This is a genomic window from Paenibacillus allorhizosphaerae (assembly GCF_042659105.1).
Lineage (GTDB): Bacteria > Bacillota > Bacilli > Paenibacillales > NBRC-103111 > Paenibacillus_G > Paenibacillus_G allorhizosphaerae.
The window spans coordinates 1-57,671 of record NZ_JBHSRV010000009.1 but is presented as its reverse complement, the minus strand read 5'-3'; the positions used below and the strand labels follow the sequence as shown (position 1 = coordinate 57,671).

At 53.4% G+C, this 57,671-nt stretch carries 53 protein-coding genes, 1 rRNA gene and 1 other annotated feature (1 of these 55 running past the window's edge); of the genes, 35 read left to right on the top strand and 19 right to left on the bottom strand.

The window, feature by feature from the left end:
* The 9 genes from ACFQI7_RS26580 to ACFQI7_RS26540 form a co-directional block, all read left to right on the top strand.
* A protein-coding gene (locus ACFQI7_RS26580; RefSeq protein WP_218100766.1) for an HAD-IIA family hydrolase crosses the window boundary here: on the top strand, window positions 1-294 show its end. Its footprint begins 480 nt before the window's first position; the window shows 294 of its 774 coding nt (coding positions 481-774); its start codon lies off the left edge, out of view; its stop codon occupies window positions 292-294.
* Window positions 295-341: 47 nt separating this feature from the next.
* A complete protein-coding gene (locus tag ACFQI7_RS26575) occupies window positions 342-902 on the top strand; it encodes a glycerol-3-phosphate responsive antiterminator (protein WP_218100767.1) in 561 nt (186 codons plus the stop codon).
* Window positions 903-1,124: 222 nt separating this feature from the next.
* Window positions 1,125-1,829 (top strand): MgtC/SapB family protein, encoded by a 705-nt coding sequence (locus tag ACFQI7_RS26570; RefSeq protein WP_218100823.1) that lies wholly within the window; start codon window positions 1,125-1,127, stop codon window positions 1,827-1,829.
* 329 nt (window positions 1,830-2,158) lie between these two features.
* A complete protein-coding gene (locus ACFQI7_RS26565) occupies window positions 2,159-3,484 on the top strand; it encodes an ABC transporter substrate-binding protein (protein ID WP_218100768.1) in 1,326 nt (441 codons plus the stop codon).
* Window positions 3,485-3,566: 82 nt separating this feature from the next.
* Window positions 3,567-4,508, top strand: coding sequence for a carbohydrate ABC transporter permease (locus ACFQI7_RS26560; RefSeq protein WP_218100769.1), 942 nt, complete (start codon window positions 3,567-3,569; stop codon window positions 4,506-4,508).
* A 12-nt stretch (window positions 4,509-4,520) separates the two neighbouring features.
* Window positions 4,521-5,354 (top strand): carbohydrate ABC transporter permease, encoded by an 834-nt coding sequence (locus tag ACFQI7_RS26555; RefSeq protein WP_218100770.1) that lies wholly within the window; start codon window positions 4,521-4,523, stop codon window positions 5,352-5,354.
* A gap of 99 nt (window positions 5,355-5,453) precedes the next feature.
* The gene (locus tag ACFQI7_RS26550) at window positions 5,454-6,197 is read left to right on the top strand and encodes a glycerophosphodiester phosphodiesterase (RefSeq protein ID WP_218100771.1); all 744 of its coding nucleotides are present in this window, start codon (window positions 5,454-5,456) and stop codon (window positions 6,195-6,197) included.
* 5 nt (window positions 6,198-6,202) lie between these two features.
* Window positions 6,203-7,330, top strand: coding sequence for a YncE family protein (locus ACFQI7_RS26545; protein WP_218100772.1), 1,128 nt, complete (start codon window positions 6,203-6,205; stop codon window positions 7,328-7,330).
* 90 nt (window positions 7,331-7,420) lie between these two features.
* Entirely contained in the window at window positions 7,421-8,128 is a 708-nt protein-coding gene (locus ACFQI7_RS26540) for a glycerophosphodiester phosphodiesterase (protein ID WP_218100773.1), read from the top strand.
* 204 nt (window positions 8,129-8,332) lie between these two features.
* On the opposite strand, the gene ACFQI7_RS26535 is transcribed toward ACFQI7_RS26540, so the two are convergent.
* Entirely contained in the window at window positions 8,333-9,589 is a 1,257-nt protein-coding gene (locus ACFQI7_RS26535) for a methyl-accepting chemotaxis protein (protein WP_218100774.1), read from the bottom strand.
* Window positions 9,590-10,019: 430 nt separating this feature from the next.
* Here ACFQI7_RS26535 and ACFQI7_RS26530 point away from each other — a divergent pair, with 430 nt between their 5' ends.
* Window positions 10,020-10,403, top strand: a complete 384-nt coding sequence (locus ACFQI7_RS26530; RefSeq protein WP_218100775.1) for an O-methyltransferase — start codon at window positions 10,020-10,022, stop codon at window positions 10,401-10,403.
* Between the two features lie 207 nt (window positions 10,404-10,610).
* Here ACFQI7_RS26530 and ACFQI7_RS26525 read toward each other — a convergent pair whose 3' ends face one another.
* Entirely contained in the window at window positions 10,611-10,838 is a 228-nt protein-coding gene (locus ACFQI7_RS26525) for an alpha/beta-type small acid-soluble spore protein (RefSeq protein ID WP_218100776.1), read from the bottom strand.
* Between the two features lie 100 nt (window positions 10,839-10,938).
* On the opposite strand from ACFQI7_RS26525, the gene ACFQI7_RS26520 reads away from it, so the two are divergent.
* Window positions 10,939-11,448, top strand: a complete 510-nt coding sequence (locus ACFQI7_RS26520; protein ID WP_218100777.1) for a hypothetical protein — start codon at window positions 10,939-10,941, stop codon at window positions 11,446-11,448.
* Between the two features lie 184 nt (window positions 11,449-11,632).
* Here ACFQI7_RS26520 and ACFQI7_RS26515 read toward each other — a convergent pair whose 3' ends face one another.
* On the bottom strand, window positions 11,633-12,433 hold the full coding sequence (locus ACFQI7_RS26515; RefSeq protein WP_230415260.1) for a sugar phosphate isomerase/epimerase family protein: 801 nt from the start codon (window positions 12,431-12,433) through the stop codon (window positions 11,633-11,635).
* A gap of 374 nt (window positions 12,434-12,807) precedes the next feature.
* On the opposite strand from ACFQI7_RS26515, the gene ACFQI7_RS26510 reads away from it, so the two are divergent.
* The 5 genes from ACFQI7_RS26510 to ACFQI7_RS26490 all read left to right on the top strand — a co-directional run bounded on the left by ACFQI7_RS26510 (window position 12,808) and on the right by ACFQI7_RS26490 (window position 17,891).
* Window positions 12,808-14,328, top strand: coding sequence for an extracellular solute-binding protein (locus ACFQI7_RS26510; RefSeq protein WP_218100778.1), 1,521 nt, complete (start codon window positions 12,808-12,810; stop codon window positions 14,326-14,328).
* Window positions 14,329-14,343: 15 nt separating this feature from the next.
* On the top strand, window positions 14,344-15,879 hold the full coding sequence (locus ACFQI7_RS26505; protein WP_218100779.1) for an extracellular solute-binding protein: 1,536 nt from the start codon (window positions 14,344-14,346) through the stop codon (window positions 15,877-15,879).
* A 149-nt stretch (window positions 15,880-16,028) separates the two neighbouring features.
* Window positions 16,029-17,006: a bile acid:sodium symporter family protein gene (locus ACFQI7_RS26500; RefSeq protein ID WP_377517883.1), complete on the top strand. Its 978-nt coding sequence runs from the start codon at window positions 16,029-16,031 to the stop codon at window positions 17,004-17,006.
* 237 nt (window positions 17,007-17,243) lie between these two features.
* Window positions 17,244-17,402 carry an anti-repressor SinI family protein gene (locus ACFQI7_RS26495; RefSeq protein WP_218100781.1) on the top strand — a complete coding sequence of 53 codons (159 nt, stop codon included), beginning with the start codon at window positions 17,244-17,246 and terminating at the stop codon, window positions 17,400-17,402.
* 153 nt (window positions 17,403-17,555) lie between these two features.
* Window positions 17,556-17,891: a helix-turn-helix domain-containing protein gene (locus tag ACFQI7_RS26490; protein WP_218100782.1), complete on the top strand. Its 336-nt coding sequence runs from the start codon at window positions 17,556-17,558 to the stop codon at window positions 17,889-17,891.
* A gap of 36 nt (window positions 17,892-17,927) precedes the next feature.
* On the opposite strand, the gene ACFQI7_RS26485 is transcribed toward ACFQI7_RS26490, so the two are convergent.
* From ACFQI7_RS26485 to ACFQI7_RS26460, 6 genes are read right to left on the bottom strand one after another with little or no spacing between them, the layout of a single operon-like run.
* Complete coding sequence (locus ACFQI7_RS26485; protein WP_377517928.1) at window positions 17,928-20,156, bottom strand: hypothetical protein; 2,229 nt, start codon at window positions 20,154-20,156, stop codon at window positions 17,928-17,930.
* A 34-nt stretch (window positions 20,157-20,190) separates the two neighbouring features.
* On the bottom strand, window positions 20,191-21,009 hold the full coding sequence (locus ACFQI7_RS26480; RefSeq protein ID WP_218100784.1) for a response regulator transcription factor: 819 nt from the start codon (window positions 21,007-21,009) through the stop codon (window positions 20,191-20,193).
* Between the two features lie 20 nt (window positions 21,010-21,029).
* The gene (locus tag ACFQI7_RS26475) at window positions 21,030-22,496 is read right to left on the bottom strand and encodes a glycosyltransferase family 2 protein (RefSeq protein WP_218100785.1); all 1,467 of its coding nucleotides are present in this window, start codon (window positions 22,494-22,496) and stop codon (window positions 21,030-21,032) included.
* 13 nt (window positions 22,497-22,509) lie between these two features.
* A complete protein-coding gene (locus ACFQI7_RS26470; protein ID WP_218100786.1) occupies window positions 22,510-23,706 on the bottom strand; it encodes a HEAT repeat domain-containing protein in 1,197 nt (398 codons plus the stop codon).
* Window positions 23,707-23,745: 39 nt separating this feature from the next.
* Window positions 23,746-25,575: a glutamine--fructose-6-phosphate transaminase (isomerizing) gene (gene glmS, locus ACFQI7_RS26465; protein WP_218100787.1), complete on the bottom strand. Its 1,830-nt coding sequence runs from the start codon at window positions 25,573-25,575 to the stop codon at window positions 23,746-23,748.
* A 3-nt stretch (window positions 25,576-25,578) separates the two neighbouring features.
* Window positions 25,579-25,920 (bottom strand): helix-turn-helix domain-containing protein, encoded by a 342-nt coding sequence (locus ACFQI7_RS26460; protein WP_218100788.1) that lies wholly within the window; start codon window positions 25,918-25,920, stop codon window positions 25,579-25,581.
* Window positions 25,921-26,235: 315 nt separating this feature from the next.
* Between ACFQI7_RS26460 and ACFQI7_RS26455 the strand changes: the two genes are divergently transcribed.
* The 5 genes from ACFQI7_RS26455 (at window position 26,236) to ACFQI7_RS26435 (ending at window position 32,091) form a co-directional block, all read left to right on the top strand.
* Entirely contained in the window at window positions 26,236-27,159 is a 924-nt protein-coding gene (locus tag ACFQI7_RS26455; protein WP_218100789.1) for a decaprenyl-phosphate phosphoribosyltransferase, read from the top strand.
* 6 nt (window positions 27,160-27,165) lie between these two features.
* Window positions 27,166-27,522 (top strand): SMR family transporter, encoded by a 357-nt coding sequence (locus tag ACFQI7_RS26450; protein ID WP_218100790.1) that lies wholly within the window; start codon window positions 27,166-27,168, stop codon window positions 27,520-27,522.
* 24 nt (window positions 27,523-27,546) lie between these two features.
* Window positions 27,547-28,005, top strand: a complete 459-nt coding sequence (locus ACFQI7_RS26445; protein ID WP_230415262.1) for a divergent PAP2 family protein — start codon at window positions 27,547-27,549, stop codon at window positions 28,003-28,005.
* A gap of 113 nt (window positions 28,006-28,118) precedes the next feature.
* Window positions 28,119-29,807, top strand: a complete 1,689-nt coding sequence (locus tag ACFQI7_RS26440; protein ID WP_218100791.1) for a hypothetical protein — start codon at window positions 28,119-28,121, stop codon at window positions 29,805-29,807.
* Window positions 29,808-29,817: 10 nt separating this feature from the next.
* On the top strand, window positions 29,818-32,091 hold the full coding sequence (locus ACFQI7_RS26435) for a hypothetical protein (protein WP_218100792.1): 2,274 nt from the start codon (window positions 29,818-29,820) through the stop codon (window positions 32,089-32,091).
* Here the strand turns inward: ACFQI7_RS26435 and ACFQI7_RS26430 are convergent.
* Window positions 32,088-33,002, bottom strand: coding sequence for a hypothetical protein (locus ACFQI7_RS26430; protein ID WP_218100793.1), 915 nt, complete (start codon window positions 33,000-33,002; stop codon window positions 32,088-32,090). The genes ACFQI7_RS26435 and ACFQI7_RS26430 overlap by 4 nt on opposite strands.
* Before the next feature lie 283 nt (window positions 33,003-33,285).
* Between ACFQI7_RS26430 and ACFQI7_RS26425 the strand changes: the two genes are divergently transcribed.
* Window positions 33,286-34,386, top strand: a complete 1,101-nt coding sequence (locus tag ACFQI7_RS26425; RefSeq protein ID WP_218100826.1) for a glycoside hydrolase family 88/105 protein — start codon at window positions 33,286-33,288, stop codon at window positions 34,384-34,386.
* A 131-nt stretch (window positions 34,387-34,517) separates the two neighbouring features.
* Complete coding sequence (locus tag ACFQI7_RS26420) at window positions 34,518-36,830, top strand: helix-turn-helix domain-containing protein (RefSeq protein ID WP_218100794.1); 2,313 nt, start codon at window positions 34,518-34,520, stop codon at window positions 36,828-36,830.
* A gap of 35 nt (window positions 36,831-36,865) precedes the next feature.
* Here the strand turns inward: ACFQI7_RS26420 and ACFQI7_RS26415 are convergent, their stop codons facing one another.
* Both ACFQI7_RS26415 and ACFQI7_RS26410 read right to left on the bottom strand, forming a co-directional pair.
* On the bottom strand, window positions 36,866-37,030 hold the full coding sequence (locus ACFQI7_RS26415; RefSeq protein WP_218100795.1) for a hypothetical protein: 165 nt from the start codon (window positions 37,028-37,030) through the stop codon (window positions 36,866-36,868).
* 72 nt (window positions 37,031-37,102) lie between these two features.
* Window positions 37,103-37,168, bottom strand: coding sequence for a (2Fe-2S)-binding protein (locus ACFQI7_RS26410; RefSeq protein ID WP_218100827.1), 66 nt, complete (start codon window positions 37,166-37,168; stop codon window positions 37,103-37,105).
* 71 nt (window positions 37,169-37,239) lie between these two features.
* Here ACFQI7_RS26410 and ACFQI7_RS26405 point away from each other — a divergent pair, with 71 nt between their 5' ends.
* The 5 genes from ACFQI7_RS26405 to ACFQI7_RS26385 all read left to right on the top strand — a co-directional run bounded on the left by ACFQI7_RS26405 (window position 37,240) and on the right by ACFQI7_RS26385 (window position 43,046).
* A complete protein-coding gene (locus ACFQI7_RS26405; protein WP_218100828.1) occupies window positions 37,240-38,184 on the top strand; it encodes an ABC transporter permease in 945 nt (314 codons plus the stop codon).
* Between the two features lie 57 nt (window positions 38,185-38,241).
* Window positions 38,242-39,114, top strand: coding sequence for a carbohydrate ABC transporter permease (locus tag ACFQI7_RS26400; RefSeq protein ID WP_218100829.1), 873 nt, complete (start codon window positions 38,242-38,244; stop codon window positions 39,112-39,114).
* A gap of 52 nt (window positions 39,115-39,166) precedes the next feature.
* The gene (locus tag ACFQI7_RS26395) at window positions 39,167-40,678 is read left to right on the top strand and encodes an extracellular solute-binding protein (protein ID WP_218100796.1); all 1,512 of its coding nucleotides are present in this window, start codon (window positions 39,167-39,169) and stop codon (window positions 40,676-40,678) included.
* A 63-nt stretch (window positions 40,679-40,741) separates the two neighbouring features.
* On the top strand, window positions 40,742-42,049 hold the full coding sequence (locus tag ACFQI7_RS26390; RefSeq protein ID WP_218100797.1) for a Gfo/Idh/MocA family protein: 1,308 nt from the start codon (window positions 40,742-40,744) through the stop codon (window positions 42,047-42,049).
* Window positions 42,050-42,542: 493 nt separating this feature from the next.
* Complete coding sequence (locus ACFQI7_RS26385; protein WP_218100798.1) at window positions 42,543-43,046, top strand: hypothetical protein; 504 nt, start codon at window positions 42,543-42,545, stop codon at window positions 43,044-43,046.
* A 129-nt stretch (window positions 43,047-43,175) separates the two neighbouring features.
* Here the strand turns inward: ACFQI7_RS26385 and ACFQI7_RS26380 are convergent, their stop codons facing one another.
* From ACFQI7_RS26380 to ACFQI7_RS26370, 3 genes are all read right to left on the bottom strand, one after another.
* Window positions 43,176-44,126, bottom strand: coding sequence for an aldose 1-epimerase (locus ACFQI7_RS26380; protein ID WP_218100799.1), 951 nt, complete (start codon window positions 44,124-44,126; stop codon window positions 43,176-43,178).
* A 127-nt stretch (window positions 44,127-44,253) separates the two neighbouring features.
* The gene (locus ACFQI7_RS26375; RefSeq protein WP_218100800.1) at window positions 44,254-45,192 is read right to left on the bottom strand and encodes a TIGR03943 family putative permease subunit; all 939 of its coding nucleotides are present in this window, start codon (window positions 45,190-45,192) and stop codon (window positions 44,254-44,256) included.
* A 21-nt stretch (window positions 45,193-45,213) separates the two neighbouring features.
* A complete protein-coding gene (locus ACFQI7_RS26370) occupies window positions 45,214-46,377 on the bottom strand; it encodes a permease (protein ID WP_218100801.1) in 1,164 nt (387 codons plus the stop codon).
* A gap of 249 nt (window positions 46,378-46,626) precedes the next feature.
* Window positions 46,627-46,883: a binding site (T-box leader), on the top strand.
* Between the two features lie 70 nt (window positions 46,884-46,953).
* Between ACFQI7_RS26370 and trpS the strand changes: the two genes are divergently transcribed.
* Complete coding sequence (gene trpS, locus ACFQI7_RS26365) at window positions 46,954-47,943, top strand: tryptophan--tRNA ligase (RefSeq protein WP_218100802.1); 990 nt, start codon at window positions 46,954-46,956, stop codon at window positions 47,941-47,943.
* Between the two features lie 136 nt (window positions 47,944-48,079).
* Here the strand turns inward: trpS and ACFQI7_RS26360 are convergent, their stop codons facing one another.
* Window positions 48,080-48,256 (bottom strand): DUF5325 family protein, encoded by a 177-nt coding sequence (locus ACFQI7_RS26360; RefSeq protein ID WP_218100803.1) that lies wholly within the window; start codon window positions 48,254-48,256, stop codon window positions 48,080-48,082.
* 150 nt (window positions 48,257-48,406) lie between these two features.
* Here ACFQI7_RS26360 and ACFQI7_RS26355 point away from each other — a divergent pair, with 150 nt between their 5' ends.
* Complete coding sequence (locus ACFQI7_RS26355; RefSeq protein ID WP_218100804.1) at window positions 48,407-48,640, top strand: alpha/beta-type small acid-soluble spore protein; 234 nt, start codon at window positions 48,407-48,409, stop codon at window positions 48,638-48,640.
* A gap of 203 nt (window positions 48,641-48,843) precedes the next feature.
* Here the strand turns inward: ACFQI7_RS26355 and ACFQI7_RS26350 are convergent, their stop codons facing one another.
* On the bottom strand, window positions 48,844-49,827 hold the full coding sequence (locus ACFQI7_RS26350; RefSeq protein ID WP_218100805.1) for a metal-dependent hydrolase: 984 nt from the start codon (window positions 49,825-49,827) through the stop codon (window positions 48,844-48,846).
* Window positions 49,828-49,928: 101 nt separating this feature from the next.
* Between ACFQI7_RS26350 and ACFQI7_RS26345 the strand changes: the two genes are divergently transcribed.
* The 3 genes from ACFQI7_RS26345 (at window position 49,929) to ACFQI7_RS26335 (ending at window position 54,246) form a co-directional block, all read left to right on the top strand.
* Window positions 49,929-50,228 (top strand): hypothetical protein, encoded by a 300-nt coding sequence (locus ACFQI7_RS26345; RefSeq protein WP_218100806.1) that lies wholly within the window; start codon window positions 49,929-49,931, stop codon window positions 50,226-50,228.
* 92 nt (window positions 50,229-50,320) lie between these two features.
* The gene (locus ACFQI7_RS26340; RefSeq protein ID WP_218100807.1) at window positions 50,321-52,129 is read left to right on the top strand and encodes an ABC transporter ATP-binding protein; all 1,809 of its coding nucleotides are present in this window, start codon (window positions 50,321-50,323) and stop codon (window positions 52,127-52,129) included.
* Window positions 52,126-54,246 (top strand): ABC transporter ATP-binding protein, encoded by a 2,121-nt coding sequence (locus ACFQI7_RS26335; protein ID WP_218100808.1) that lies wholly within the window; start codon window positions 52,126-52,128, stop codon window positions 54,244-54,246. The genes ACFQI7_RS26340 and ACFQI7_RS26335 overlap by 4 nt, the downstream gene beginning before the upstream one ends.
* A 328-nt stretch (window positions 54,247-54,574) precedes the next feature.
* Here ACFQI7_RS26335 and ACFQI7_RS26330 read toward each other — a convergent pair whose 3' ends face one another.
* Together ACFQI7_RS26330 and ACFQI7_RS26325 are read right to left on the bottom strand one after the other, a co-directional pair.
* A complete protein-coding gene (locus tag ACFQI7_RS26330) occupies window positions 54,575-54,967 on the bottom strand; it encodes a ribosomal maturation YjgA family protein (RefSeq protein WP_268966842.1) in 393 nt (130 codons plus the stop codon).
* A 463-nt stretch (window positions 54,968-55,430) separates the two neighbouring features.
* The gene (locus ACFQI7_RS26325; protein WP_218100809.1) at window positions 55,431-55,679 is read right to left on the bottom strand and encodes a hypothetical protein; all 249 of its coding nucleotides are present in this window, start codon (window positions 55,677-55,679) and stop codon (window positions 55,431-55,433) included.
* Between the two features lie 479 nt (window positions 55,680-56,158).
* Between ACFQI7_RS26325 and ACFQI7_RS26320 the strand changes: the two genes are divergently transcribed.
* Both ACFQI7_RS26320 and ACFQI7_RS26315 read left to right on the top strand, forming a co-directional pair.
* Complete coding sequence (locus ACFQI7_RS26320; RefSeq protein ID WP_218100810.1) at window positions 56,159-56,359, top strand: hypothetical protein; 201 nt, start codon at window positions 56,159-56,161, stop codon at window positions 56,357-56,359.
* Between the two features lie 926 nt (window positions 56,360-57,285).
* Window positions 57,286-57,671 (top strand): 16S ribosomal RNA (locus ACFQI7_RS26315); the annotation flags it as partial.

The window sequence follows — 57,671 nt, the reverse complement described above, 5'->3', positions numbered from 1 at the left end:
GATACGGGAACGTTCATCGCGGCGCTTGAAGTCGCTACCGGCAAGGAGATCGATCTGGTCGTCGGCAAGCCCTCGCTGATCGCGGCGGAAGCGGCGGTAGCTCACCTTGGACTGGAATACAAGGATTGCTTCATGATCGGAGATCGTCTGGAAACGGACATTAAGATGGGCAACGAAGCGGGGATGAAATCCGTGCTTGTGCTGACCGGCGTCGCTACGCGGGAAATGGCGGAGTCTGCGGATCACCGTCCGCAATATATTATTTCCAGTATTAAAGAAATCGTAAATTTATAAAAAAATCGTGGTATAATGTTCTCAGTCATGCGAAGGGCGGGGAATATATGTATCCGATTGTCGATTTAGTAGAACACCAGACCATAGCTGCCGTTCAGAAAGCGGACGAACTCGATCGTGCACTCGAGAGCCCGGTCAACATCGTTTTTTTACTGACCGGCTCGATATTTAATATCGGAGATTTGGTTGGTCGTACGAAAGCGGCGAACAAACACGTCTTCATTCATATGGAGTTTATCGAAGGCATTGCAGCTGACCGCAGCGGTGTAGCTTACGTCGCACAGCACATTCAACCGACCGGCATTATTTCGACGAAAAGCAATTTGATCCGTGGCGCCAAAGAGGCCGGCTTGATGGCGATTCAGCGCATATTTTTGATTGACCGGAGCGCCGTCGTCCGGGGAATCAAAGCCGCAGAGCAAAGCCAGCCCGACGCAATCGAGGTGATGCCGGGCATCATGCCGCGGGTGATTCGGGAGATGACCGATATGACCACGCTCCCGATCATCGCCGGCGGCCTGGTCGGCAACATCCGGGAGATTGAGGAAGCTTTGCAGGCGGGTGCTTTGGCGGTCTCGGCAGGAACAGCTGAATTATGGAACTTTTAACAGCAACTGATTCCAATTTGGAGAGAACATGAGAAACCTCTTTGGATAAAGTGCGTTTATTTCGCACTTTCCAAAGAGGTTTTTTGCATAAGGCAGCGCCACCGGGCATAATTGAAGCAATAGTGGTCGGCCGTCGGCCGGCGATAAGCAATTATTTAAGGAGGGACCTAAGTTTTGGATAGTATTTGGCACATTTCACATCTGGATCTAACCATTCGCATCATGCTTGCTGTTTGTTTGGGAGGTTTGGTCGGTCTGGAACGTGAGTGGAACAACCACGCGGCCGGTTTGCGCACGCACATTCTGGTGTGCATCGGGTCGGCTGCGATTATGCTGTTGTCCATTTACGGATTTGCCGCTTTTGTCAATGAAACGAACGTACGTACCGACCCGGCCCGTCTGGCGGCGCAAGTCATAAGCGGGATCGGATTTTTGGGAGCGGGTACGATTATGCGTACCGGTTCGACGGTATCCGGGCTTACGACGGCAGCTTCCGTCTGGGTAGTGGCAGCGATCGGCTTGTGCGTAGGAGCGGGATTTTATTACGTCGCGGTACTGTCGACCGTGATGGTTCTGATCAGCTTGTTCGTTTTGAACAAATGGGAAAAGTATTTGATGCGCAACCGAAGGACGATGGAGATCGTCATTCGAATCATCGACAAGCCAGGCGTGCTCGGCAACATCGCATCGAAATTCGGACAGTTCGGCATTCAGATTGCCAACGTACGAATGAAGCCGGACGGCGTAACAGAGGTGAACGGCATAACGGAGCCCGCCATGGAACTGCAGTTTAATTTGAAAACGACGGATCGGGGCGTCATCATCCAGGCGATGGATGGGATTTCGGCATCCGGCGATATTTTATCCGTTGAATCCAAAGCATTAACGATTGTCGGTGGAGCGCGCGGCACTACGCAGGCTATGTAAGGGATTGTAAAATCAATTTGTAATATTTTCAAAAAAATGGTATAATATATAATTTACTTGACATGATCCCTGTTATATGACATACTATAACATGTCAATAAGAAAACGCTTTACTTCATTCAATAAACACTTGGGTGCGGAGAACATTGAGACAACCCAAGAGACGATCGGACCGTGCGGAAGCCCGGCTCCTTTGTTTCTTGAAGATGGCTTGATGTTCTTTTTTCTTCGTGTTTTTTCGCGAAATATGAAGAATTATGTCGAGTGTTGTCGAATGAATGCGGGTACAAATTAAACTAACAGTCAAGTCAGAGAGGGGTATTAACGAAATGAATATGAGAAAATGGTTGTCCGTTCTTGCGGTATCTTCCATCACGCTAACGACGGCAGTAGGCTGCGGGAATTCCGCTGACAAACCGGGTGGACAAGCCAGTGGAGATGTCGCTCCGCCGGCCGTGGAAGACAACTCTCCAGTTACGATCCAATATTGGCACTCCCATGCGGACGTTCAAATGGGTGCTGTGAACTATATGATCGGTGAATTCCAGAAGAAGTATCCAAACATTACGGTAGAGCCTGTGTATCAAGGCGCTTACACCGACCTTCACAAGAAACTGCAAGCGGCGATCGCAGCGAAAGACGTTCCTGCAGTGACGAACGTAGAAGTATCGGCGCTTCCTAACTTTGCCGACAGCGGCGCGTTTGCGAACTTGAGCGCCTACATTACGCGCGACAAAATGGACTTGTCCGACTTCTCCAAAGGGATGATGCAAGCCTACGCGTACAATAACAAGCAGTACGGCTTCCCGCTGATTGTCAGCACGAGCGTGTTCGTATACAACAAGACGATGCTGGATCAGCTCGGCGTAAAGCCGCCGCAAACTTGGGCTGAAATCGAAGACTTCAACAAGAAAGTCACTTTGAAAGAAAACGGCAAAACGACCCGTTACGCATTCTCGGTTCCAGGCTGGGATACATGGTACATGGACCCTTGGGTTTCCAACGGGGGCGGTTCGATTCTGAGCCCGGACAACAAGAAAACGATGCTTGACCAACCGGATAGCCAAAAGTGGCTTAACAACTTCTACAAATGGACGAAAGACGGTTCCATGCACATGGGTTACGGTAAAGGCGCATCCGATACGATGAGACAAATGTTCCTTGACGGCAAAGTAGCTATGGTTCAACATACGTCCGCCGTATTGAAAACGTATCTGGAAAACGCGAAGTTTGAAGTAGGCGTATCTTTCCTCCCAGGCGACAAAGAAAGAAAATCGCATATCGGCGGCGCAGGTATCGTTATGATGGAAGGCGCTCCGGCGAAGCAAAAAGAAGCCGCTTGGAAGTTCATCAAATTCATGACAGCCGCTGAGAACAACATCAAGTGGGCTGAAGGAACCGGCTACCTGCCTACCCACAAATCCGTTCTGAACACGGATGAAGGGAAGAAGTACTTCGAGAAGCTTCCGCAATATAAAGCGGTGTTCGATAACTTCGACAACGTCGTTGGCCGTCCGCAGCATCCGGCTTATCCGGAATTCAGCAAGAAGTACATGGAAGTCGTAGGCAAAATGATTTTGGAAAACGCCGATCCGATTCCGCTGTTGAAAGACTCCGTTAAAGAAATCAACACCATTATTGCAGACTATCAATAAGTTGTAGCTTAACCCGGCAGTGCGGGGGTCTTTAACCGCCCCCGAACTGCCATTCATATTTGTAAGTGAGAGGGGAGTCGCGATGAAAGCGACGGACAGCCGGCCCGGCACGCAACAAGGCGCAGTCAGTCATAAGAGCAAAAAGAATATGCGTTTTATCGATGGTTTAAAGGATTTCTCCTTTGCTTTGCCTGCATTACTCGTTTTGGTTGTGTTCATTTATTACCCGTTGATCAATTCCTTATATTTGAGTTTTACAAATTGGAATATGACGAAGCCGACCAAAAAGTTCGTCGGATTCGACAACTATACGTATTTGCTGTCCAGCGATCAATTTTACAAAGTTCTTGGAATTACGTTCACGTACACGATCATTGACGTACTTCTTTCTTTGGCATTGGGGCTCGGCCTCGCGCTGCTGTTTAACAAACAGTCCCGATTCTTCAACTTCATGCGCTCGATCATCTTCATGCCGCATTACATTTCCATGGTTATCGTATCGATGATTTTCCTGTGGATTTTCAACGGTCAATACGGATTGATGAATGAATTGCTCAAGTGGATGGGACTCGAGCCGATACAATGGCTCACGAATACAAAGACAGCGCTGTGGGTGCTGATCATCGTTTCCATTTGGAAAGGCGTCGGATTTACGATGATCATTTTTATGGGCGGTCTTCGAAGCATTCCTATGGATTACTACGAAGCTTCCGGTCTGGATGGTGCAAGCAAATGGACCCAATTCTGGAAAATTACGCTGCCTTTGCTGTCGCCGACAACCTTGTTCCTGGTCGTCACTAACTTTATTTCGTCCATGCAAGTGTTCCAATCCGTCGATATTATTACGAACGGCGGACCGCTCGAGTCGACGAAAGCAATGGTGTATTGGATTTACGAAATGGCCTTTAGCGAATTCCGCACGGGTAGAGCTTCCGCTTTGGTCATCATTTTCTTCATTATCATCATTATGCTGACGATGCTGCAAATGTATATATCCAAGAAGAAAGTCCATTACGAAGGGTAGGTATGTGAGCAAATGAAGACTTCAGCAATATCCAACACTACCCGTATCGTGTTTGCCGTCATCATTACTGCGATTATGTTTTTCCCGATTTATTGGATGATTATTACCGCTTTCAAAACGCCTGCGGAATTGCGGCTTGCCATTCCGACGTTTTGGCCGGAACGGTTCCACTGGGACAACTTTGCCAACGCATTCAAAACGATTCCTTTCTACACGTTTACCGTAAATACGGTCATTCAAACCGTCGGTATCGTCGTGCTGCAAATTAACATAGGCATCATGGCCGCATATGCTTTTGCAAAAGGTTCCTTCGTGGGACGCGAAAAACTGTTTGTTCTCGTTCTTGCGGCATTGATCGTTCCGGAGCAAGTCATTTTCGTTCCGATTTATGTTATGCTGTCCAAACTTGGATGGATCAACACGTACTATGCGCTCATTGTTCCACACGCGGCATCCGCTTATGGCATATTCCTTCTGCGGCAAACGTTCCGTTCGATCAATAATGACGTGATCGAGGCGGCGAAAGTAGACGGTGCCAACAAGCTGCAAGTGCTGTATCGGATTTTGGCGCCAATGGCATTCCCGACCATCGCTACATTGACCGTCATCAGCTTCATTTCCAGCTGGAACTCGTACTTCTGGCCGCTGATCATGACAAACTCAGATAAAATGCGCGTACTGACGGTAGGGATCGCAATGATGCGCGACTCCATCGCCGGTAACGAAGCGCTCACGATGCATTTGCTGATGTCCGCGAGCATTCTGGTTATTTTTCCGATCGTCATCGTATTTATTTTTGCGCAAAAATATATTGTCGCTGCTATGGCAAACTCGACGTTTAAGTGAGACAATTATGGAAGACCGGTTTGTTACGAGCCGGTCTTTTCATGATGATAAATCATATGATTTTAAAAACAAAGGCTCAGGAGAGGAATGATCTTCACAATGGCAACGAATCAACCATTAGTTATCGCTCACCGGGGGGCAAAAGGGGAAGCGCCTGAAAATACGCTTGCCGCGTTTCGTCTCGGACTCGAACAAGGCTGCGACGCCATCGAGCTCGATATTCACCTGTCCAAAGACGGGGAAATCATCGTGATTCACGACGCGACCATGGACAGAACCTCCGACATGAAGGGAACCGTCAACAAGCTGACATTGGCCGAAATCAAACAAGTCGACGCCGGCAAATGGTTTGACGAGAAATATGCAGGCGAACAAGTGCCGACGCTGGAAGAAGTATTCGACCTCGTTCCCGATAACATTATGATCAATGTGGAAATCAAAGGCTCGTACAACCGTCAGCTCGAGCTCGCGCTGGCCGATTTGATGAAAAGAAAAAACCGGGTACATAACGTCGTCATTTCTTCCTTTGATCATAAATGCCTGGTTTTCATGAAGCTTTTGCTGCCTGATGTAAGAATCGGACTTCTGTATGATTGCAATGTCGGACGTCACTCGCTATTAGCGGCAACGACGGGCGTACCGGTATTCTCGCTGCACCCGAATGCCAAGCGGATCGACAAAGAAGACGTGCGTGACGCCGTTGAGCAAGGGCTACAGGTTTATGCATACACCATTAACGACGCTGCGAAAATGGCGCAAGCCATCGATGCGGGAATTTCCGGCATTATTACCGATTTCCCGGGAAGATTGCGTGAGCTGCTTCAGAAAGGTTCGGTGGAGTAAGAGGAATGAAACGTTCTGCGATTTTGCTGTCACTGATTTGCTCGGTTAGTTTTGCTGTTTCTGGTTGCCAGAAGCCGCCGGCCGCCACGCCGCCCGCAGCATCGCCATCGACTCAAGCCGGATCTTCCGCGCAGGCGGAATCGAAAGACAAACCGGTCACGCCAGCGAATGGCATCACGCAGGAGGAAGCCGGAATCAAGCTTCGCGTGGATATGCCGGAAATCAAGCCTTTCCTAGAGAAAGCGAAGCAAGGGCCGATTGTACCGGCATTGAAACAAAACGCGGTTCCGCAAGGTCTCGCTTATTTGGAAGATAAAAGGTGGGTTCTTGTATCTTCTTATAGAGAAGACGGGAAAACCAGCGTAATCTCTGTCATCGACGCCGCTTCCGGCAAGATGGTCAAGGCGCTGGAACTTTACAAAAACGAAACCACGCCCTATACTGGTCATGCAGGCGGAATCTCGGCCAGCAAGAAGCATGTCTGGATTTCATCGGACAAGCAAGTGTATTACGTCGACATCGACGACATCGTAAAAGCGGAGAGCGGCGGCAAAGTCGCGTTCAAGGGTTCGGTGAAAAGCGATACCCGCGCATCGTTTAACGGCTATGCGGACGGTGTGCTCTGGATCGGCGAGTTCGCTCACGGCTCCGACTATCCTACGGATAAGTCGCATTATATGAACAATAGGGAAGACAAAGAGCATAAAGCTTGGATCGAAGGGTACAAGCTGAATCCGGAAACGGACTTGCCGGTCATACCTTCGGATCAAGGACAGCCGGCGCCGGACTACATTTTGTCGATTCCGGATCGGGTCCAAGGGATGTATATGATGAAAGACCATATTTGGCTCAGCCAGTCATACGGCAGAAACAATGCCAGCACGCTGTTCCGTTTCAAGCAAAGCCTGGCGGAAGCGCCGCACGCGAAAGCAAATGTAGGCAATAAAGAAGTTCCGGTCTGGTTCTTGGATAAGAAAAACCAGAAAGATTCGATGGAGCTTCCTCCGATGTCCGAGGGCTTGTATGAGCTAAACGGTGAAATTCACATTTTATTTGAATCCGGCGCGACCAAGTATAAAACATCTTCCAGCTATGCGCTTGACCGGATTCAAATTTTACCGTGGAGCGAGTAACGGAACAGATTCGAAGCTGCGCAGCATGACGAAAATGATGCAAAGGGAAGAGATTTTCTGATCTGACCATTTTGAAGGAGGACGACGGCCATGATCCCAGGATTGGCGCATCGAGGTTATCCGAAGAAATATCCGGAAAATACTTTATCTTCTTTTCAAGCTGCATTGGACTTATCGTACAGCATATTGGAGCTTGATGTGCAGCTGACGAAGGACGGCGTTCCCGTCGTGATTCACGACACTACAGTGAATCGGACAACGAACGGCAAAGGCAAGGTCATCGATTATTTGTTCGAGGATTTGCGCAAATTGGATGCAGGCGGCGGCCAGCCGATCCCGACGCTGGAAGAAATATTGAAGCTGGCCAAAGGAAAGGCCAAAGTCGATATTGAGCTCAAACAGAGCGGCAATCTGTATCCGGGGCTGGAAGCGAAAGTGCTCGAAGTCGTTCGCGATTGCGGTATGATGGATCAAATCTTCGTCACGTCGTTTGACCATTACGCGATTATGAAAATGCGGGAGCTCAGCAGCGAGGTCGATTTGGGTCTTGTCATCTACGGGGCGACGCCTTCCGTATTCCCGCTTGCGGAGCAAATCCGCGCTCGCTACGTATCGGTGAAATACATTTACTTGAACGAAGATTTCATTCGACGGTGTGAGGAGCAAGACATTCAAATCATCGCTTGGACGATCGACGACGAACAAGAGATGAGCGACCTTCGCAGCCGTTACCCGAACATATGGGTGTGCACAAACGAGCTGGAAAAGTGGAAGCGGTGCGTCGAGCTTCATGCTTAAATGACCGAATAGCGTCATATCGGCAACATAGAATAAAACACAACCAAAAAGACGTGTCCGGAACGGCTGATCGATCAGCTCGCCCGGACACGTCTTTTGTTTTGTATCGCAAGATGCGCTGTTCATACCTACAATGTGCGGTACGGGCGCGGAAGGCTTTACCCGTTGTTCGTTAGTTAACGTTGACCGCGTGCTGTAAAGCCTTTACAGCTTGAATACGCTCATCGACTGCTGCAGCTGCGTCACCAGCTTGGTCATTTCCTCCGATTGGGCGACTATCGCCTGCACGGCGGCAATTTGCTCATTCATCGAAGCGGATACTTCCTGCGTGCCGGCCGCCGATTGCTGGGTTATCGCCGATATGCTTTCCATCGTGCCGGAAATTTGCTGCGCGCTGGCCAGCATTTGTTCGCTCTCTTCAGCGAACACGGCGATCCGCTCGGAAATAAATTTCACGCTGCTTACAATTTCCGCAAAGACGCTTTCCGTTTCTGCAATCAGCTTCGTCTGCTCCTGCACGATCTGCTCGTTTTCCGCCATCGAGGCCAGCGACTGAATAATGCCCTGCTCGATCGTCTTGACGAGTTGGAACACTTCTTTGGTGGAACTCGTCGATTCTTCGGCAAGCTTGCGCACTTCCTGCGCGACTACCGCGAAGCCTTTGCCGTGTTCGCCGGCGCGGGCGGCTTCGATGGAAGCGTTCAGCGACAGCAGATTCGTCTGTTCGGCGATATCGGAAATCGTATGGGTAATTTTCGATATGCCGTTTGCTTGCTGAGCGAGCAAGTCGATCGTCTGCGACACGTTAGCCGTCGCTTCGACGTTTCTGCGCATTCCGTTTCCTTGCGCCTCGACGGATTGCAGTCCTTTCTCGACGAGGTCGATCATTTTGCCGGAAGCAGAATTCATCTCGCGTGTGGCGCTCGTATAAGTGCTGACCATCTGCTCGATATGTTTGGTAGCGACGGAGACGCCGCCGATTTCCTCCGATATTTGGCCGGCGCCGGAAGCTAGCTCATTCGAGGCAATGGCGACCTCTTCCATGACGGATTTCATTTTCTCGTTTTTGTAAAAAATATCGCGGCTCGATTCGAACACATGCTTCGAGGTGATGCCCGTATTTTGCAGCAGCTCGCGCAGCTTCTCGGTCATTTTGTTAAACGCCGCGGACAGCTCGCCAAGCGCATCATCCGATTGCGCCACCAGCTTCTGCGAGAAATCGCCTTTGGAAATGTTTAGTGCCGCGCGGGTCATATCCGCGATCGGTTCTGTAAGCGTTCTCTCGAGCCAGCGGAAAAATAGGACGCTCAGCGCTGCGAGAATAACGAATAACGTGATGCCGATGGCTGCATAATCGGTTTGCAAAGCGAAGACGAGCAGCGCGATGGAGTAGACGGCGACAACGACATAGCAAGCCGCCTGCAGCTTCCTCTTGAATGAGAGACCGTAGAACCGGTTCATTATAACGACCCCTTCGACAAATAGTAGTAAATAATTCGCAGATTCGTTCAACGAATTTGGGTAAATTATACCATTGATACAGGAGATGGTCTATCCCTTTTATCAAAAAGCAGATCGCCAAATGACCCATCTTATCTTTCCTATCCACGTGGGCGAGGTATGGTTTTCCGCTCGCAATAACGCGTTTCCGCGAGGTGTGAGGCTTGCTGCAAACGAGACCGCCGGTAATACCGAATACATGTGATTGAACGGAATATGGAGTATAGTGACTTGTAATAGTGCTTATGGATTCGACAAATGATGGATTATCGTGTATTTTTTTACAAAAATTTGATATTTTCTGTTGAAAGTTTACTGTCATTTGAATATAATAGGACTACAGAACTAAATTACATAATATTACATTAAATGAAAAGAAAGGAGGTATTGTGTGGTTCTTGATCAAGTGCCATTAGCCAGACAGCTAGAGCTTGTGTTTTCACAGCTCAAGGACGAGCTTACACAATTAACATCGGGCACCGTATTTGTACAGATCCGTAACAATGTGATTGGAAAATTCGGTGTCCGGCATTTTCCGCTCGAAAGCAAAGGTATGGAGTGGAAGAAGGTAGAGAAGGGGTTAACGGAAACGCACCAGTCTTCATTCCGTCAAACGGCGCTCGAAGCGTTAAAGCTAAAGCATTGGACGCATGGAGAGATTCAATTCGAATTTGCCATGCGGCAAAATACATTGTGCACGAGCGTAACGTTCGAATCGAATTACAATATGGCCAGCCTGTTTCAAGACAGCGGGAAGTATCGGCTTGATTATTAATACTTTTTTACTGCCATTATTCTTATTCTTTTTTATCGTTTATTCGTTCTTAATATAAAACAGGTCAGGGAAGCTTTCGGTGATCCGGAAGCTTTTCTTGTCTTTTTCCGGTATAATGTGATGAAGCCGTGCAGGGTATAGACAATAAAATAGGATAGGTGACCCTTGAAAGAGCCACCTATATCATAAGTATTCGAGGGTGAATCATTATCTTGTGAATTTGCCTGCCAATTGTTGCTCGGCGATTTGAACCAGACGGCGGGTAATGTTACCCCCGATTGCTCCAGCATCGCGAGTCGCCATGAAGCCCATGTAGCCGTCTTGAGGAATTTGGATACCCAGCTCTTGAGCTACTTCATACTTCAACTGGTCCAAAGCTGCGTTAGCTTGTGGAACAACCAGTTGGTTGCTGCTGCGGGATTGTCCTGCTGCCATTGATATCACCTCCGTTTCATTAGGTAGTATGTACCAAAGCCGACTTTATACGCGAAAAAAAATTGGTAATTGTGTCCAATGTTTATAAGGGGGATTTCGAGTGACTTTTGTGCTGACTTGCAAAGGATGGTCGTTCGACGCCGATTTGCAAATTATACATGCCGACGTCTATATGGAAGCCGAGGGCGAGATTGTCATCGATGAACCGTTATGCGTCGATGTGGGCTTGCCAGCGCTGCTGCTCAGCGCCAAAGAGAACGTCACGCCGGATCGGTGGGCAAACGCGAACGAGTGGCATCGGATGCCTTTTTTCGTATGCGGCTGCGGCGATCCGGAGTGCAGGGGCTATTCTTTTATCGTGAAGCATCAAGCGGGTGGGGAGCGAATCGAGCTGGTGGAAGTGGAAGAGAAGCCGTCTCAGCCCTCTCGGGAACTCGGTCGGTATACGGTAGCTTTCGATGAATACGTGTCCCAGGTCGAGGCGGTAGGGAGAGCGTTTCTCGATTTTGTGCAGCCGTTAGCCTATAAGCCTTATTATCAACATACGGTAGAGACCGTGAAACGGCTGCTCGGGGAGCTGGAGGCTGCACGGCGGTTCGAACGGAACTAGGTTCCGCACCTTCTGACAGAGCATGCTGTTGTCCATGTTGGGGGTTCGGCCGGGTAGTACGCCGAACGGCAACCAACAGAAAAAGGAGCGCCTCGAACCACGACGGTGGCAAGAAGCGCTCCTTTTTCGTTCATCCGATCAAATCCGTGCGGGAAAACCGTAAGTATGACGGAGGTGCACGGCTTTAGTCCGCATAGCTCTTCGCACGCTCAGCCATCCAGAGGCAGACGTCCCATAGATCGGACACCGGCTGCTTCGTAAACGGCAGCGTGTGCATATACCCCGGAGGCCCGAACTCCGGCGTCAACGTGAGCGCTTGCTGCCCTGCAGCGCTGCGGACTTTCACGATTTCTTTCCACCACGCTTCGTGAACGCTCAGCTCTTTGGCATATTCCGGCGCGGCCGGATGCGGCACCTGCGGGCCTTCCGCGTAACCGACGCGGGCATGAATATGGTAAGCTCGTTCGAACGCGAGCTTCAGGTTATCCTGCTGATCGGGCAGCAGCGATTCGCATACGCAGCACCAATGGCTGAAATCGGCCGTTATTTTCAGCTCGGGAAAATCTTTGAGCAGCGCAGCGGTGCTCCATGGCGTGAACATCGCGCGTCCCCGGTGCGTTTCGTGCGCGACCGGGATGCCGATCGCCCGCTCGACCGCCAGCGCTTTGTCAAAGAACTGCCGCTGCGCCTCGTACGGCATCGAATCTTTGGCGCTGTGGGAATTGATCAGCACCGGCTTGAAGCGGGCGGCGGCTTCCGCCTGCGCTTCAAACGAAGCGGCGTGATCGTCGCCTCGCGTATACACCATGGCGATATAGCTGAAATTGTATTGCGCGAGCAGCTCTTGAAAGCGGGAAGCATCTTCCTTTGCAGGCACACCCGTTTCTATGCCTTGATAGCAGCCGGCGGCCGCGATTTTGGCAAATTGCTCTTCCAGCGTCCCGTTCATTCCCCATAGCGCTTTGTATAATGTGATCTGCGACAACCCATTCACCTCATTCTTAGCATTTGTGCGAATTAAACATTAGCAGCTCCGGAAATCGTCTTTCCCAAGCCGTCCTATTCCATTATTATCGAAAACAGGGAAAATCTCCAGTAAAAACGATGCGAAAAAGGAGTTAAATCCGGCATAACGGGAAGTTAAAAGCCGTGCATGATGCCTCGCTGCGCCTTTTGGCAAGCGCTTTCTTGGCGGTGGCGGCGAATAAGTTAAAATTGAACGATAGCTTATCATGCCGTCGTGTCCGATAATCGGGTTGTAAACTTCACAAAACCAAAAAGCCAAACGTGAAAGCGGATACACCTCAGTCAAGTGAAGTGGCAAACGTTCAGTAGAACAGAAGGAGGTCGGCTTTAAAGATGACGGCAAACAAAAGCGTTGCACTGCTCGGCGCCGCAGTAATCGCAGCCGGGGCGATGACGGGGTGTGCGGGAGGCGGACAAGGAAAGCCGGCAGCCGGCAGCAACGGCGCTTCCCAGGACTCTGCACCGTTTCCGATTACGATGGCGGTGACGCAGGTGGGAGATATTCCGGCCAAGGGAAGCGAAATCGAGCAAGCGATTGAGAAGTACACGAATACGAAGCTGGACATTCAATGGATTCCGAGCGCGGCATATGATGAGAAAATCAACGTCATGATCGCCTCAAGCGAGCTGCCGAAGCTGCTCAAGGTCAAATACGTCCCGACGATTATCAGTTCCATCGAATCCGGTTTGTTTTGGGAGATCGGGCCGTATTTGAAAGATTATAAAAATTTGTCCGCGCAAGATCCGCAATACTACGACAATATCAAGGTTGGAGGCAAGCTGTACGGCATACCGACATACCGGGATATCGGGCGCGGCGCGATCGTGTACCGCCAGGACTGGCTGGATAATCTCGGGCTCAAGCCGCCGACGACACTCGATGAATGGTACAACGTCCTGAAGGCGATGACGCTGAACGACCCGGACCGCAATGGAAAGAACGATACGTACGGCATGGTGCTGAGCAAAAAATACAACGACGGCGTGGCGTCCCTCACGACGCGCATCGCGGTCAGCCAGGGCGCTCCGAACAAGTGGGCGGTGGAGAACGGCAAGTTTATACCGGAATTCGTCACCAAAGAATATACGGACGTCTTGAAGCTGTTCAAGCGGCTGTATGACGAGAAGCTGATCAACCAGGATTTCGCCGTATTCGACGATAGCGAAGTGGAGAAAGTATACGACGCGGGACGTGCAGGCGTGCGTGTGGCGGTAGCGCAAAATGCGAAGAGCATGCAGGACCGGCTCGTGAAAAATGTGCCGAGCGGCGTCTTCGACGTCATGAGCCCTACAGGACCGAAAGGCGTAAGAGTATCCGGCGAGAGCGGGAACAACGGATTTTTCGTCATTCCGAAATCGACGGTAAAGACCGAAGCGGAGCTGAAGAAAGTGCTCGCCTTCCTCGATAAAATGATGGACGAGCCGATGTCTACGCTGCAAATGCGCGGCGTCGAGGGCAAACACTATGTGAAGGCGGACGGAAATAAGACCGAGTACAAAGATTTCTCCGCGTTTCAGCGCGAAGTGAAGCCGTACCGCGACAATTTGCTCAACATCGAGGGCTACAATGTGGCGCCGCTCAAAGATACGCCGCTTGGGGACAAGGGCAACCTGCTGGCGAAGGAAGGCACGAAGCATGCCGTTCCGAATCCGGCGCTGACGCTGCCTTCGGGCACGTACTCGGAGCGGGGCAAAGAGCTGGAGCAAATGATTAACGATGCGCAAACCAAGTATATTATGGGAAAAATAGACGATGCCGGCTGGCAGGCGGAGATCGAGAAGTGGCGCAAAGCGGGCGGCGATAAAGTAATTAAAGAATACGAAGAGGCATACGCCAAAGTGAATAAGAAATAAAGGGGAACGACAGCGATGACTTACAAGGCGGGATATAAAAAATGGACGGCTGCGGCATGCGCGATGACGATCACGGCAAGCCTATTAGCCGGATGCGCAGACAGCGGCGGGAAGAACACGGGCGGCCAAGCCGCGGGAAAAGAGGATAACGGGCCGTTTCCGATCACGATGGCGCTGATGCAGGTAGGGGACATTCCGGCGAAAGGAAACGAAGTCGAGCAGGCGATCGAGAAGTATACGAACACGAAGCTCGATATTCAGTGGATTCCCCAGTCGGCTTATGACGAGAAAATCAATGTGATGGTCGCTTCGAACGAAATGCCGAAGATCGTCAAGCTGAATTACGTCCCGACCACGGTCGGCGCCGTTCAGTCCGGCTTGTTTTGGGAAATCGGGCCGTATTTGAAAGAATACAAGAACTTGGCCGCGCAAGATCCGCAGCATTTCCAGAACATTTCGGTGGAGGGCAAAATCTACGGTGTGCCAAACTTTCGCGACATCGGACGGGCGGCGATCGTCTTCCGTAAAGATTGGCTGAATGTGCTGGGCATGAAGGTGCCGACGACGCTGGACGAGTGGTATACGGTGCTCAAGGCGATGACCTTGAACGATCCGGATAAGAACGGCAAGAACGATACGTACGGCACGGTGCTCTACAAAAAGTACAATGAAGGCACGCAGCCGGTGTTGACCCGGATCGCCGTCAGCATCGGCGGAGTCAACCGGTGGGGAGCGGACAGTGCAGGCAAGCTGACGCCGGAGTTTATGACGAAGGAGTACATCGACGTCATGAAGCTGTTCCGCAAACTGTTCGAGGAGAAGCTGATCAACCAGGACTTCCCCGCATTCGACCCGTCGGAAGCCGACGCCATGATGGACGCCGGCCGCGTGGGCATGAAGCTGAACGGAGTGGCGCAGAACGGCAAAAGCTTCCAGGAACGTCTCGTGAAAAATGTGCCGAGCGGCGTAATCGACATCGCACCATTTGCAGGTCCGCAGGGAGCGCGTCTGGCGGGCGAGCCGGGCAACTTCGGCTTCCTGGCGATTCCGATGTCTTCGGTGAAGACCGAAGCAGAGCTGAAGAAGGTACTGTCGTTCCTCGACAAGCTGATGGATGAGCCGATGTCTACGCTCCAAATGCGCGGTGTCGAGGGCAAACATTACGCGAAGGCGGACGGCAAGACGGAATATAAAGATTTCAATGGCTTCCAGCGCGAAGTCAAGCCGTACCGTGATAATATGGTGAACGTGGAAGGCTACAACGTTGCGGCGCTGAAAGATACGCCGCTTGGCGAGAAAGGGACGACAATGGCGCGCGACGGCGGCAAGCTGGCCGTGCCGAACCCGGCGTTGACGCTCACATCGGCCATCTACACGGAGCGGGGCAAAGAGCTGGACCAGATGATATGGGACGCGCAGACGAAGTACATCATGGGCAAGGTGGATGATGCCGGCTGGCAGGCCGAGGTCGACAAATGGCGCAAAGCCGGCGGCGACCAGCTGATCAAGGAATATGAGGCGGCCTTTGCCAAATTTGGCAGCAAGAAATAACGGTTTGGGAAGTAAAGAGTACATGGTTGCTCTTTACTTCCTTTCTTTTCGTGAGATAATGTTAACGTGAACAATAACAACGAATCGTCTTATGCTTGAACGTTTGCATCGTTAACTACACAGCGGGGGAATGCAGAATGCTGCAAAAAATGAACAGAACGTTGGAAAAATGGATGCCGCTCATCACGCCGACGAGCGTGGTGCTCGGCATGCTGCTTACCGTGTGGCTCAAGCCTTACACGCCGTTCGTGCCGTGGATTTTTGCGTTTATTACGTTTGCAGGCAGCTTGAGCTTGAATCTAAAAGATTTGCAAAGAGTGATGACGCATCCGCTCCCGATCATCGTATCGCTCGTGCTGCTGCACGCGATCATGCCGATGATTGCATGGGGGACGGGGCATCTGCTGCTGCCGGGCGATCCGCAGCTCATTACGGGGCTTGTGCTGCTGCTGGCGCTGCCGACGGGTATCGTCAGCTTTATGTGGGTTTCACTGTATAAAGGCAATATCGCTTTGACGCTGTCCATCATTTTGATCGACACGCTGCTGTCCCCTTTTATCGTCCCCGGCGTCATGTCGCTGATCGTCGGCGCGAATGTGGATATGGACGTGCTCGGCATGATGAAGGGGCTATTGATCATGGTGGTGGCGCCATCCGTGATCGGCATGCTGCTTAACCAGTGGACCGGGGGGCAAGTCAAAACCGTCCTCGGTCCGCGGCTTGCGCCGTTTTCCAAAATCGGCCTCGCGGTCGTAATTATGATCAACAGTGCCTTCGTTGCGCCTTATTTTACGGGCATCAACCTGAAGCTGGTGTGGCTGGCCGCCGTTATTATCGTCGTGGTCGCGTTCGGCTACATCGGCGGCTATTATTTGACGAGAGCGCTCGGTTGGGGGAAGGACCTGGCCATCACGATGACATTCAACTGCGGGATGCGCAACATCAGCGCCGGAGCCGTGCTGGCGATCGCTTACTTCCCGCCGACGGTCGCGATGCCCGTCATCATCGGGATGCTGTTCCAGCAGATGATGGCTTCCTTCTTCGGCCACTTCTTTCTGGCGGATCGGAAGAAAAGGGCCCAGCATGGCGCCGGGCAGATCGCCGGAGGCGTTACGAAGCATTCGTAGCACGTAACGAACGAACTTCCGACAGCCGGGTAGAACGGGCCGGCGCGGCAAATTCGACGACTGTGCGTCAAACCGAGCCATTCGGGGTAATACATTGTAGGTCTGTCTGGAACGAAGCTTGCTGCGGCTTTGATGGCCGCCTCTGTTGTGCCAATGAATTCCAAAACCGACTGAAAGATGACCTGGTTTACGAACCGTTATAGTACACCAAGTTTCGGAATCTGGAGGTATTGGGCTATGTCTGTACCGAACACGTCGATAGCCGACAAGAACCTGGACGAGAACTGGGTTAGTTTGATGCTTGCGGCTCGCAAAATCGGGCTGTCCAAAGAGGAAGTCCGACAGTTCTTTCGTGAATGCAAAGAAAACCAAATATCCGACAAAAAGCGCCATTAAAAAAGAAAACATTCGACAATTTGCGTGTTTTCTTTTTTTTCATCGCAACTGATAGCGCTTACAATGGGTATAATAAATATAGCATCCACAAAACCATCATTTTTTGTTAATATATTGATAACAATTAAAGGCAGAAAAAAGGGGTCTCAAGCGATGATCGGCAACAAAGTGAAGCAGCTGCGAATGCAACAGGGACTAACCCTTAGCGAACTGGCGGAAAGAGCGGGAGTAGCCAAGTCCTATTTGAGCTCGATCGAGCGGGATATCCAATCGAATCCTTCGATCCATTTTCTCGAGAAAATTTGCGCCGTGCTGGGTGTTCCTCTCGAAACGTTCCTGCAGGAGAAGCATCCGCCCGCCGGGGAGCCGCTCGACGAGGATTGGCTTTCCCTTGTTCGGGAAGCGATGGGTTCCGGCATCAGCAAGGAGCAGTTCGCGGAGTTTTTGGAATTTAACAAATGGCGCAATAATCAGCGCAGTCCCAAATAAGGGGAACGTCCACCACAAAAAATCCTTCCTAATCGCTTAGGAAGGATTTTTTGTCGTATCGCTGCCACCGATGTGCCGGAACGCTTCCTGCACCAACGGGTAGCTTTGCTTGAGCCGCTCCGTGTATACCGACTGATTCCACGCGGGCCAGCTGTAGAGCGGCAAAGAAGTGACCGGGTACGCGCCGCCGTTACCGCTGTCCAGCCCCTGCACGGAGCCGTCCGACCGCTGCGCGATCCAGGGGACGAGGCGAATGCCCTGCGAAGGCACAGCGTACAGTTTGCCGTCCTTCTCGCCGTAACTCATCACCTGCAGGGAGCTCGGGTCGGTGAAGCCGAGCAGCATCCACGGAACGCGCAGTTCGACCTTGCTGCCTTTGGCTTGCCACATGGCGAGCGAGTTGAACTCCTTGGAAGCAGGATCGGTCGTTCCGCGAAGCAGCTTGCCTGCCGGCACGTCCTCGAACGGACTGTATTTCTTCGTGTCGGGCGGGATCATCTCGAGCCCGACGGCGAGCTTCCACGGATGGAATACGCCGGAATCATCCTTCTCATCCTCGGGTTTCGGCGGGATCATCCCGTATTGCTTGCCGTACAGCCGGGTGTGGAAATCATAATTGGCGGCGATTTGCACTTCGCTTTCGTCGCCTTTTCCCAGCACGATCAACGTTTCGAGTCCTTCATCGAGCTTCCGCCCGCCAAGCGCCTCCCCATGCTTGTTGCCGCCGGGGGTAATGTCGACGCCGAAGTACAGCTTCTCGCGTTCCGGATCGAACGGCCGTTCCAGCTCGCCGGTAATGTAGACATAAGCTTCGTCGTGCGTCATAGTCAAGCTTTTCCACCCCGGATACGAGCCTTCGAGCTGCTTCTTGTCTTCTTTCTTCAGCGCCTTCCAGTCGGCATCGTCTCCGTCAATTTTGAGCAAGCCGTCTTTTCCGGACAGCATGGCGACGAGTCCGAAGTGCTGCTCGTTGGTCAGCACGTTGTGCCACAGTTTGCGTCGGTTTTGCGGAATCTCGAAGTGCATCGTGTTCCAGGTGCGCTTGAACCATTCGTCCTGCCAGGAGAAGACGATGCCGCCCGCCATGCCTTCATTGGAAATATCGCTTAGCAATGAGGCGTTAATCCGGCCCTGCTCCGCTTCGTTATGGCCGCCCTGATTGCGGTTCATTCCGGTTAGATGGGCGACGCCGAGCGAGGAGGGGACGCCGAATTCGGTGATCATTACCGGGATGCCTTGATGATGCTCCTTCAGCTTGCGCAAATAACTGCGGTACGTATTCGGCGTTCCGTCCGCTTCCTTCACGTCATGCAGCGTCTCGTCCAGCCTGAAAAAATCGGGGTAGTAAGGATAGGCGTGATAAGAGGCGAAGTATCCTGCCGGCCAGCCGTTCACGCCCAAATGCATGGCATCGACGCCGATCATGTCCTCGGTGATCAAAATTTCTCCGGGGTGCTCGAGCGGATCGGTGGTGACCCAATTCGTGAAGGTAAGCGGATGTTTCCAGCCGTACTGCGTTTCGAGCACAGCCAAATGATCCAGCATCTCCGCCAGCCAATTTTCGAAAGGGCTTGCCTGCGGTTTGGCGAAGATGTAGGAACCTTTAAAGCCGGTTTTGTCTTTATGGATCTCGTTCGTGTTTTTCACCATGCGCGGCTCCCATTCCGTACCGATATGCCAGGCGAGCAGGTAAGGGCCGGCATTGTAGCGATAGGCTCCGCTTGCTTTGCCGAACCGCTGCGGAATATCGGCGGCGCCGTACACGGCACTGACGGCGTAGGAAATTTCGGTCAGAAATTCGCCGTAGATTTCGCTCAAATAAGCGTCCTTTTTCTCGATCAGCTCGTCTTCCGGCGTCCACACGCCCTGGATGAAATAAAGCGGCTTCTCGGCACGCTCGTTGTACTCCACAAGCGCTTGGTAGAACGCCGGCGACAAGATCGTGTACACCCGGATCGTATTGGCGCCGAGCGCTTGTATTTTTTTGAACCAGTCGAGATACGTTTCCTTCGGAATCGGAAGCTCGCCGGGATCATGTCCCGGGAGCGCAGCGCCAACGTTGACGCCTTTGACGAAGAAAGGCGTCCAACCGTTGTTTTCGTATATTTCGATTCGGTCGTCCTGGGTGCGAAACTTGATGTGGGAACCGTCGGCGCTTTGCACGCTCTCCACCTTGGGGGCGGGCCAGTAATGCCAGACGAGCAGGACGGCGGCTCCGATGACGACAAGACGCAGCAGCCAGGCGGCCGGCGAGGTGTTCCTCATCATGGCCTTGAGCTCCTTTGCATCAAAGAGGTAGTCAGGCTAAAAGCCGCCGAATCCGCGCTTCCAGCTCCCTGGGCGAGAACGGCTTCTTGATTACGTCGGAAGCGCCGAGCTCGAAGCACTGGCATATGTCGCGTTCAACGCCGAGATCGGTCAGGACAACGACCTTGCAGCCCGGGTGCTTGCGCGATTGACGGATGCGGTCGATCAGCTGATAGCCGTCCAGCGCCGGAAGTTTCAGCTCGGTAATGACAAGGTCGGGACGCACCGATTCGATGAGATGCAGTCCTTCGATGCCGTCCTGTGCCGGACGGACATCGTAGCCCTGCATGCCGAGACGGACATTCATGAAGTCGAGCAAATCTTTGTTCGAATCGATCATGACGACGGTCGGCGCTTCGGGCGATGCCGCCTGCCTGCCGGCAAACACGGCAATATCTTGATCGCCGTCCGATGCTTCGGACCAGCGGGTTACAAACGCGTCGAGCGCTTGTTCGGAAGCGGGCTCGTCTTCCGTAAATCCGGTGACCGCCATGCGTCCCGCAAGCAGCTCGGCATCCTGCAAATACGCTTTGACGGATAAAGAGAGGAAGTGCGTGAAGGCCAGCGTTTGCCCGGGCAGCAGCATGACGAGCGCATGGTCGTCGGCCTCATAGGAAGCGATGGCCGTAAGTTTGGGCGATTCGAGCCGCAGCCGTTTCTCCAAACGATCTAGCTGAATGCCTTCCATAGGCTGGACGTTTGCGAGCAGAAGGCCGCAGCCGTTCCCGGCAGCGGACGATTGCAGCGACTGGCGGACGCGTTCAAACAACATTCGGGATAAGCCGGATCGGGTTAAAACAGATGTATTCATGCACATTCACTCCATTTCGTTCAAAATGATGATGCGGAAGTTGTGGCTTTGGCGGCTCCGCTCTTGGCGGGACCGCCGTCAACCTGGCCATCCTGCCAGCTGCGGCGCACCATATTCCCCCAGCTGTTGTTGCGGCGGACGTAATCCCACTGACCTTGCAGCTTCCACCAGGCGTTCAGCTGATCGTAGCCGATGGCCATGATCACCGACATGCCGATGATGTGCAGCAGCTCGGCTGTAGAGATTCGCCGGCGAAAGGCGAATTGCTCGATCAGCAGCGAACCGCAGGTGAAGATGAGGCCGGTAAGCCAGTTCGCCAGCAGGAAAATGATCAGGATCGGCAACTGCGTCATATCCATCAGCACATAGCCGACCAGCGCGGCAAGTCCGGACAACCGGACATAAGGGCTTAATGTTTCGTAAATGATCGTATAAGGCATTGCGAGCCAACCGATCATTTTATACTTCGGAATAAACAGCAAGGAGCGAAAACGGATCATGTTCCACAGATTGCCCCGGATCCAGCGGCGGCGCTGCGCCGACAACACGCGAAGCGTGTCGGGCGCCTGTGTCCAGCATACGGCGTCGGGACAAAAGACGATCCGGTACGGCAGCTTTCGGTCCAGCATATGCTTGTGCAGCTTCATGACGATGTTCATGTCTTCGCCGGGGCATTCCGCTTCGTAGCCCCCGACTTCGATCAAATAATCTTTGCGGAACAAGCCGAATGCGCCGGAGACGATCAGCAGACCGTTCATGGCGCTCCATCCGATACGTCCGCCGAGAAAAGCTTTCATGTACTCGACGTACTGCAAAGCGGGAAGCCATTGGGACGGCAGCCTTACGGTACGCACACGGCCGTCCTCGATCGTGCTCCCGTTGGCAATGCGGACGTTGCCGCCGATGGCGATATGCTGCTCCGGATTTTCCATATACACCTTAACGAGCCGGATCAGCGCGTCTTTTTCGAGCAGACTGTCCGCGTCGATCGTTGCGACAAGCGGATATTTCGATACATTGATTCCGGCGTTCAGCGCATCCGCTTTCCCGCCGTTCGCTTTGTCGATCACAACCAGCTTCGGATACTGCGGGCTGTGATACACCTCGCGAATCGGTTTCGAAGCGACATGCTGCCGAAAAGCGGACAGGCGATGCGGCCTCAACTGGAATGTATCGATCAGCACCTGAAGCGTCCGGTCTTGGGAGCCGTCATTGACGACAACGATTTCGTATACCGGAAACTCCAGGGTCATCAGCGACCGGACGCTTTCTACGATGGTCAACTCCTCGTTGTGAGAGGGGACCAGAATCGAAACCGGCGGCACGTGCTCTGAACCAGCAAGCTCCCGGAAACGGGAGTACATCGTGCTTTTGACCAGCGTTCGCATTCGTTGATGCGAGATGGCCAGGATGAACAAATAAAGAGCGCCGGATCCGATGATCAGATAGGTGGCGAAGATGCCGTAACCAAGCAAAAACTCTCTCATTCGGATCCCCTTCCTATGAACTGATGCGGGCTCCGTTCAAGCGGGTGTCGCCCGGATTGCCCGCAAACAGATTACGGTAAATTTCATTCAAACGACTGTAGTATGGCAGCTGCTTCAGCTCCTGCGAAGCGACGGCCGCGGCGCGGTCCAGTTCTTCGTGAACGGCGTGAAGCGCCGCTTCGCGGGACGAATCATTTTCCGATCCGCAAGCCGTTTCGCATAGTGCGATGAACCCTTCCGGGCCGAGCAGGGCGAGGCTTTGGGCTCCGTGATGGCGAACCCACCATTCTTCATCTGACAAGGCAAGCTGCAGCTCGTTCATATAAAGGACGAGCCGGCCATCTCCCGCCGCCTTGACCGCCGCCGCCCTGATTTCCCATTCGGGATTATGCAGCAGCTCGCTCATTTGCTTCGGCGGCAGCAGCTGGGGATAGCGCAGCAGCAGCTTCGCCGCCTTGATCCGCACTTCCTTCCATTCCGAGCCGAGAAGCGGAGCCGCAAGCCGGTTCATTCCGGGTTCGTTGCGTGAGGACAAGCCGGTCAAGGCGACGGTCAAGCTCGTTTCGTCGCTTTCTGCCGTCAACAGCTCGGCATACAGCGGCAGCGGATCAAGCGAAGCGGAAGCGACAATGTCGGCGATCAGCTGCCGGGCTTCGGGATGATGTAAGGTCAGCAGCGATACGATGCGCCGCAGCTCGTCCATCGTCGCTGCGCATTTGGCCGCGGCGCGGCCCACGACAAAAGCGGTCGGGTCCGGCCCTTCCTTCTCGAGCATCCCGATCAGTTCGGCGGCCGCGCCTTCGGCGCGCATGACGCCCAAATGATACGCGGCGTCGATGCGGACCGCGTGCCAAGGGCTGCGCAGCCGCTCCAGCTCCAGCTTCACCAAGCCCAGATCGCGGCAAAGCGCGGTCAGCTTGCTGCGGTGCTCTCCGCCGATCGATTCGATCCATTCGAGCAGCTTCGATTGGATGGCTTTCAGCTCATCCGTCGTTAAGCTGCCGGAAGGAGGGAGCAGCGCATCCGCGCCGTCTGCGTTCGCGCTCACATAGTTGAAGTAATCGTGATACTTTTCCAAATTCCGTTTCAGGGCTTCATCCGACTGCCCGTCACGGAGGCGAAGCACAATCAGGACGGCGAAACCCCCGGCAATAAGCGCTCCGAGCACGTACAGCACGGAGGCCGCCTGGTCGAAAGGCTCCATCCACATACGGTTTCTCTCCTCTCCCTTTCCGCCAACCGGCCGCTGTTATTCCACGGTTACGCTTTTTGCCAAATTGCGCGGCTTGTCCACGTCGTTGCCGCGAAGGACGGCGGTATAATAAGCGAGCAGCTGCAGCGGAATGACGGCGACCGCGGGAACGAGCAGGGAGAACGTGCGCGGTACGTAAATCACGTGATCCGCCGTCTTGGCCATCTCCGTGTTTCCTTCCAGCGCCAAAGCGATGACGTAAGCTCCGCGTGCTTTTACTTCCTTTATATTGCTGATCGTTTTCTCCAGCAGACGGTCTTGGGTAGCCAGCGCGATGACCGGCGTGCCTTCCTCGATCAATGCGAGCGAACCGTGCTTCAACTCGCCCGCGGCGTACGCTTCGGAATGAATGTACGAAATTTCCTTGAGCTTCAGCGACGCTTCCATCGCCAGGCTGTAATCAAGCCCGCGGCCGATGAAGAACAAGTGCTCATGTTTGGTAATGATGTCGGCGACCTGCCGGACGGACGCCGCCTGCCCGAGTACGTCTTCCGCCTGTGCGGGCAGACGCTCCAGCATCGCCAGCAGCTCGGCTTGAAGAACAGGGTCGAGCGTTCGTTTCGCCTGCGCCATATGCAGGCCGAGAAGGTAGAAGGCGATGAGCTGGGACGTGTACGCCTTCGTGGAGGCGACGGCGATCTCCGGCCCGGCCATCGTGAACAGCACGTCGTCGGCTTCTCTGGCAACGGAGCTTCCGATCACGTTGGTGATGGCGAGCACACGCGCCCCGGCTTGCTTTGCTTCCCGCATCGCGGCGAGCGTATCGGCCGTTTCGCCCGATTGGCTGACGGCGATCACCAGCGTATGCTCACGGACGATCGGCATCCGATAACGATACTCCGAAGCGAGATCGACCTCGACGGGGAGGCGTGTAAGCTGCTCGATGACCGTCTTGCCGATCAAAGCCGCATGGTAGGCGGTGCCGCATGCGACCATCTGAACCTGCTTCAGCCCGCGAATCTGCTCCGGCGCCAGCTTCACGCCCGGCAGGAAGACATCCTGTTTCGCTTCGGAGATCCGGCCGCGCATCGTATCGCGGTAAGCACGCGGCTGTTCGTGAATTTCTTTCAGCATAAACGTATCGAATCCGTCTTTCTCGGCTCTTACCATATCCCAGTCGATGTGGAGCAGCTGCTTGGCGATAAAGTTGCCCTCAAGCGTCATCAGCTCCACGCTGTCCCGGCTCAGTACGGCCATTTCGCCGTCGTTCAAAATATAAACGTCCCGCGTATGTTCAAGGATAGCCGGAATGTCCGAGCCGATGAAGTTCTCGCCGCGGCCGGCGCCGATGATGAGCGGGCTGGCCCAGCGGACGGCCACCAGCTTGTCCGGCTCATGCTCGGACAGCACGGCGATCGCGTAGGCGCCGCGGATGCGGCCCACCGCCATCCGAACGGCGTGGACAAGATCGCCGGCGTAATAATGCGCGATCAGGTGGGAAACGACCTCCGTGTCCGTTTCCGATACGAACCGGTATCCGAGCGCTTCCAGCTCTTCCCGGAGCTGCAGATGGTTTTCGATAATACCGTTATGTACAACGGAAATTTTCGATTCCCCGTCGGTGTGCGGATGCGAATTGGCATCCGACGGTTTGCCGTGCGTCGCCCAGCGCGTATGCCCGATGCCCGCGTAGCCGGCAAGGGGCTGCTCCTGAAGACGCGATTCCAGCTCGTGAATTCTTCCTTTCGTTTTGAGGAGCCGAAGCCCTGAACTTGTATGGATCGCCACGCCGGCGGAGTCATAGCCCCGATACTCCAGCTTCTTAAGCCCATCCAGCAATATGGATTGGGAATTTCGGCTTCCAATATAACCGACAATGCCGCACATCGTTTATTCCTCCTCTTTCTCGCTTTGGCACGACTGCCATTTCTTGAATTCGATCATACTTCTCAGCTCATCCGGAGCAACGCCCGACCGGAGAGCATCGTGGAGCAGTTCAATCCATTCCTGTTTCCATTGCAACTCCGCATCGCGGGGCTCCGGATGGAGCAGTTGTTCCAAGGGCACGTCCAGTGCAGCCGCAATTTTGTCCATCACGTGGACGGACGGGTTCGAATGAATGTCGCGTTCGATGGTGCTGAGGTAAGACTTCGCCACATCGGCCGCTTCAGCCAACGCGGAAAGCGACAACCCCCTTTCCATGCGAAGCTGCCTCACTCGCTTTCCCAACATGATGATCGATCCTTTGTTGTGGATTTGCTGCAGGAGCCAGCGTCATTCGTCAAAAAAATTCTTTATAACGAACAACACTTTGGAGTATAGCGCAAATTTCGCCAAATTAAAAATCGAATAATTAGGAATATTTCGTTTTAAAGAACAATATCCGCTATTTTTCTAGCGTATTCTCGCGTATCCTATGCAGTTTTGTTCTTTATTGAGAAAATTATGTTCGTTATAATGATGAACGGAGCGAACGAACAAAAGGTTGCACTGTTTGCTTGAACGTCTTTCATAATTACCGAATCCGCCAAAAAGGAGAATCTCGCCATGGCCCCTACGAAAGCGCACGCCAAGCTAGAAGGTTTGGAAGGGCGGGCGATGCCGATTCGCTACCTCGCTCTGATGAGGCCCAGACAATGGACCAAAAATTTGCTGCTGTTCGCCGCGCTTATTTTTTCGGTCAAGCAGGCCGAACCGGTTATGCTGCTGCAAGCCGCCACCGGCTTCGTGCTATTTTGCCTTGTTTCCAGCTGCGTGTACATTTTGAACGATTACGTGGACCGGGAGCGGGACCGGATGCATCCGGAGAAAAAAAATCGGCCGCTCGCTTCCGGAGCCATTCACCCGCAGACGGCGCTGCTGTTCGGTTTCGTTCTGCTTGCCGGCTGCCTGGTGGCCGCTTTCCGCTTCAACGCCGTTTTCGGTCTCGTTCTTACCGCTTATTTTTGCATGAATGTGCTGTATTCGTTCCGATTGAAGCATGTCGTCATCCTGGATCTGCTTATTATTGCGGCGGGCTTCGTGCTGCGTGCGGTCGCCGGAGGTCTGGTGATCGGCATGCCGGTGACGCCGTGGTTTTTGCTCTGCACGCTGCTGCTTGCCTTGTTTCTTGCCATCGGCAAACGGCGTCATGAGCTGTACTTGCTTCAGAACGGCAAAGGCGCGCACCGGAAGGTGCTCGATTCGTACTCCATTGAGATGCTGAATCAAATGTCAGGCATCGTGACGACGGCGACGATCATGAGCTACGCGCTGTTTACCTTTACCTCGGGGCATACGGTTCATTTGATGTGGACGCTGATCTTCGTGCTCTACGGGATGTTCCGCTATTTGTACCTGATTCATATCGAGGGCAAGGGCGGCCGGCCGGAGAAGCTGCTGCTGGAGGACAAGCACATTTTGCTGACGGTGGTGCTATACGGTTTTTCTGTCGTATGTATTTTGCTGTTTACCGGCAATGGAGGAGTGTGAAGAGTGGTGTGGACGAAGTACATATGGCTCATCGCTTCGGTGCTGCTTGGCGCGGCAGGTCAAGTGCTGATGAAATGGGGTGTCGGTATGCCTCGGCCGGAAGGCGTCGGTTTGTTTTCATGGAAAGGGCTGACGACCGCATGGCCGGTGACTGCGGGTATTGCGTGCTACGGCTTCAGTTCGATCTTTTGGCTGCTTGCACTGAAGCAGTTCCCGCTCAGTACCGCTTATCCGATGGTTAGCCTGGGATACATTCTTGTCATGGTGCTCGGCTACGCTTTGTTTCAAGAATCGCTTACGCTGCAAAAATGGTTCGGCGCCGCCTTCATTTCGGCCGGTGTGCTGCTCATTGCGCGCGCCTGACGCATAGAGAGGGGGATTGTATCCATGGAGTCTATGGACTGGAGCTTGCATTCGGGCTTGCTGTATCCCGCTCTTCCTTTCATCGCCTGGCTCGTCTCCGGTACGTTGAAATATGTCGTCAACCGTATCCGTCACGGCCGGGAAGCTCGGCGATTGATCGGAAACGGCGGGTTTCCCAGCACGCATACGTCCGTCGTATCGTCGGTGGCGATGCTGGTCGGCTTCGATCAAGGCTGGGGGACGCCCTTATTCGGCCTAGCGGTTGCGGTAACGTATATTGTGATCATCGATGCGCTCGGCATCCGCCGGGCGCTTGGCGAGCACGCGCGACGCATCAATACGCTGTGTGAAGAAGGCAGAAACGGCAGCCGGAGCGAAGGCGGACGGCTGCGGGAACGCCAAGGTCACACCCGAGTCGAAGTGCTCGGCGGGTTGGCCGTAGGCACACTGCTTGCCTGGGCCGCATCCGTAGCGATGGGATGAAGCGGGGGATGGTACGCTCCCAAACATGGAACTACGGGCGACTATAGCCCGATAAGAGATGGTTAATGAAAGTAAAGATAAATGATGCAAATGAATCGGGGGAGAGGCATGTGATGAGGAAACGTCTTGCTTCCATAAGTCAGGTTACCGGTCTGACGCTGCTGATGACGGCGGTTGCCGCCTTCGCGGTTCCGTCGCTGCTCTTTGTTTGCGGGCTGCCGGTTCAAAAAGCTTGGTTTTGGATCGCTGCGCTGCTTGCGCTGGGAACCGGCTGGCTGGCGTCCCGGCACGAAGAGGATGGTAACCCTGTGCGGCTGTTTGCCATATCCGCGGCGTGTTCGGCACTGATCTTTGCCGTCAGCTTTATGCTCAGCGGCTATTTTTACGACTTGTCTTACGACGGGCAAGCGTATCATCAGGAAACGATGATTTTCTTGGCGAACGGATGGAATCCGGTTTATGACGAGCCGTTGTCGGTTCCGACCGGACACAGCCTTTGGATGAATCACTATGCGCGCGCCTCGGAGATCGCCGCGACCGCTTTCTACAAGGCGACGGGGCTGCTGGAGCATAGCAAGCTGTTCAATTCGCTGCTTATTGCCGCTTCCGGCTGTTTGAGCTTCTCGGCACTGGTGGCGCTGCGTCCCGGCAATTCGCCATTCGTCTCGGCGGTGGTCGCCGCATTGCTCGCGCTGAATCCGGTCAGCGTCTATCAGGCGTTTTCTTTCTATGTCGACGGCATGGTTGCTTCGCTTCTGCTTTGCTTGCTCGCCTTGGGCGTGATGCTCTTTGTCCGGGGAGGCTGGCTGCCGGTTGCGGCCTATACGCTGACGCTCATTATGACGATCAATGTCAAGTTCACCGCCTTTGGCTATGCCGGCGTACTGACCGCAGGACTGATCGTTGCGCTGTACATGAGCGAACAGTTCCAAAAGCTGAAGCGCGTATTCACCGTCGCTGCTGCGGGCACGATCGTCGGCGTCGTACTGATCGGTTACAACCCCTATGTGACGAACACGCTGAATTTCGGCCATCCGTTCTATCCGGTTGCCGGGGAAGACAAGATTGACGTCGTGCAAAACTTTACGCCGCGCAATCTGGAAAAGATGAACCCGCTGGAGCAGATGGCGGCTTCTTATTTCGCCGTCACGACCGGCAACAGCACCGAGAAAAAGCCGACGAAATTCAAATGGCCGTTCACCTTCAGCGAGAACGAGCTGACCGCGTTCGCCGAGCCGGATGTAGCCGTCTCCGGCTTCGGCCCGTTGTTCAGCGCGGTACTGCTGCTTTCGCTCATCGTGCTGGTGCTCGCTTTCCGCAGCCGCAGCGGCCCCGCGCTTGCCGCCAGCGCGGTCATCGCGCTGCTGACCGTATCCGTCGTTATCAATCCGGCGGCCTGGTGGGCGCGTTATGTGCCGCAGCTGTGGGTGGTGCCGCTCGTTTGCGTATGGCTGGCGCTCAGTCTGCAGGGCTATCGCGTGCTCAAAGCGGCCGGCTGGACGCTGGCAGCGGTGATCGCGGTCAACAGTCTGCTGGTTACTGGCATATATGCGGACAAGCAGGCGGGGTGGAGCAACGAGCTGCGGGCGCAGCTTCGGCAATTGCAAGCGGCGGCGCAGCCGGTGGGCGCCGATTTCGGCTACAGCTGGTCCAATCGGGAGCGGCTCAAGTCGTTCGGCATCGCCTTCGAGGATATAAGCCCGGATTCGTGCGCTGGAGAGAAGCTGACGTTAATCAAGTCCGGCACGACCGTCTGCCTGAACGGAAGCGGTGCGCCGGGTCAGGCGACGGCGGCCAAATAAGGGGGATATTATGCACGTTTCAATGAAGCGACGAATGCTGCTCGGGTTAGCGGCGCTTGTGCTGTTCGGGTTAGCGGCGGCTTATTGGTCGCTGGGCGGCGGCGCGAGCGGTTGGTTCGGCTCCGGCGCGAAGGAGCTTCCGCCTCCTGCGGTGCCGGTGTATAACGAGCAGGGCATCAAACAGACGACAACGGTCAAAGAAGGCCGTCTCCAGGTGTACGACGGGACGGGATGGAAGCCGGAGTTTTGGACCGGCGTCAATATGGGGGCCACGACGCCGGGCCATGCGCCCGGCGAGCTTGCGCCAAGCAAGGCGGACTATCTCCGCTGGTTCGCGCAAATCAAAGACCTTCACGCGGATGTCATTCGCGTGTATACGATTTTGCCGCCGTTCTTCTACGAGGCTTTGGCTGAATTCAATGCCGGACGGAAGGACCCGCTTTATATTTTGCAAGGCGTCTGGTCGCCGGAGGAGCATTTGATCGGCGCGGACGGCGGGGGGCAGGACGCGTTCCAAGAGGACGCGGTAGCCGTGTTCCGTCAAGAGATTCAAGACGCCGTGGGTGCGATCCACGGGAAGCTGAAGCGGAAGGCGAAGGCCGGGCATGCTTCCGGCAAGTATACGGCCGATGTGTCGCCCTATGTGCTCGGCTGGGTTGTCGGCACGGAATGGGAGCCCCACTCGGTCAAGGCGACCAACGATGCGCACCCGGGGATGCCTCCGTTTCAAGGCGAATACTTCCAGGCCGCTGCAGGTGCATCGCCGTTCGAAAGCTGGCTTGCGCAAATGCTCGATACGCTGGCCAAGGAAGAAACAAAGCACAGCTGGCAGCATCCGGTCTCGTTTACCAACTGGGTAACGACCGACCCGCTTCGGCATCCGAATGAGCCGGCGGAGAATGAAGATATGGTGTCCGTGGACCCGATGCATATACAGCCGAAGGAAAATTGGAAGGCGGGGTATTTTGCATCCTACCATATTTATCCTTATTATCCCGATTTGCTGAGATATGAAGAAAAGTATCAGAAGTACCGCGACAGCCGCGGCGAGATCAACCCGTATGCCGGCTATTTGCACGATTTGCGGCAGCATCATCAAAACATTCCGCTGATTGTGGCGGAATACGGGGTGCCCAGCTCGCGAGGGATGGCGCACTACGGTCCGCTGGGCCGCAATCAAGGGCTGCATACCGAGCAGGAGCAGGGAGAAATCAATGCAGATTTGTATCGAAGCATCTATGATGAGAACTACGACGGCGCGATGCTGTTCGCCTGGCAGGACGAGTGGTTCAAGATCACGTGGAATACGATGGAGCTCGATGCGCCGATCGGCCGCCGTCCTTTTTGGCGCAACATGCTGACGAACGAAGAGCATTTCGGCGTGCTCGCCGTAGAGGCAGGGGCGTCGCCGCAAGATCAGATCGTTCTCGACGGCAAGACGGATGACTGGGAGCGCCGCAAAGGCGTGAAAACGCAAGCCTACCCGGGGTTTGACATGTCCGTCTCTCACGATGAAGCTTATGTATATTTGCTGCTGAAAAAGAAGGAAGGCGCATGGAAGCCGGGGGAAGAGAAGGTATACGTTGGCTTTGATACGCTTGATGGAGGAAGCGCCAAGGCGGATAAAGCCCCTGGCGTAACGTTCGGCGGCGGGCAAGAGTTTATGCTCAAGCTGCACGGGGAAAAAGATTCGGCGATGTACGTCAACAGCGCATACGACATTCATACGTGGCAGTACGGCTTCATGAAAAAAATGATGCCTTGGCAGGAAGCGTGGAAGCAGGCGGGGAACGGTTTGTTTTTACCGTACCGGCTGCCGGTCAGCAAACCGCAAGTACTGCCGCAAACGGGGGAAAAGCTGCCGTTCGAAGATGTGGAGCTCGGCGCGCTGCATCATGGCACGACGGACCCGAACAGCGCCGAATTTAACAACTTGGCCGACTGGTATGCATCCGGTTCGGTGATGGAAATTCGCCTGCCCTGGATGCTGCTCGGCTTCACCGATCCGAGCACGAAGAAAGCATGGCGTTACCCGTACGAAGCGGGAGCGCTCAAGTCGGAGGAAGTGAAGGCGATCCGGATCGAGCCGCATTTGCTGGCAGGAACGGCGGGGACGGGCGCTTCGGAGCCGCTTGCCTATAAATGGGATGCTTGGAACAAACCGGCTTATCACGAGCGGTTAAAGAAAAGCTATCCGATCTTGCAGGCGGTGTTCGGCGAGCTTGGGAAAAAACCGCCGAAAGGAACGCAAGCCGGCGCAAGTCAGCAGCCGGCCAGCCCTTAACGCAGGCTGCGCCAGCCGGAATAATCGTGGACGCAGACGCCCGCATAAGACGAGCGAGATTTCAAGAGCTTGTCGATGCGGGCTATTTCCCGTGCCAACTCCGTTTTGCCGGCGTCATAAAACGAGATGGAAGGCGTATCGGGGATTCGGTTCGTTTCCAGACCGATCCATACTTTCTTCTCGTATTTGTCGCCAAGCTCAAGCTCCTCCTGAACGAGGTTAACCGCCGCTTCCCCCTGATCCCGATAGGACATTAGCGCCACTTCGTCCAGCTTATCGATCATCGCTTCCGCCATAGAGTTTCCATTGCCGAGCGGCACGCCGTCAAGCCAGAAAGGCAGCGCCGCGGAAGTCTGCAAAGCGGTCGCTTGTTTCGTCTCGTCATGGAAAAAGACCATCGCTTCCAGCCAGTGCTGTGCCGTCTCAGCCTGATCCGTGTTCCACGCCGGAAGCAAGTAAGGCTCGACGTCGAGCTGTATGCCTGCAAAACGCTCGTTCGTATCGACCGAGTCGTTATATGTTTTTACAAAGTCGATCAAATCGGCGATCCGCTCCCGATGCTCGGGCAAAGCCCAATCCGGAGCGCCGTCCAAGGCGTAGACTTCTACGTTGTAATCGGCCGCCGTAATAATAAAATTGCGGTAGGCGCTTATATCGATTCCCGTGTCGATCTGCAGAAAGATTCGGGAAACTTGCTCGTCCTTCACAAATTGAAAAATTTCATCGCGCCCGAAGCTTGTGCCGATCAGCGATGTATCCCACAGCCATGTGGCTTTCGCTTTCGCAGGCGGCTGCGGAGCGGCCGAAGTGACCCATGCGGCGGCGATCGTCCCTGTCAGCCAAACGAATGCGGCTAGCAGCGCGCCGGGTAATCCTTTGCGTCTACGATGTCTTTTTGGGTAAATGCCCATAACGTTCAGATCCCCTCTCTCATGATGTAAGACGTTCGTTTCGCCGAAAATGATGCATTTTATATAAATTTTATTGTGTCCGAACCGATGACTTTCGTACTTATGGTTTTTCATCGCCGTGCCATTTTTCGACAAAAATCGACCGAATCGAGGCGTCGGAACACCATCAGGCTACAAACGGCATATCGAAAAAGTTAAATCCGGACTATAGCCTGTAACCCGTTTATGGTCCATCATAGGTGGGCAGACCATTTATGGAAAGGGAAGATGAGACGTGAACACGATGGTAAACGCTGCTCCGCTGACGGCATCGGATTCGCCACTGGTTTGGGCGCGCCGTTCCTGCGATACAATCATGGCACGATACGCTCCTGCGGAGCTTCCTCCTGCCGGACGCTGGCACTACCACCAAGGGGTATTTTTGCAAGGAATGGAAAAGCTGTGGCGAGCTACGGGCGATCCGGCCTACTACAACTATATTAAACATTATGTGGACTTGTACACCCCGGAAGACGGGCGGATGCAAGTAAAGGACCATCTGGACGATATCATGCCCGGCCAATTGCTGCTGATGCTGCATGCGCAATCGGGAGAAGCGAAGTATAGTCGCGGTGCGGCATTTTTGCGAGGCTTGCTGGACACTTGGAAGACGACGCCGGACGGCGGCTTTTGGCATAAAGATATTTATCCGAATCAAATGTGGCTGGACGGCATTTATATGGAGGGGCCTTTTGCGGTCAAATATGCGCGGCAATATGACGAGCCGGCGCTGTACGACTTGATCGTGAAGCAGGCGCTGCTCATGTACACCCATATGAAAGACGAGAAGACGGGGCTGTTGCATCATGCCTGGGATGCTAGCGGACAAGCCGCTTGGGCGGATCCGGTCACCGGCTGCTCGCCTGAATTTTGGGGCCGGTCGGTCGGCTGGTACGGTTTTGCGCTGTGTGAAATCATCGATGATTTGCCTGTCAATCATCCCGAACGCGGGACATTGATCGGAATCGTCGGCGAGCTGGCGGAAAGCATTCGCCGTTTCCAGGACCCGGCGACGGGGCTGTGGTACCAGGTCATCGACAAGGGGGAGCGGCCGGACAATTGGCTTGAGCTTTCATGCTCGACGCTCTTCGTCTTTACTTTGAACAGAGCGGCCCGTGAAGGATACGCGGATCGTTCGCTGCTGGAGACGGCGCGCAAAGGCTACGAAGGCGTCTTGTCCCGTGTGCGTTTCGATGCGGACGGCGGCATTGTCATCCCCGATATTTGCATCGGCACCGGCGTGGGCGATTATGCGCACTACGCGGCGCGGGAGCGCAAAACGAACGATTTGCACGGCATGGCGACCTTTGTGCATATGTGCATGGAGCTCGCAGGGCAGCGCTGACGGCATGCGGCTGTCATCCGGATTTCTCCGCTCGGCATGCCATATTGCTCCAGTAACCCGGGACATGAAATGGGCCACCACGTATGGTATGATGTATGGTGCAACATGTTACGAGGAGGGGAGTCATCCAGATGCCTAAGTACTTACAGCGCCTCTTATTGTTCAGCTTGCTGCTCGGAGCGATTCCCGTTATCTCTCTCGGTGTGATTTCGTACTACATCGCCAAAGGCGATATTGAAACGAAGGTCAAGGAAGGCAATATGCAGGTGCTGCTGCAAACGCAGATGCGAGTCGAACAGGTCATGAAAACGCTTGAGTTGACGTCCATTCAATATGTCAATTCGGCGCTCGTCACTTCTTCGATCGGCGAGCAGCTAACGGTCGACGACTTTCCAAAAATTCGCGATTTGTCCAAAGGTTTATATAATTTGCAAACGGTTGCGGGGATTAGCGACGCGTATTTGCTCAGCTTCGACAAGGATTGGATCGTCAGCTTCAAAACGTTCGGATCGCTGACGGGTTCCGCCGAAGCGGAAACGTTCAGATCGTACGCCAAACATCAGAACAGCTTGTTCTGGGTAACGAACGCCGCCAAGCCGCCGGCTGCCGAAGCGCAGGTTACGGAGCCGGCATCGGAAGAAACGCCCGTCACACCGCACGATACGACCCGGATGGTATATAAAATTCCGGTCGTGCCGACGACGAGTCAGCCGAAAGGGCTGCTTGTCGTCGAGCTGCAAAATAACCAAATCAGCAATTTGCTCACGCAAAACAACAATCTCGGAGACAGCTATGTGCTCGACCGCAAGGGCAGCAACTTTTTGTCCAACGCTTCGGCGGACAAATACGGAGAAATTAACGCAATGGTGATGGAACGCGTGACGCAAGATCCGCAATCCTCCGGCTTTTTCAATGCATACGCAGGGAAAAAAGAGTTCGGCGTCACTTATCGGCAAGCCTATAACGGATGGATGTACATTTCCGTTGTCTCGATTGATGAAATTACCGCCCAATCGCGTAAAATCGCGTGGATTACGTTTATTGTGTGCAGCATCATATTCATTTTCGTCGGACTGGCCGCCTTCTACGGCAGCCGCCGCATATATTCGCCGATCAAACGGCTGTTTGAATTTACGAAGGACATCGAAGTCGAGGGGCAGAGCGGCAAAGACGAAATCAGTTCGATCGAGCAGCGGTTCCGGACGCTGTTCAGTACGGAGAAGCAGCTGCAGCAGCAGGTGAAAGGGCATTTTGTTCAGTTAAAAGAATTTTTCATGCTCAAGCTGTTTACCGGACAAGTCTCGGACGCCGAATTCGCCAGAAGGGCAGACATATTCGGGTTCCCGTCGGAGTGGAAGCATCTCGGCGTATTGACGCTGCAGATCGACTCGCTGCACGGCACGCGTTACCGGGAGCATGACCGTGAGCTGCTGCTGTTTGCGATCAATAATATCGTCGGCGAACTGATCCCGGCGGAACGGCGATTCAGCCCGCTGCTGCACGATCAGTCGCAAGTCACGCTCTTGATCAGCCAGTCGGAGAATGAAGTAGGCGCGAAGCAAGAATTGTACGAAGCGGCGGAAAGCATTAAGCAGAAAGTATACGAATTTCTGCAGCTGCCCGTCAGCCTGGGGATCAGCCGGCCGTTTGCGAAGCTGGGAGAAGCTGTTCGCGCGCACGGCGAAGGACTGGAAGCGCTCAAAAGCCGGATCAGCCTCGGCAGCGAAATTATAGTGCACTATGACGATATCGAGGCGGGGAAGAAAGGCTTGGAAGCGGCGGTCTACATGCAGCTGAAAATGCACGAGGACCAGCTCGTAAGTGCGATGAAGCTCGGCGATATGGGCCGCGTGAACGAGCAGTTCGACAAATACATGGCCGCCATCGTCGCCAAGGAGGTTCACGCCAACGATTACCCGGTGCTCATGATTCAGCTCATTTCGAAGATGATGCAGCTGGTCCAGGAGCAGGGCGGTCAAGTGAAACCCGTACTGGGCGACCGGGCGACGATCGAGCATTTTCTCAAGTTGGGTACGATGGAAGACATTGCGGATTGGTTCCGCACGGACTTGTTCAAGCCGGTGAACGCGTTCCTGAACAGACAGGCGGAATCGCAGTATATCGATATTGCCGGACAGATGGTGAAGCTCATTCATGAGCGCTTCGATCAGGACATCTCGCTTGAGTCCTGCGCGCAGACGTTGAATTTCCACCCTGTCTATTTGAGCCGCGTGTTCAAAAAGGAGATCGGTATCAATTTCAGCGAATATTTGGCCGATTACCGGATGAACATGGCCAAGACATGGCTGGAGAACACGACTTGGAAAATATCCGAAATCGCCGAGAAGCTCAGCTACACGAATACGACGGCGTTTATCCGGACGTTTCGCAAAATCGTGGGTACGACCCCCGGCCAATACCGGGAAGATTATAAAAAGCTATAGCGCTTTGACCTAGCGCTTAAAGAGCAGGACACCGTTCATTGGGCGGGTCCTGCTTTTTTTATGCATTCGTCCGGACCTGCACCGTTAAACGCGGAAGCGTCGCCGATGCTTTCATTCGCCTCGTCAATCATTTGCCTGCTTAATGACTTACGCCATAAAACAACACGATTTTCCGGCAGGTTAAAATCAAGCGATGCCAAGTTAAATTGCGCTCATTGCGCGCGCAAAGCCGCACCGCACAACGATTTGCGCGGAAACAAGTTGAATTCGGGCTATAGCATGTTCCAAGGCGGGCGCTGATAATGAAGACAACAAGTTGATCGACGGCTGAGCTTGATGCGGCCGGTTCAATGATTCAAGAGAGGGTGGACGACAGCTTATGACGACGCAGACCAATACGCAGACGAACATGAAGTCGAAAGCGAAGCCCGGAGCAGCATTTTTTCGCCGGGAAGGGCTCGCCAAAGATTTGATCCGCGACCGGTGGCTGTACTTGATGCTGCTTCCGGGTGTGCTTTACTTCGTTATTTTCAAATATGTGCCGATGTACGGGCTGGTGATGGCGTTTCAGGATTACAAGCCGCATCTCGGCATTATGAACAGTCCATGGGTGGGGCTAAAACATTTTAACCGGTTTTTCAGCGAGCCGCAGTTTTGGCAGCTGTTCCAGAATACGGCGCTGCTTGCCGTGTACAACCTGGTGTTTTTCTTCCCGCTGCCGATTGTGCTTGCACTGATGATGAATGAAGTGCGACGCGAAAAGTTCAAACGTTTCGTACAGACGCTCGTCTACGTACCGCATTTTGTTTCCTGGGTTGTCGTCGTCGGTGTGTTCTACATGTTGTTTACGACGGAGGGCGGGGCGGTCAACGAGCTGCTGTACGCGCTGACCGGACATAAAATCGCGTTCTTGCTGGAGCCGGAATGGTTCAGGACGATGATCGTCACGCAGTCCATCTGGAAGGAAATCGGCTGGGGCACGATCATCTTCCTCGCCGCCTTGTCCGGTGTCGACATGCAGCTCTATGAAGCGGCGCGGATGGATGGGGCAAACCGCTGGAGACAGCTATGGCATATTACGCTGCCGGCGATCCGCAGCACCATTGTCATCCTGCTCATTCTTCGACTGGGTAACTTCCTGGACTCCGGCTTCGAGCATATATTCCTGATGCTGACCCCGACGAACCGGGAAGTCGGCGAAGTATTCGATACGTATGTTTACGTCAAAGGTTTGACGCAATCTCAATTCAGCTACAGCGCCGCGGTCGGTCTGTTCAAATCGGCGATCGGGCTCGTGCTGGTGCTCGGCTCGAACTGGCTGGCGAAGCGTTTCGGCCAAGAAGGCGTGTATTGATCCGCCGCTATCCATCAATATTTCGAAACATGATACGATAAGGAGGACTAGATGGCCATGCATCAAGACAAAACGATCGGCAACAAAATTTTTGACGGCGTAAACTATGCGCTGTTGACCATCATCGCCGCAATCACCGTTATTCCGTTCATTTATATATTGGCCGTATCTTTTACGAGCCCGCATGAAGTGGCCAAAGGCGGATTCATCCTGTTCCCGAAGGAATTTTCTTTGTCCGCTTACAAGTACATTTTATCGACGGGAACGCTGACGCACAGTTTACTTGTCTCCATCTATGTTACGGTGATCGGAACGCTGATCAATCTGCTGTTCACATCGCTGATGGCGTATCCGCTGGCGAAGGCGACCCTTCGCGGCCGCCAGACGATTCTGCTCGGCGTCCTGTTCACGATGCTGTTCAGCGGCGGGATGATTCCGACGTACTTCGTCGTCAAGGCGATGCATTTGACCAATACGCTCTGGTCGCTCATGATTCCGAGCGCGATCAGCGCCTTCAACCTGATCGTCCTGAAAAACTTTTTCCAGCAAATTCCCGACGGTCTCGAAGATTCGGCCAAAATCGACGGCTGCGGCGACGTGGGGGTACTGTTCCGCATCGTGCTCCCGCTGTCGATGCCGGCGATGGCGACTTTCGGCTTGTTTTATGCGGTCGGGCATTGGAACCAATTTTTTAACGCCGTCATGTACATCAACGACAATACGAAGTGGCCGATTCAGGTGCTGCTGCGCGAGATCGTCATTTTGGCGCAAAGCCGCATCGGCGACACCGGCTTCGACGAGACGGAAATTCAGCCGCTCACGATCCGGATGGCTGCCATTGTGTTCGCGACTATCCCGATTTTGCTCGTATATCCGTTCTTGCAGAAGCATTTTGCCAAAGGCGTCATGCTCGGTTCGGTAAAAGGGTAATCCGGATTCACCTTAAATAGAGAAACCATACGTAAACGGGAGGAACTACACCATGATATCCAGTAAAAAAACGACAGTCATTTTGGCGGCTACCCTTGCCGCGGCGGCATCGGTTGCCGGCTGCGGCGCGAAACCGCAGGATCAGGCAGCGGGCGGAGCGCAATCTTCCGGACCGCTCAACATCAGCATGGCGGTGACGCAAGTCGGGGACATCCCGGCGAAGGACAGCGCGGTTCAGCAAATGATCGAAAAATACACGAACGCGAAGCTTGATATTCAATGGATACCGAATTCGGCTTACAACGACAAAATCAACGTCATGATCGCCTCCAGCGATATGCCGAAAATGGTCAAGGTGCAGTACAATCCGAATATCGTCAGCTCGCTGCGATCCGATCTTTTTTGGGAAGTCGGCCCGTATTTGAAAGAATTCAAAAATTTGTCCGCGCAAAACCCGATTTTTTACAATAACATTTCCGTGGACGGCAAAATTTACGGGGTGCCGAATTTCAGCGACATCGGCCGCGCGTCCGTCGTGTTTCGCAAAGATTGGCTGGACAGCCTCGGGCTCAAGCTGCCGACGACCGTCGACGAATGGTACAACGTAACGAAAGCGATGGCGCTGAACGATCCGGATAAAAACGGTAAGAACGATACGTACGGCCTGATGCTGTTCAAAAAATACAATGAAGGCCAATATTCGCTTACGACGCGTCTGGCAACGTCACTCGGCGCTCCGAACAAGTGGGCGGTCGATAAGGACGGCAATTTTACGCCGGAATTCATGACCAAAGAGTATAAAGATACGCTCAAGCTGCTGAAGCGGTTGTATGACGAGAAGCTCATTAATCAAGACTTTGCCGTATTCGATTCGACCGAAGCGGAGAAAATGTTCGATTCCGGCCGTGCGGGACTGAAAATCGCCGTAGCTCAAACGGGCAAAAGCCAGGCAGACCGCCTGTCCAAAAACGACCCGAACGCGGTCGTTGACGTGGAGCCGCTGAAAGGACCGCAAGGCATTCGAGTTTCCGGCGAGCCGGGGAACAGCGGATTTTTCGTCTTCCCGAAATCGTCCGTCAAAAACGAAGCGGAGCTCAAGCAGTATCTCGGCTTCCTCAACAAGCTGATGGATCCGGAGATGGCTACGCTGCTGATGCGAGGCGTCGAGAATACGCATTTCGTTAAAGCCGGAGACAAAGTCGAATTTAAAGATTTTTCCGCATTCCAGCGTGAAGTGAAGCCGTACCGCGACAACTTGCCGTATGTGGAAGGCTTTAACGTCGCTCCGCTCAAAGATACGCCGATCGGTGAAAAAGGCGTGACCATCGCGAAGGAAAACATGAAGTATGCCGTTCCGAATCCGGCCCTGACGCTCAATTCTCCTACGTACACCGAGCGCGGCGCGGAACTGGATCAAATGGTTGCGGATGCGCAAACGAAATACATTATGGGGAAACTCGACGATGCAGGCTTGCAGGCGGAATATGACAGATGGAAAAAAGCCGGCGGCGGCAAAGTGATGGAAGAGTACAAAGCGGACTATTTGAAAACGCAGAAGAAATAACGGCGAAGTATTCGGACAGGAGCATCTATACATCCAGAGAAGAGAGAGAGGAATGGGAGTCGTATGAAAAGAAAATACGCCGTGTGCGGCGTCAGCAACCGGGCGATCGGCATGTTTATCGGGCCGATGCTGGCGACGTTCGCAGGACAATGTGAGATTGTCGGTCTGCTCGACATCGATGCGCGCCGGCATGAAGTGTGCAAGAGCCAGTATCCGCAGTTGGCCGATGTGCCGGAATACGGGGCGGACGATTTCGACCGGATGGTCGCCGAGACGAAACCGGACGTTATTCTAGCCACCGGCCGCGACGATACGCATGCGGTATACATTATCAAAGCGCTGGAAAAAGATCTCGACGTGCTGACGGAAAAGCCGATGGCGACGACGGGAGAAGATTGCCGCCGCATTATGGACGCGGAGGCACGAAGCAAAGGGAAAGTGACGGTAACCTTCAACTATCGTTACGCACCGATCCATACGAAAATCAAGGAAATGGTGCTCGAAGGAAAAGTCGGCCGCGTCACTTCGATCGATCTGAACTGGTATATCGATACGTATCACGGCTCCAGCTATTTTAAGCGCTGGAACCGGATTCGCGAAATTTCCGGCGGGCTGTCCATCCATAAGAGCTCGCATCACTTCGACCTTGTCAACTGGTGGATCGGCCAAAAGCCGGTGGAAGCGTTCGCCTATGGCGCACTCAACTATTACGGACCGGAAGGGGAGCTTAATCCCCGGAAGGAAGACGGCAGGCACTGCGGTACCTGTGACGTGAAGCAGGACTGCGCTTATTATACGCGCTGGTCGACGCGCAGCCGGGATATGGCCGTCAAGGACGATCATCTGGGCACCGTGAAAGGCGAAGGCAGTAAGGCGGATTATACGAGCTACCGTCCGGATGCCTGTATTTACGACTCCGATATTAACATCGAGGACACGTACGCGGCTGCGGTCAAATATGACGGCGGGGCGCTGCTGAGCTACTCGGTCAATTTCTCGATGCCGTATGAAGGATATCGTCTGGCGATTAACGGGACGAAAGGCCGCATCGAAACGATCGAGTATCATGCGCCGTCCCGAACGCCGTTCCCGACGGAGGTGCAGACGATCGATTATTTCCCGCTGTTCGGCTCGAAGCAGACGATCCACGTCGTGCACCGCGAAGGCGGACACGGCGGCGGCGACCCGGTGCTGCTCGAGGACTTGTTCCTCGGTCCCGATCCGGCGCGCGGGTACGACATATTGTCCGGCAGCGAAGACGGCGCGTACTCGATCGGCACGGGCGAGGCGGTGTGGCGCTCGGTGCTGGAGCATCGGCCCGTTCGGCTGGAAGAAGTGCTGCGCGCACCTGCGCCTGCAGCCGCACGTTGATTGCGGAAACGGCTGGCGTGCGCAAAACGAAGCCGCGAGTTTGCAGCGGTGATTGTCTAGGGGCAGAATTATTCGCACTATCGCCGCGGTGGGCGGTTCAGGGGCAATTGATGCAGCGTAATAGGGGAAATCGCAATAATAGTTGGCGGAAACCCACTTAATTTGCTCGAAAACGTAATGATCTACTTATAGTGGGCCAAACCGAACGATTCGAAGGGATATTTCTTTGAATTATTCGGTTTGGCCTATTAATCGTCCTATCACTATAATTTTCGATGGGAAATAGCGGGATTAGGGCCATTAATGATTCGATTTGCCTTATTAGTATCCAAACCTTTACTCCCGTGTTTCCACTATTCCACACTTTACCTATCATTGTGCGTCTTTCCAACATTGTGATGACCGCGGGCCATTTATGAGCTGGAGGTACGGTTGCAACTTATTGCCATTCTTGTGCGTATGAAAGGTAACGGCAATGGAGGAAGGGGAGACGATGATGGAATCCGGCAAAGTATACTTTCGGGACAATTTTTTGTCCAGCGGGGAGACAGACATAACCGATGAGAGGGAATGGAAAGTCGGATCGCTCGATTTGCACTCCATGTTCGGTTCGGGCATTACCGTAAGAGATGCGTCGGGGAGGGAAATCGTGAAGGGCAAATTCCCGGTGTTCTCCAATACTTGGACGATTTCCGATCATATGGACCGCGAACTAGGAAGATTAAAGGCCAAATTAACTTTTTTCGCCAAGCGTTTCGTTTATGTAAGCGTAAGCGGACAAGAGCTATATATTGAATCGCCTGCATTTTCCAATGAATACGAGGTGAAGACGGCGGAAGGGAGCACGGCAGCGCATTTTCGCAAAATTAGCGGGATGTTCTCGGCAGGTGCCTTCGAACTGGTCAATGATTCGAACTTTCCGATGGAAGAGCTGATTGCGGTCGTCATGGGGGTTCATGCGATTCGGAAAAGGCAGCAAAGTACGGCTGCGACATAGAACGAACAGAAAAACAGACATTCGGCGATTCGGATGTCTGTTTTTATAATTATATTTTCCGTTGACACTTAACGCCCAAGCCGAGCGCAAATCACCGTTATTTGTCATCGCAATGTGCAATATTGTTGATTAGCTATGGATTACGTCCAGCTTCACTTCAAGCTCCAACGTTTCGCCCGGTTCAATGCCTCGAAGGCCGGTCACCTCTTCGGGCAGATTGAGATTCGGAGCATTCGTTACCCAAGTATAAGGCTCCAAGCATATGAAGTCCTGCGCCTCGCCTTTTGTAAAAATGACCCACTGCTTAAACACACTCGATCCGCTATAGCGAATTTCGACGTCGTCCCTGGACAAAATCGCAAGGCAAGGGTAATCGCCGATCTGGAACACCATGTCCAGGTTATGTCCTTCAAGGCTATCTCCGTGTATCAGCTGCTCGAACCGGCCGCTGAGCGGTGCAATGGTTCCCGTCGGAATGCACTTGTCGTCCAACTCCCAGCTTCCGACGGCAGGCAGTTGAAGCTTCCATTGCTCCGGCTGGCCGTCAAGCAGGAACCATGTGTGCAGCCCGTAACCGAAAGGTGCCTTCGTATCGCCGCGATTGGTCGCTTTTAGCTGGTGGCGAAGCGTACCGCCCTCCAGCTCGTAAGTTAATTCCAACTCGAGCGCATGCGGATATTGACGCTGCACATTGGCGTCTTCCGCCAACCGGAGGATGGAGGTAAGGAACAGCTTGCCGTCTCTTTCGCCGGTGGCGGTCACCGTCCACGGCTGGCTGCGAACCATGCCGTGAATATGGTTGCCGGTCGCATGATTGATGTCGAACCGGTATTCGCGTCCGTCGTAACGGAACGTTCCTTCGCTGATCCGGTTCGGCGGCATCAGAATCGGTGTGCCGAACTGGATGGGCTGTTCCGCTAATTCCTGCGGTCCGGACGGGACGCGGAGCATTTCCCGATTCAGTTTTTTATCGTGAATGGAATATACATTGTTGCCGACGGCAGGGCAAATACGGACGAGCAGTCGGTCGTTTTCCAGCGTATAGGCAGGCGTACCGTACCAATCGATTTGCTTGATCATATCGGATGAAGCGCTCCTTTACAACAGGTTATAGGATGGATGGGAAAACTTGCAGGACATTCAACTTCATTATAGCGCAAAAATCGGAAAGAACACTCGTTAATTTGGACGAAGCTTTTTCCCTTAATCATGAACCGAACTCATAGTTAGGATACACGTAAGGTGTTTTTGCCGGCTCCGCTTTCGCCACGTTCTCGACTTTCAGCTGAAGGACATCCATATCGTTGAAGCTGCCCTTCTGGATCGTGCCGGTCACCGTCACCCAGCTGTCGCTGGCGAGCGTCTTGGCGCGGTCGTATTCGGCCAGCACGCCGAACGGGGCAGCGTCGGCGGAGCAGCATTGGACGGTAAACCGTCCGACGACAAACTGGTTGTCTTTCATTTCTTGCTGCCGATAGACGAAGCCGGTGAGCTGCAGCTTCTTGCCGACGAAACGGTCCAAATACAAATCGATAGTGGTGAGCGTCTCCATATACATCTCTTCTTTGACCGCGATGACGCTGGACTGATACAGCTGTTTGGCGTATTTCGCGTAATGTTTCGTAAATTTATCCGACGGGAACAGCTCGCCGTCCGACGCCGCGGCCCCGTTCGATCCGCTTCCCGCTGCTGCGCTGCTGTCCGGCGGACTTGCCTCCGGAACCGATGAGCCGCTTCCGGAAACCATGTCTTTTTTGACCGATGCGGCGCTGCTCAGGTTCATTCCTTTTTTCGCGGCGAGACTGCTGCCCATCGAGCTGTCAGGTACGGTAACCCCGAGCAGAAGAGGCAGGAAAAAAAGGCCGTAGATCACCGTATTTTTCATGATCGATCGGGAAGGCGTATGATCGTGGTCGCAATCGCAGTCCGTTTCCGTCTGTCCTCTGAACGTCCGGACCGTCTGATACATTTGGTAAGCGGCTACGGCATACAACGCGACCGCCGACCATTTGACGTACACGATCATCCGCGGTGCAATATACAACAGGATGTTGTCCGTTTTGACCAAATAAGCGATATAAATGGCGAAGCCAAGCAGAATGACGCTTTTAATCGCATGATGAATACCGAGCGTGCGTGAACTCACAGATCGTTCCCTCCTAACGAGTTACGTGATAAAAATGCGTTCGTACAACAACGACACGGCGAGTACGACGACAAACACCAGCGCGGACAACTGAAGTACGAATTTGGCGCGGAAAGCGGACAGCATCATCAGCGTGCTCTTAATATCCAGCATCGGGCCGAAGACAAGAAATGTGAGCAAAGAGCCCGTGGAGAAGGTCGTTGCGAATGAGGACGCGACAAACGCGTCGGAAGTGGAGCATAGCGACAAAACATAGGCGAGACCCATCATGAAGAGGTGAGAGCTGACTTCGCCTTGACCGATCGAGACTAGACTTTCCCGGGCGACCATCGTTTGAATGATTGCGGTAAGAAAAGCGCCGAAAATCAAATACTTGCCCATATCGAAAAATTCGTCCGAAGCATGGCCTAACAGCGAAAACAACCGGTTGCCGCCATGATCATGACGGTGATCGTGGGCAGGATGGCTGTGATCATGTGCGTGATGCCCATGATGCGCGTGATCTGAACGCTGATCGTGGGAATGATCGCGTTGAATTGTCTGAGCATGATCATGTTGATGATTGCGGTTATGCCCATCATGATGATCATGCTGCGGATGTACATGATGTTCATGCCGATGCGGCTGAGCGCCTTCCGCCCCGCGGAGCGGATTTCTTCGCACGAACCGGTAGATGACCAGTCCGATGATGAGCGCCGCGACAAATGCAAGTCCCATTCGGGCATAGGCGATTTCGGGACGGCTGCGAAATGCCATATAGGTTGAAGCATAGACGACGGGATTGAGAATCGGTCCGGCCAAAATAAATACGACGGCCACGTACACCGGCATTCCTTTGCGCATCAGACGCCGGATCACCGGGATCATGCCGCATTCGCATAACGGGAAAATAATGCCCATCACGCAGGCGAACACGATGCCGAGCACCGGATTTTTCGGCACGAGACGGCGAATCGTTTGTTCGGAGACGAACATTTGCAGCAGCGCCGACACGAGCACGCCTAGCAGCACGAACGGGAATGCTTCAAGAATAATGCTGATGAACAGCGTCTTGAAGCTTTGCAGGCTGTCCGAAGCAAGGAAGGACAAGTCCGGCTGCTCCTTTTGCGTATAAATGAGATACAGCATCACGAGGCACAGAACGGCAAGTATATTCGTGCTCCAGCGGAAAATAATGTTCTGCAAGGGGCATTTCTCCTTGTTCATCGTAATTATTATTATTACTATAATAACGTATGCGCCCGGATACATATATAGGACAAGATTTCGAAAACGGCCGATTAATATGCCGGCAGAAGCAGCGGCGTTAAAACAGGCATGCCGGCGGACTCCCGCTTGACTTCTTCGCAAAAGCAAAGATTGTAGCTCGGGTTACGCTCCAATCCTTTGATGTGAGCAAGTTGACAGGAGCTTTTGATCGGAGTAAGATGTCTTTTAACAGCAATGACAGGAAGAAGTAAGCGGAAAGGCAGCTCTCAAGAGAGCCGGTGGATGGTGCGAACCGGCGGGCGGCGTCCGTCCGAATGGATCCTTGAGCTGAGAGCTGAAACGTGCGCTGGTCGGATCAAGCGGACGATAAGCTTGTCCGGTTCTCCCCGTTACAGGAGCTGAAGGCTCGCGTGCTGCAATGTAGTCTCTAAGTTTGCAGCGTAGAGTGAATAAGGGTGGCACCACGGTCTCACGTCCCTTGCGGGCGGGAGGCCTTTTTGTATTTCCGGTCGATCGGGATCAACATCAACTTCACAAAGGGGATATTACACAATGTCAAAACTAAGAGTATTGTCAGGGATGCAGCCCAGCGGTCAACCGACGCTCGGCAACTATATCGGCGCATTGAAAAACTACGTAAAGCTTCAGCATACGCATGATTGTTACTTTATGGTGGTCGATATGCATGCCGTTACCGTGCCGCAGGACCCGGCCGCGCTGAAGGAGCAGACCGAATCGGTCACGGCTTTGTATTTGGCCGCCGGGCTTGATCCGAACGTAGCGACGGTCTTTCTGCAATCGACCGTGCATGCGCATGCCGAGCTCGGATGGCTGATGACGACGCTCACGTATATGGGCGAGCTGGAGCGTATGACGCAGTTCAAGGACAAGTCGGCGGGTAAAGATTCGGTCGGCGCAGGTCTGTTCACTTATCCTTCGCTGATGGTGGCCGACATTCTGCTGTACAATGCCGATCTGGTGCCAGTAGGCGACGACCAGAAGCAGCATTTGGAGCTGACGCGGGACTTGGCGCAGCGGTTCAACACCCGCTTCGGCGAGACGTTCACGATTCCGGAGCCGTATATTCCGAAAGTGGGAGCGCGGATCATGTCGCTCGACGACGCGTCGAAGAAGATGAGCAAGAGCAGCCCGAACGCAGGAAGCTATATTGCGATGCTGGACGCGCCGGACGTGATCCGTAAGAAGATCAGCCGCGCCGTCACGGACTCGGGCCGGGAAGTGAAGTTCGACCCGCAGCAAAAGCCGGAGGTCAGCAACCTGATCAGCATCTACGCCGAGTGCTCGGACAAAACGATTGCCGACATCGAAGCGCAGTATGAAGGACAAGGCTACGGCCCGTTCAAAAAAGATTTGGCGGAAGCGGTCGTAGCGACGCTTGAGCCGATCCAGATCCGGTACAACGAAATCCGCAAGTCCGGCGAGCTGTACGAGGTGCTGAAGCAGGGGAAAGAACGCGCAGCGGCGCAAGCGGAAGTTATGCTGAAACAGGTCAAGGAAAAGATGGGTTTTATCGTATTGTAATAAGAAAAGGCCGGAAAAACGGGCTGCATGCACAGGCGTGCGGTTCCGCGTTATCCGGTCTTTTTTTAATGATACAGGCATTGCTGCAAGAACGCCGGTTCGAAGTCGGCTTAGCCGGAAGGCACGGGGGCGTGCGCTACCCGTTTTTTTTGCGCAGCTTCGCTTTGACGATAAAGCCGGAGCCGATAAAGAGAATCGAGACGAGGCCCGACAGCATCGCCAGCCAAGGTCGCCCCGCCGCCATAAAATAGCTGACGCAAGCGAGAAGCGCCGTTCCGATCACGGCGTAAAGCAAGCCTAAACCTTTACTCATATACGGATTCCACCTGCCTTTCGCGGAACATTTGAAACTCATAAAGTTTTTTCAAAATGATGTGTATAGTTTGAGGCATACGTCACATAATAAGCTTGCAAGCTTGCAAATACATCAAAGACATTCATTCACTTGAAAGGAGTGCTGAACATGGGTGCAGGTCAATCCCGCAGCAGCAACCAACTGGTCGTTCCGCAAGCAAATCAAGCATTGGATCAATTAAAGTATGAGGTAGCTCAAGAGCTCGGAATTCAAATTCCGCAAGACGGTTACATGGGCTACATGGCTACTCGCGACGCCGGTGCAATCGGTGGTCACATCACTCGCCGCCTTGTCCAAATCGCTGAGCAAACCATTGCCGGCCAATCCGGCCAAGCTCGCTAATTTCACGCTTCAGGCATCAAAAAGTATCATTGCAAGCTCAAGGAGAAATCCTTGGGCTTTTTTCAATTGCATGAGGACACAGGACAAGCTGTCGGCCGTCCTAATGGGGCCTTCCTGCGCCAATCCGGCGATCGGCACAAAAAGACCCCGAGCCGGGCATTGCATGCCGGCGCAGGCGCCTTGGAAACGGACGATAAATCGGTTCAATACAAGTCCAGTCGAAGTTTCTTTTCCAGCCGCGAATGGCTTAGCCAGCCGACATACGAATCGATCGGCTTATATTGCGCATCCATTAACAGCATCGCGACGAACGGATACTGTTTCCGGTGGCGGTATCTCACATCGACCCATCTCACTTCATAACCCCAGGCGTGTTCCCGTACATCCGCGCAGGCATATGAGGAAAAATATAAAAACGATGCGATATCCGGATGCGACTTCGAGGCTTCCACCGCCGGGTGATCGGCGCATGTAACGCAATCCACCCATTTTAGACGGCGGTTCCGGTATTCGCCGAGCACGAACGAGCCGGTTTCTTTTTTCTTCAGCACCTGCCATTGGTACAGATGCACCGTAGGAATAAAAATGTACCGGTCCCCCGGTTCGTAAGCGAGATCCCGCTTGTAAATGCGCGACTCCAGCAAGTAATGGTAGCAGGACCGCCATATATAATACACCGCTATGGCGCCGTATAATATAGGAAACAACACTTCAGGCCTGACCAGATGAAACGACCACAAGAAAATCGCGAGTACATGCGACGTGAAAATAAAAGGGTCGAAAATGTGAATAATGTTCCACGCGACCCATCGTTCGGAGAACGGGCGGATCGCTTGCGTACCGTACGTGTTGAATAAATCGGTGAACACATGGAACGCTACGGCGATAAACACCCACATGACGACATGGGTCATCGGCAAATTACCGAAGAAAAGCCAAAGAAAACCGGAGATGAGCGCCGTCCATATCAGCAAAGCCGGCAAGGAGTGGGAGGCTCCCCGGTGATTCTTAATGTAAGTCGCGTTATCCTTGAGCCTTAATAGCGTATCCGCATCCGGCGCCTGGGAGCCGACGACCGTACCGATCAGTACCGCAGTGGAAACCGCCCCGTTCGAAGCTACGACAGGATCGACATAAGCAAGGCCCGCCAATCCGAGTCCGATCACAAGGTGTGTTCCAGTGTCCATGGACTCTCCTCCTGAAACTCTTTTTTTCCATAGTCTATTGCAGCCCATTGGTATTAGTGTATCATTTTCTTGATCAAAATAAAGCAAAGGTCGTGAAAAAAATGTGTATCGTTTTTGTCGAATACAAAATTGACGCGGAGCATCGGGAGGCTTATGTAGCATGGATGCGGGGCATGCAAGCTTCCTACCCCCAAGTCGAATGGTACGAAGGAACGGAGCAGCCGGGGCTATTTGTCGAAATATGGCATGGCCTAAGCGGCGAACAGTATCGGGCAATGCGAGAGGCCCGGCGGAACCGGGACGACCCTCAGCAAGTGTGGCAAGCATGGGATGCAATGATACCTTGGGTTCCCGGAGGGAAGGACAAGATTCATATTTGGCAGTTTGAAAAAGTAAAATAGTCCATTGTTTGAGGCAAGGAAATCCATGGTTTCTTATTCGCAATCGCGGTAACCTTACAATAGTCTTCAAAAACCGCGCGGGAGGAAACAGGATGCACAGGAAAGACATCTTTTGGTCCCATATCAAGGAGCACCGCTTAGCTTACGTTATGGGGTTTGCATTATTGTCCATATCATCCGTACTTCAGCTTCTCATTCCGTGGCTTCTCGGCCGGTTTACCGACAGTTTGCAAGTCGGCGGACTTACCTACGATCAGGCGGTCCGCTATGCGGTCTGGATGATCGCCGTCGGGGCTGGAATCGCCTTCTTTCGATCTACGTCACGCATTTATTTGTTCCGCTTGTCCCGGCAATTGGAAATGCGGGTACGTGGCGATCTGTTCGTGCATTGGGAGAAGTTATCGTCCCAATATTTCAACAACCAGCGGATCGGCGACTTGATGTCTCATGCGATCAGCGACGTAGGGGTCATACGCGAAGTGACGATGCAGGGCTATTTTAACGTGATGGAAGCGGTGTTCCTGATCGTCGTCTCCGTCATTGCGATGGTCAGCTCGGTCAATCCGTGGCTGACGCTGGTGACGATGCTGCCGCTGCCGCTGCTGAGCATTATCGCATATCGGTTCAATAAGCGCATTATGCAGCAATCGACGGACATGCAGGCGGCCATCTCCGATTTGACCAGCCGGGTGCAGGAATTTACAGCCGGCATCCGTGTCGTCAAGGCATTCATTCAGGAAAAACCGGAGCGGGAGCTGTTCACCAAAGATAATCAGCGGGCGGTCGATATGAACCGTCGTTTCGTGAAATCGAATTCACTGTTCGGAGCGCTTAGCTCCGGCATCGTCGGATTCAGTTTTCTCGTCTCCGTCGTCATGGGCGGCATCATGGTGCTGCAGAACATCATCACACTTGGGGAATTCGTGGCGTTCAACACGTATCTTTCCCTGTTGATGGGCCCGATCGAAAACTTGGGGAAAGTCGTCAATCAACTGCAGCGCGGCAAAGCGTCGGAGCAGCGCTTGCTTGAAATTTTCAACACGCAGCCCGATATCGTAGACGATGAGATGGCAAGCCCGGACATTCAAGATTTGGAGGGCGGTATTGAAATCCGCAACTTGAGTTTCTCGTATCCGGAAGCGACGCGGCCGTCACTGCACAATATTTCACTTAAAGTGCCGAAGGGCTCGAGTCTGGCGATCGTCGGCCGCGTCGGCAGCGGCAAGAGCACATTGGTGCACCTGCTCGTCCGGTTGTACAATCCGCCGAAGGGGTCGGTCTTCATCGACGGACACGACATTCACGAAATTCCGCTGCGGACGCTCCGCGGACAAATCGGGATCGTGCCGCAGGATCAGTTCCTGTTCTCGTCGACGATTCGCGATAATATCGGTTTCGATCCGAAGCCGTACAGCGACGAGCAGGTGGAGGAAGCGGCCAAGGTGGCGCAAGTGTACGATAATATCGTCGAGTTCCCGAACCAGTTCGATACCGCGCTCGGAGAACGGGGCATCTCGCTCTCCGGCGGCCAGCGCCAAAGGGTCAGCATCGCCAGAGCGATCATCAAGAAGCCGGCGGTGCTCATCTTCGACGACAGCTTGTCCGCCGTCGATACCATTACGGAGGATCGGATTCTGGAAGGGTTGAAGTCGGTTATGAACAAGCGAACGACGATCATTATCGGCCACCGCATCTCCTCCGTTCAGCATGCCGACCAAATTGTCGTCATGGACGAAGGGCGCATTGTCGAACGCGGCAATCACGATCAACTGCTTGCGTTGAACGGGATTTATGCCGACATGCATCATAAGCAGCTTCTCGACCAGGAGGCCGAGCGGCAGGACGGACACGAGAAGGGAAGCATTCCATCAAGACTGCTTCAAGGGGGAGCCGGAGCATGAACGACATCCATATCGAGAAAGAAGTCAAGAAATTCAAAGATTCGCAGCTGTTGTCCCGGCTGCTGTCCTATGCCAAGCCCTATTGGAAAATGATCTTGCTCTGCATCACGCTAGCGTTTCTGATCGTCGTATCCGATCTCGCCCGGCCTTATCTTATCAAGGTGGCGATTGACGGCCATATTAACGGCTTGAACAAACCGATGGTCGTTATGGACGCGGCGGATAGCGATATATTAAAGCCGTATGGGGATGTCACGCTGTGGAACGGGAAAGCGTATGCCCGGCTGGATTCGGAAACCGCGGCTGCATTTGCGCTTTCGCTTCCTTCCGGCGCGTCAAAAGCGCAAATCGTTAAGGTCGGCGGCAGCCAGTGGCTTGCGTCGGAATGGATTCCGCCGGGGCAGCTGGAGCGAGTCGTTACGGCGGACGGGGGTTTGAAGCTTCCCCAGCAGGACGGCCGGGTCATTGCCGCACAGCCGCTTGAATCGTCGGCGCTCGACGCGTTCCGCAAGCAGGATTACAGCGGATTTGCGAAGCTGGGCGCCATCTTCCTGATCGCCGTTGTCGGCTCGGCGATATTAAGCTACTTGCAGAGCAACCTGCTGCAATATACCGGCCAGACGATCATCTTCAACATCCGGCAGCAGTTGTTCCATCATCTGAGCCGGATGTCGATGTCGTACTTCGACCGCAATCCGGTCGGCCGGCTCGTCGTTCGCGTGACGCAGGATACGGAGTCGCTCAACCAGCTGTATTCTCAAGTCGTCGTTAACTTGATTAAAGATATGATTGTGCTCATCGGCATTGTGGCGGTCATGCTGCAAATGAACGTGAAACTCGCCTTGCTGTCGTTTGCGGTGCTGCCTTTCCTGGCCGTACTTACATTCTGGTATCGGTCGGTGATCCGCGAGGCGCAGCGGAGATCGCGCATCATTTTGTCGCGTCTGAATTCGTTTCTGGCAGAAAATCTTTCCGGTATCCGCATTACGCAGCTGTTTATTCGCGAGCAGCGGCAGTGGGAGCAGTTCGATCATCATAACACCGAGTATTACAAAGCCGGGATGCGAGGCACGGTCATTAACTCGATCTTCCAGCCGGCGATCGGCTTTCTCGGCAACTTGGCCATTGCGCTGCTGCTCTGGTATGGCGGCGCCAGCGTCATCGAGGGAGGCATTACCTTCGGTATCGTGTACGCCTTCACACACTACGTCCGGCAGTTTTTCCAGCCGCTGATGAGTTTGGCGGAGAAGTACAACCAGATCCAGACCGCTATGGTCGGAGCGGAGCGCATCTTCGACATGCTTGACGAAAAGCCGGCCATCGTCGACACGAAGGAGCCGAAACGGCTTCCAGCGCATGTCCGCGGCGAAATCAAGTTCGAGAACGTTTGGTTCGCCTACACTGAAGAAGAGTGGGTGCTGAAAGATGTCAGCTTCACGATTCAACCGGGGCAAACCGTCGCTTTCGTCGGCGCGACCGGGGCGGGCAAAAGCTCCATCATCCAATTGATCAACCGGTTCTACGATATCCAGAAAGGCAGCATTAAACTCGACGGGGTCGATATCCGCGAGATCGCGCTGGACGATTTGCGCCATTACATCAGCATCGTTCAGCAGGATGTGTTCCTGTTTACCGGCAATATCGCTTCGAATATTCGCTTGAACAATCAGGACATTACCGAAGAGCAAATACGGGAAGCGGCCCGCATGGTACATATGGACGATTATGTGCGCAGCTTGCCGGACGGCTACCAGACGCTGCTTGGGGAGCGGGGCATCAATCTGTCGCTTGGCCAGCGCCAACTGCTCTCGTTCGCGCGCGCCATCGCCTTCAAGCCGCAAATTCTCATCCTGGACGAAGCGACGTCGAACATCGATACGGAGACGGAGATTGTCGTACAGGCTGCGCTAAGCAATATTTCGGCCGGCCGCACGACGCTGATCGTGGCGCACCGCTTGTCTACGATCCAGCATGCCGACCAGATCATCGTCATGCACAAAGGCAAGGTTCGCGAGATCGGCAACCATTACTCCTTGCTCGCGCAGCGCGGGTACTATTACCGGCTGTATGAGCTGCAGTATAAGGAGCAGAAGGCGACGATGCAGGAAGCAAGGTAGCTGAGGGGCGTTAGATGGCTGCTGCTACTTGCGTGTGAGCATGATTATTGAGAAAAATAGCATGAAACTTGAGAAAAACTAGGGGATTTAGTGAGAAAAGCGTGTGAATAAATAAATATGCATCACTGACGTACTTAACTATTTAGTTCAGTACGTCTATTTTTTTACAAATGGCGTTGAAAATCAAAAAAACAACCAGTGCGGACACCGATTGTATTTATAAAAATAAGTTATCTTTGTAAGAACTATTACCACCTTGAACCAATAATAACGATATCTTAAGTGGTTACCTTGCAGCGGCTGTCTTTGACGAGTTTCGGCAAGTCGGTCACCTCCGGCTCTTTTTTTCCGTTGAACCACCCATCCTAAGTAACCAATCCACCATGCAAGCCAGAGCAATTCCTGTAGTGTACCGCAGCAGATCAACAGCCAGGAAACCTTTGCCTAAGATTAGAGCCCCGAACATTGTATCTCGGATATTAACGATCCATTCCGCTTGGTACAGCTGACTGAACTCAACGGAGAAACAGATCATCAAACTGATTGTGCTTGAGGCAAACAGACTGGCACGCACGAACAACATTCGAATGCCAAAGTACATCATTACCGCCCAGAGCGCATCTCCTGCGTGTGATGATATGATCGGAGGCAGGTTAGTTGCGAAGACTCGAGAACAGAGACCTAGAGAAATCGTAACAAGGACGGTAAGGAAATAAGCCATCCTACTCTTCCAGTTGTCAGTTGGTTTCATTGGTCTCAGATTCATACCTTACTCCTTTCCACAGTTAACGACAGTTACTCACTTTGCCTTGTCTGACAATGGTATGTAAGTGAAACAGTAAGGCAGCCGATCGTTCTGACGGCTGGAACATTAGTTTACCGTTTACTTCTACCGGTGACAAATACTATTTAGGAAAACTTTGAAGAATGCGTTTACAAAGGCATAACTTGTCCAACTGGTTTTGCATCCGTCCGTACTCCGGAAAGTGCAGGCAGCTTTAAGCGCGGTTCCGGGCGTGGAGTTGGAACTAATGGACCTCATGGATCCCGTGCCAGATAAGTTTGCGGAGCGGTTCCTCGCTTCCGGCCGGCCTTTGCTTATCCTTATCAATTCCGCAGGCATCATGGCGACTCCGCTCGTTCGCGATTCGCGGGGGGCTGAATCCCAGCTTGCGACGAACCCTTTAGGACATTTTCAGCCTTGTGTTGCGGTTATGGCCGGCGCTTAAGAAGGCGGAAGGTGCAAGAATCGTTTTCCGTATCGTCGCGCTACTCATCAACTCGGCGGCTTCGATTTCGAAGATCTCAACTTCAATACGCACGCCCATGACAAATGGCTTGCGTACGCGCAATCCAAGACGGCCAACGCGCTGTTCGCCGTAGCGATGGGCAAGCGCGGAGAACCGCATAACGCTCGGGCATTTTCCGTTCATCCGGGCACGATCGTGACGGACTTGGCCCGCAATCTGACCAACGCGAAATGCGTGCGATGGACTCGTGGAACTAGCAGGGTGAGCGCGTATTAGCTGAGTACAACGATGAGTTCAAGACGATCGAAGAAGGCGCAGCCACGTCCGTCTGGTGCGCAGTCCATCCTCAGCTCGACGGGAAGGGCGGCGTCTATTGTGAGAATGGGGATATCGCAGTCATCACGGACATCCTTTACAAGCCTGGCGTATTTCAATGGGCAGTCAACGCCGCGGAGATGTTAACCGAACAATTAACCGGCTTGAAATTCGTCATCAAATAGTAGCGTAAATCGAAGAAGCACGACAGTCCCCGGAAACCGCGGCGAGCTGTCGTTTTTTCAAGGATTTGATGTTCGCAGTAATGGCGCTGGACATTGTAAGAATTGATGAGTCAGGGCATGAACTTGTTCCAAATGAAATCTAAACCTCTTGGTATTGAGCGCATGTCGGAATTACTTTTTGAAGGGTTTGTTTGCATCAGCTGGGCGTGCATTGGCAACCTGGCTGACGTAAGCAAGGAAGAAGTGAAAGTAAGACTGGAGTCGTATTACAAATACGAAGCGCAGCAGTTTGGTAATCGACTCGGATCCGTCAGTGCATTCGTTCATACGAAGCAGGCCCGGCGACTATATCGTGATCGCTGAGGGCGATAAGGTCCATCTAGGAGTTGTGGGCGAATATAAGTACGCTGAGGAGTACGACAATCCAGAGGAGGGAATGTGTTACCGGCGAAGTTGCAGATGGCTAAGTACTATTCCAAGGGCTGGATTGAACCGGGAAGTGCAGAAGTTGTTGCGTCATAGCGGCACAATCACCAAGTTTAAGCATCCGTTTGAAGTGGCTGCTTTGGAAAAGCGGATCGAAACCCCGTCTGGGATTAAGCTGCCTGCAACACGGCGTTGTCCTCTTTAGTCGACAAAGAACTCGTTCAGCATGCAGTAGATATCCTTCGGGATGCAATGTATTCATCTGAAGCCGGTCGTTAGGAACGGGCGGCGATAGCTATCCTCGCAATACACTGCAAACAGATAAATATCGAAAAGAGTCCCTCTCTGCACGCAAGGGGTAAGGAGCTCTTTTATCAATTGTTTTACTGCCGTGTCAAATGGAAGATAATCATACTTGAATCACGAAAGTAAATATGATACATTACTTTTCCCGGTCGTTGTTGCAATAAACGATGAGGCTGATGCAACAAGTTAGATTGTTCTTCTGAGCTTGCTGGAGTAGATCCCAGGAATGGAAAACAAACGTACTTGCAGCACGAATGTAAACATGATAAATTAATTTTCCCGGTCGTCGTTGCAATAAACGATGAGGCTGAGTCAATAAGTTTATGTTGTCTGAGCTTGCTGGGCGATCCCAAGCATGGAAAACATTGCACTTGCATTGAAGTAGTAAATGTGATAAATTATTTTCTTGTCTGCTGCTGAGGCAGATGGGTAAAAAATAAGATCAAACCATTGTCCTTTGAAAACTGAACAACGAGTGAGTGCGGATCTCATTAGAGATCCAAACAATAAGTCAGTAACGAATTGAGCAATCAATTTCTCTAGATAAAGTATTACCTTTAATGGAGAGTTTGATCCTGGCTCAGGACGAACGCTGGCGGCGTGCCTAATACATGCAAGTCGAGCGAGGGTCTTCGGACCCTAGCGGCGGACGGGTGAGTAACACGTAGGCAACCTGCCTGTAAGACAAGGGATAACTACCGGAAACGGTAGCTAAGACCGGATAATTAAGCGGAATGCATGTTCCGTTTATGAAACACGGTGCAAGCTGTGGCTTACAGATGGGCCTGCGGCGCATTAGCTAGTTGGCGGGGTAACGGCCCACCAAGGCGACGATGCGTAGCCGACCTGAGAGGGTGATCGGCCACACTGGGACTGAGACACGGCCCAGACTCCTACGGGAGGCAGCAGTAGGGAATCTTCCGCAATGGACGAAAGTCTGACG

Bases quoted from the DNA above. Each gene is read 5' to 3' on its own strand.
- ACFQI7_RS26575 (WP_218100767.1), top strand. From the start codon at position 342: ATGTATCCGATTGTCGATTTAGTAGAACACCAGACCATAGCTGCCGTT.
- ACFQI7_RS26570 (WP_218100823.1), top strand. From the start codon at position 1,125: ATGCTTGCTGTTTGTTTGGGAGGTTTGGTCGGTCTGGAACGTGAGTGG.
- ACFQI7_RS26565 (WP_218100768.1), top strand. From the start codon at position 2,159: ATGAATATGAGAAAATGGTTGTCCGTTCTTGCGGTATCTTCCATCACG.
- ACFQI7_RS26560 (WP_218100769.1), top strand. From the start codon at position 3,567: ATGAAAGCGACGGACAGCCGGCCCGGCACGCAACAAGGCGCAGTCAGT.
- ACFQI7_RS26555 (WP_218100770.1), top strand. From the start codon at position 4,521: ATGAAGACTTCAGCAATATCCAACACTACCCGTATCGTGTTTGCCGTC.
- ACFQI7_RS26550 (WP_218100771.1), top strand. From the start codon at position 5,454: ATGGCAACGAATCAACCATTAGTTATCGCTCACCGGGGGGCAAAAGGG.
- ACFQI7_RS26545 (WP_218100772.1), top strand. From the start codon at position 6,203: ATGAAACGTTCTGCGATTTTGCTGTCACTGATTTGCTCGGTTAGTTTT.
- ACFQI7_RS26540 (WP_218100773.1), top strand. From the start codon at position 7,421: ATGATCCCAGGATTGGCGCATCGAGGTTATCCGAAGAAATATCCGGAA.
- ACFQI7_RS26535 (WP_218100774.1), bottom strand. From the start codon at position 9,589: ATGAACCGGTTCTACGGTCTCTCATTCAAGAGGAAGCTGCAGGCGGCT.
- ACFQI7_RS26525 (WP_218100776.1), bottom strand. From the start codon at position 10,838: ATGGCAGCAGGACAATCCCGCAGCAGCAACCAACTGGTTGTTCCACAA.
- ACFQI7_RS26510 (WP_218100778.1), top strand. From the start codon at position 12,808: ATGACGGCAAACAAAAGCGTTGCACTGCTCGGCGCCGCAGTAATCGCA.
- ACFQI7_RS26505 (WP_218100779.1), top strand. From the start codon at position 14,344: ATGACTTACAAGGCGGGATATAAAAAATGGACGGCTGCGGCATGCGCG.
- ACFQI7_RS26500 (WP_377517883.1), top strand. From the start codon at position 16,029: ATGAACAGAACGTTGGAAAAATGGATGCCGCTCATCACGCCGACGAGC.
- ACFQI7_RS26495 (WP_218100781.1), top strand. From the start codon at position 17,244: ATGTCTGTACCGAACACGTCGATAGCCGACAAGAACCTGGACGAGAAC.
- ACFQI7_RS26490 (WP_218100782.1), top strand. From the start codon at position 17,556: ATGATCGGCAACAAAGTGAAGCAGCTGCGAATGCAACAGGGACTAACC.
- ACFQI7_RS26485 (WP_377517928.1), bottom strand. From the start codon at position 20,156: ATGAGGAACACCTCGCCGGCCGCCTGGCTGCTGCGTCTTGTCGTCATC.
- ACFQI7_RS26480 (WP_218100784.1), bottom strand. From the start codon at position 21,009: ATGAATACATCTGTTTTAACCCGATCCGGCTTATCCCGAATGTTGTTT.
- ACFQI7_RS26475 (WP_218100785.1), bottom strand. From the start codon at position 22,496: ATGAGAGAGTTTTTGCTTGGTTACGGCATCTTCGCCACCTATCTGATC.
- ACFQI7_RS26470 (WP_218100786.1), bottom strand. From the start codon at position 23,706: ATGTGGATGGAGCCTTTCGACCAGGCGGCCTCCGTGCTGTACGTGCTC.
- glmS (WP_218100787.1), bottom strand. From the start codon at position 25,575: ATGTGCGGCATTGTCGGTTATATTGGAAGCCGAAATTCCCAATCCATA.
- ACFQI7_RS26460 (WP_218100788.1), bottom strand. From the start codon at position 25,920: ATGTTGGGAAAGCGAGTGAGGCAGCTTCGCATGGAAAGGGGGTTGTCG.
- ACFQI7_RS26455 (WP_218100789.1), top strand. From the start codon at position 26,236: ATGGCCCCTACGAAAGCGCACGCCAAGCTAGAAGGTTTGGAAGGGCGG.
- ACFQI7_RS26445 (WP_230415262.1), top strand. From the start codon at position 27,547: ATGGAGTCTATGGACTGGAGCTTGCATTCGGGCTTGCTGTATCCCGCT.
- ACFQI7_RS26440 (WP_218100791.1), top strand. From the start codon at position 28,119: ATGAGGAAACGTCTTGCTTCCATAAGTCAGGTTACCGGTCTGACGCTG.
- ACFQI7_RS26435 (WP_218100792.1), top strand. From the start codon at position 29,818: ATGCACGTTTCAATGAAGCGACGAATGCTGCTCGGGTTAGCGGCGCTT.
- ACFQI7_RS26430 (WP_218100793.1), bottom strand. From the start codon at position 33,002: ATGGGCATTTACCCAAAAAGACATCGTAGACGCAAAGGATTACCCGGC.
- ACFQI7_RS26425 (WP_218100826.1), top strand. From the start codon at position 33,286: ATGGTAAACGCTGCTCCGCTGACGGCATCGGATTCGCCACTGGTTTGG.
- ACFQI7_RS26420 (WP_218100794.1), top strand. From the start codon at position 34,518: ATGCCTAAGTACTTACAGCGCCTCTTATTGTTCAGCTTGCTGCTCGGA.
- ACFQI7_RS26405 (WP_218100828.1), top strand. From the start codon at position 37,240: ATGAAGTCGAAAGCGAAGCCCGGAGCAGCATTTTTTCGCCGGGAAGGG.
- ACFQI7_RS26400 (WP_218100829.1), top strand. From the start codon at position 38,242: ATGCATCAAGACAAAACGATCGGCAACAAAATTTTTGACGGCGTAAAC.
- ACFQI7_RS26395 (WP_218100796.1), top strand. From the start codon at position 39,167: ATGATATCCAGTAAAAAAACGACAGTCATTTTGGCGGCTACCCTTGCC.
- ACFQI7_RS26390 (WP_218100797.1), top strand. From the start codon at position 40,742: ATGAAAAGAAAATACGCCGTGTGCGGCGTCAGCAACCGGGCGATCGGC.
- ACFQI7_RS26385 (WP_218100798.1), top strand. From the start codon at position 42,543: ATGATGGAATCCGGCAAAGTATACTTTCGGGACAATTTTTTGTCCAGC.
- ACFQI7_RS26380 (WP_218100799.1), bottom strand. From the start codon at position 44,126: ATGATCAAGCAAATCGATTGGTACGGTACGCCTGCCTATACGCTGGAA.
- trpS (WP_218100802.1), top strand. From the start codon at position 46,954: ATGTCAAAACTAAGAGTATTGTCAGGGATGCAGCCCAGCGGTCAACCG.
- ACFQI7_RS26360 (WP_218100803.1), bottom strand. From the start codon at position 48,256: ATGAGTAAAGGTTTAGGCTTGCTTTACGCCGTGATCGGAACGGCGCTT.
- ACFQI7_RS26355 (WP_218100804.1), top strand. From the start codon at position 48,407: ATGGGTGCAGGTCAATCCCGCAGCAGCAACCAACTGGTCGTTCCGCAA.
- ACFQI7_RS26350 (WP_218100805.1), bottom strand. From the start codon at position 49,827: ATGGACACTGGAACACACCTTGTGATCGGACTCGGATTGGCGGGCCTT.
- ACFQI7_RS26345 (WP_218100806.1), top strand. From the start codon at position 49,929: ATGTGTATCGTTTTTGTCGAATACAAAATTGACGCGGAGCATCGGGAG.
- ACFQI7_RS26340 (WP_218100807.1), top strand. From the start codon at position 50,321: ATGCACAGGAAAGACATCTTTTGGTCCCATATCAAGGAGCACCGCTTA.
- ACFQI7_RS26335 (WP_218100808.1), top strand. From the start codon at position 52,126: ATGAACGACATCCATATCGAGAAAGAAGTCAAGAAATTCAAAGATTCG.
- ACFQI7_RS26330 (WP_268966842.1), bottom strand. From the start codon at position 54,967: ATGGCTTATTTCCTTACCGTCCTTGTTACGATTTCTCTAGGTCTCTGT.
- ACFQI7_RS26325 (WP_218100809.1), bottom strand. From the start codon at position 55,679: ATGAACGGAAAATGCCCGAGCGTTATGCGGTTCTCCGCGCTTGCCCAT.
- ACFQI7_RS26320 (WP_218100810.1), top strand. From the start codon at position 56,159: ATGTCGGAATTACTTTTTGAAGGGTTTGTTTGCATCAGCTGGGCGTGC.